Raw genomic sequence first — 53,637 nt, forward strand, 5'->3', positions numbered from 1 at the left:
CATGCTTTAGCGAACCTCCACTTTTTATGTGTCTTTTGTGCGCCATCGATAACAGCTTGAACACCTTCGACATCTAGATTATTCTTAGAACAAAACTCATTTAATTCTAAGAGACTGTCTACTACAAACTCGTTCCCTTTTGGATTTGTAGCAATGATTTTGATTCCTTTAGGAGTAATTGGTACAGTTAACCCTTGTTCAGTTAACACATCTTCTGTTTTCAGAGAGACTATCTTAGAATTAGGCTCAATTATAGTTACAGGCTGTCCCTTAGTCTTCTCAAAAGCTTCTATAATTTTAGCCTTATCTTCTTCTGTTGTTTTTGCAACTAAGATTGGTTTTACTGGAGTCGGTCTTACTGCAATTGAAGTATCTTCAAAATCCCCTGTTTCCACCTTTGTTGCAGGAATGACATCTTCATGTTTCGTAGCCATAAACTTTACTCTACAGAATTCCATTTCGCCTCTACCTGTGTTCACTCGAAAACGACCTAATACATCGTAATGTTGATTTTTCTTATTCAGCAAATTCAATTCGCCTCCTATTTTAATAATTTTGTTTAATAGGAAGGAGAGAAAATTCTCAACTTCCTATTAATTTTAACATAATCGGGTTGTAATTTCAATAATTTTGTTTAATATATTTTAGATTAAACTGTACAAGATAAGCAGTCTTCTTGAGAAGATACCTTTGTTCTTGTGTAGTAAAGCGTTTTAAGACCTTTCTTGTGGGCATAGATGTAGTGTCGTGCCAATTGACCGTCTGTCGTTTCGTCATCAACGAATAGTGTTGTCGAGATTGACTGGTCAACGTGTAACTGAATAACAGCCATAAGGTCAATTAATTTCATCATATCCATTTGGTATGCTTCTTTGTAGAACCACCATGTTCTAGCATTTAAGAATGGCATTGGGTAATGCGTTGTAGAATCGCCATACTTACGAGTCTCAATTTTCTCTGTGATAGGCATTACTGATGGCGTAGCATTCTGAACATATGAAATTGAGCCAGTCGGTGCAATCGCAAGCAAGTAAGCTGAATAGATACCATGCTCCATGATTTGCTCGTTTAGGCGTTCCCAGTCCTCTTGAGTTGGGATATAGATGCCTTCGAATAACTTAGCAACCTTATCTGTCTTAGGAGCGTGAGACTTCTCGATATAACGAGTTAACGCAGTTCCTTTAGCGTACTCTGATTTCTCAAAGTGGTCAAATGGACTGTACTCTTTCGCTAGTTCCATAGAGCGCTCTAATGCGTAGAATCGCATCATTGCAAAGAATACGTTAGCGAAGTCTTTTGCTTCTCGACTCTCATATGAAATGAAGTTCTTAGCAAGGTATCCATGAAGGTTCATAACACCTAATCCAACGCTTCGGAATGAATCGTTTGCCTTCTTAACAGATGGTACTTCATCAATAGATGTTTTACGAGTAACTGTTGTAAGAGCGTCAATAGCAATCTTAACTGCATCTTTTACCTCTTTATTCTCCATTACATTCGCAATGTTTAAAGAACCTAGATTACAAGAGATATCGTATCCAAACTCATCTGTCCCTTTATGTGATTCTACATGACTATGAGTCTGCAATTGCAAGATTTCTACGCAAAGATTAGACATTTTAATATCGCCAATATCTTTCAACATATGAACCTTGTTTGCTACGTCACGATTCAAGATATAAGGATAGCCACTCTCCAATTGTGTTTTACCAATTTCTTCGAAGAATGCACGAGCAGAACCCATCGGTTTCTTGCGAACAGCAGGATTATTTAGTAACTCATCGTACATTTCATCCATGTGCATATCATCTAAATGAACGCCATATGCTTTAAATACTGAGTTTGGATAGAATGAGAACCATTGCTCATCTTTCTCAGCCAATTCGTAAAGCTTGCTAGGGATAATTAATCCTAATGATAAAGTCTTTAATCGCTCATTCTCATCTGCATTAATCTTCTTCGTTGACAACATTGCTTTTGAATCTGAGTGGAATGCGTTGATATATACTGCAACAGCACCTTCACGTTGTCCAAGCTGATTGAATTTACGAGCGATATCTTCTAGAATCTTAGCAATACCTACCACTGATGTAGATGCGCCTTCCATACCTTTAATTGGCTCATCAGCGCCACGTAATACAGATAAGTTAACTGCTACACCGCCACCAAAGCGAGATAATTGTGCAACTGCTTCATTGATATAGAAGATACCTTCTGTGCTGTCGGGCATTTGTAATAGGAAGCAAGATACTAAGCGCCCTGCTCTACTTCTCATAGCATTTAAGAATGTTGGCGTTGCAGGTTGATAGTTTTGCTTGATTAGCTGTTTTGCAATTGCTTTAGCTTTCTCAAAGTCGCCATCACCTAAGAATAACGCATTTGCCATAACTCTATCTTCATATCGTTCTAGGTAATTTGCTCCATCGTTTGTTTTAAGAGCATAGTTGTTATAGAATTTGAATGCGCTCATAAATGATTTGAAGCGGAATTTATGACCATATACAATCTTATGAAGCTCTTTAATTTCACTATCCTTATACTTCTTAATGACACTGCTATCCCAGTAATCATGCTTTAATAGATACTTTAGCTTCTCATCAAAATCATGGAAGTACTGCATCTTCTTATTTACATGGTCAACAAAGTATGAGTAAACAGCCTCTCTATCCTTACTATATTGATATTGACCATTTTCATCTTGTATCTTTACTTCGTTGTTAAGCTCAATCCATTTTGCCAAACTTACTTCATCCTTTCTAATTCCTCAATCTTTTCTGTAACGATATCCACATCGCTTTCTAAACCACTAAGTTCAAATTTATGAAGTAGTGGAACGTTGTACTTCTCTGATACTTTGACAGCGCCACCGCAGAACATTGTCCCCCAGTTTCTATTCCCACTTCCTACTACAGCAACTAGATTATGATGATTTGTCTCAAGGAATCTCTCTACTTCCTCAGGAATCTGTCCAAATCCTGTTGTGTATGTTATGAGTACAAATGGCTCATACACGGCAGTAGTACCTTTTCTTATTAATATATTGAATAGTGGGAAGTCTAACTTATAGACAAATCTTTCTACATTGCCTGTCATAGATGCATAAGCTACTAACATGACAACACCTCTTATTTTAATAATTTTGTTTAGTGGTATAATTTATACACATGTAGCATCACTACAAGGACAATTATACCACATGTAGATTATCATTTCAATACTTTTGTTTAATAAATTTCAAATTAAGCAATCTTGTCTTCTTTATCTAGCTTTTGAAGATACTCTGCAAGATAAGTGCGTTTATTACTCACATCATCCTTCTGAATCGCCTTCACAATAGTCTTCTTCGTAGCAATGACTACACAATGCTTTCGAGTACGAGTGATAGCTGTATAGAATAACTGGCGTGAATTCAGTGTGAAATGGAATGGCAATGCAATGATAATAATCTTATTAGATGAACCCTGTGATTTATGGATTGTAATACAGTATGCTAATTCGATAGAGCGATAATTACCTTCATAGATTCGAACGTTTCCAATTCCCTCAAAGTTAATTAGCATGAATTTGTCGCCCTCTTCATCGACATCAAAACGCTCTAAGATACCAATATTGCCATTGAATACAGGACATGATGCTCCAAACTCATCAACAGAATCATAGTTGTTCTTGATATTAATAACCTTATCGCCTTCACGCAGATAGTATCCTTCTCTCTCTTCAACCTCTACCCCATCTACAACCTTCTTATTTACCTTGCCAATGAAATGCTCTTCCTTCTTTTCGTTTTGTGGGTTATAAATCTTCTGACAAGCGTTATTAAGCAATAGGCAAGATGCCTTCCCTTTCTCACGTTGTTGAGTAAGGATTTGAATGTCCAAGATGCTCTCAGTTTGGCTGTACTTATAGAACTCACGCATAACATGTAAGAAGATTTTGTCGTCATCTTCGATTAGGTCATACTCTAAATCCTGTAATTCACCATGCACTACACGACCTGTTTCTCGACCTAGAACCTGTACACCTTGACGAATGGCGATAGAATCCGTTACGACAGCAGATTTCTGTGCCTGACGGTGAATCTGAGTTAGTGTCATCGTTGGGATAATTCCACTTTCAATCATTGGCATCATGACTGGGATACCAATACTCTCTAACTGCTGACTATCACCTAGCATAATAATCTTAGCTCCACTTCGAATAGCAAGCAGTAAGTGACCAAATAAACGTGCATCAACCATTGATATCTCATCGATAATGACAATGTCATAGGGTAGTTTATTGTTTGCATGGTAATAGAATCCTGTCCCTAGATTTGCAGGAGAATATCCTAGAAGTCTATGAATTGTACTGCCATCTTTCCCAGTTACCAACGCTAGATTCGAAGAAGCCTTTCCGCTTAGCGCACATTGAGCATATAAATAACCTTTCTGTTCAAGGAAATCAGCTACTGCTTTTAGGGTTGTTGTTTTACCAGTACCACCATAACCTTGCAGAATTGATATATTGTTCTCAAGCATCATTACCATTGCCTCATTACGTTGTTGCTCTGTGAATTTCCATCCTTGCAACTCTTCAATGGCATCAACTGCTACTTCCCATCCCTTGTAATCGAAGTCATTTTTTGCCTTTAGAATGCGGTGCAACTCCTTGGCGACTAAGTCTTCTAATCTTTGAAATCCAGTAAGTGAAATTTTACTTTTATCTTCTGTCATATAGAAGGTATCTGTATCTTCTACAAGCATTTTACCAACAATAGACTTGTCTACATTAGGAATAAACTCAAATGTTGCTCTTAATAACTCGATTGGTGGAGACCACGTATGACCTTTCCCTGCTTCCTCTTGCAATACATGAACTAAGAATGATTTGATACGAACGTGGGCATGAACATCCCCACCTAATTGCAAGAACATCTTGTCGCACTTCTTAAACCCAAAGCCATCAATCTCCATTAATAGATATGGATTCTCTTTAACCTTCTGAATAGCCAACTCAGGAGAGCCATAATAATCAGTGATTTTGCGAATTGTCTTAGGTGTTAACTCATACTTACCCAACTCAATATAAGCTTCTGAATAGTCCTTCTGTGACTCGTACAGGTCTATAATGCGCTTAGCAGTCTTTAATCCAATACCATTCGCTTGACACAATCGCTTTACATCTTTCTCTTCGATAACTGCTATTGGATTCTCAAATGCCTCACATAAAGCATCTGCTTGCTTCTGTGTTAAGACAATCTCTAGGAATCTTCGCACAGAGTCCTTGTTACTCGCATCTAAATCGATGTTTTGTCGCATAAATGCTAATTCATATCCTAATCCAAATGTAGGATGACGCTCGCCTTCTTCTGCGATGAAGTAATATTCAGCGCCCTCTTTTAATGGTGGCATTTCACCTTTGATAGAGAACGTGCCAAATGAATGATGTAGCTCTATATCCCCTTCTTCGATGTTAACTGGCTCAAATGATGCAATTGTAAATCCGCCACTTGTCTCATAGACACCTCTTGGGAACATAATTCTCTTTAATTTAGCTGTACCTTTTACTGTAGTCATAAGCTACCTCCTATTTATCTTTATTACCCATAGCCATTTGTAAAACTTCTACAATGTTATATCCAGTGTGAATCGCAACTGTATCGTTGGTCACATACTTTCCTGCCTCTTTATGAGACTTACAAGTATCGAATATCCCAACGACTTCATCTGTCTTCATGCACTTGCCACAAGGGTATTGAATTGGTGACGTTGTGAAGAAATGACAATTTGCACAGGATGGTGTATATCCATCTTCATTTGGGTCATAAGTATGTTCACTTGGAGAAAAATGCTCTGCCATCCATTTCTTCATGCATGCGTCAGAGCAAGTAATTCCACCATAATAACTCTCTCTGTAGCACTCTTCCCCTTTATAAATCTTCTTGTCACATTCTGAATTTGAACAAGCAATGTATTTCAATTTGATTGCCTCCCATATCAATACTTTTGTTTAATCTATAATTCCTAATTGAGAATACAGTTTTGTAAGTAACGATGCAGTTACCTTTTCCTGTTCCTCAAATGTAACATCCTCAAAGTCTAATCCTTGAATCTTTGCAACAGCCTTCTTCATATTATCAATTCCTGCTGACTCTAAGACTTCACGTTGGTCTTTGCCCATTAAATCCATTAATAGTAATTGTGTTAAGATTACTGTTTCTAGTTCGTTTAACTCCATTGGCTTCTTCATTCGTTAATCCCCTTGATTTTGATTTGCAAGATATCTAGCACCTTTTCAATATTGAGCTTGATTGCGACACCATCTACTCCATTACCTACTGATTCATAGTAATTTGCAAGTTGCTCTTCTTTTGATTTAATTACTTCATAATTGCCATAGATAAACACTTGGATAAATTCCCCTAACGATAGTCGTCCAATAAACTTTTTGACAAAAGCATCTGTCCAACCATTCTTATCCTTGCAATAATCTTGAAGAAGTTGCTCTTGCGCTCTTTCTTTAAATCTGTCTTCATAATACTTTACAACATTGTTTCTCGCTTCTAATTCCTTCTTTGTAATCGAAAAACTTTCTATCTTAATCATATTAAATCCTCCTATTATTTCAATACTTTTGTTCAATAATTATATTAGAAGTGTAGCATGGTTAACTACACTGTGTCAACGATTAATTACACTTCATTTAAAGCCTTTTGATACGGACTAGCTTCGTACATATCACCCTTATTCATATGGTTGTATGAAGGATGATTAGACACGTCTTTTGAAGCTTTAATAGCCTTCGCATAGTTCTTTCTAGCTGAATCAGGAGTATCTTCGTTACCTACGTAAAACATGTGGTCAGGAACTTTGCCCCAAACAAAATGGTCTTGGATAGGCTTAGTCTTGCTCATCGCCTCTTTAACAGCCTTTACAGCCTCTTTACTACGTAAGTCTATGCCTTCGACAGCCTGCTCCATCATTAGGTATTGTGATGTCATATGGATAGAGATATCATATACATTACCATCAACTACAACCCACGCATGATGAATGGGCATTGATAAGCCTGTAAACACCCAACCTGAGTAATACTTAGCATCTATCCCCATTTCGTTAAATACTCTGCATAGGATTTCAGCGTTCGTGTAGCAATAACCACTCTTAAATTCCCAATTACTTCTACCCATCATTTCAGCCACTTCTAGATGATGACCATTCTCTGTTACGCCATTAGCGAATCCTTGCGCTCTATCTTTGGCTGTAATAGGATATAACTTAGAGCCAATAGTATGCTGTTCTCCTCTTAGGCGAAAAGTGAACTTGCCATTAGAGACTTTATAGTAGTCACCTTCACCTAAATCTATATTAAAATTCATATCCTTTAAACGCATTACTTCCTTGCCTCCAGTTCTTTCAAGCGCTTCAATTCCATAAGCTTCTTATCATTTCCCTGTTCCCTACATGACCAACAATAAACTTCTGTCTCTTGCTGATTGTACCAACCATGACACCATTTACATTTACGCATTCCCATTGTTAATCCTCCTCACAAGTACATTCATCAACATATTCTCTACAAATGATACACCAGTTGCCATGCATGCCAATCACCTCTATTAATAATAAAATAACGATTTTATTATGTTTCCTACCATTCTGTCTTGGCTTCTTCTAGGTAGCCACTCAGTTCTCTATTCTGACCAAGAAACTGGAATGTATCCATGATAAACTTGTCTAAATAGTCTCTTGTAACACCTTCGTACTCATTTTCACCTTTTTTGATATGCATTAACTCTATGAAAGGCTCATATAGATTCTCATACTTCTCGTCAAGTATGTTAGAAAGAGTTGTCCAATGTTCTCCTACATTACAAGGATAAAATGTATTATCTGATTTATCTAATACGCCAAGGCGGTCATCTGTTTCAATCTTCTTAACTTCCTTGTAGTAATCTGTTACTAAGCTTGTATCGGCGACAATCTCCATGCCTTTTGTCATTGCCTTGCTAATAAATATATCAATTACCTTTTTCTCAGAATCACCTAAGCTAATATTGTACTCACTTTCAAATTCTGCGATGATTTCTGCTGTAACCTTCTCTTCATAGATAACGAGTGCTTCTCTCAATTCATCTTCGTTTAATCCATGAACAGGTCTTGACTCTCTCTTGAAGAACGTTGTAGTCATTGTAGAAGCCTCCTAGCTCTTAATCCATTTCATATACTCATCTACAGATAGAGTTGGATACTCTTCCATGTATTGAACGAATAAATCTACGCTATATCCTTTTAGCACAATATCCATGCGAATCTTATCAGCTTGCTGTACTAATTCATCCCTGTCCCATTCATAAAGTTTATCTTCTTTTAACTTATCTTGAATCCACACTAAGTCTTTTGCCATTTTCTTTAATTCATTCATTACTTTCTATCCCCCTTATACTCTACCTGCCAGTAACCTTGTTTATTGTGGGGACTCCAGTAGTCTTTAGCCATTTCATTACTATCTTTGTCCTTGTACTTATCAAGGAACTCCAATGCTTTATCTACAGCTTCTTGGAAATCCTCAGTGCGGTACTCAATATCACAAATCCCTAACAACCCACGCTCGTACACTTGAAGGCAATAGAAGCCAATGTAACGTTGTATGTATGCGACTGCTCTTCCCTCTGTTCTCTGATAGTAATTCCACTTCTGTGAAAAATGCCATCCATCTACTTGTTCAAATCCCCACAATATCATTTAGGTCAATCCTTCCTTACGTTCAATATATATTACTCATCGTCTTTCATGATATCGAGTATTTCATCGACACCTATGCCAAGACCCTTTAGGATATCTTCTGCGTTCTCCATTTGCAATAGGAAAGTATATTCGATTGCAATTCTCTTTCCGCCCTTTGCATCCTTCTTAATCTTACTATGTCTAATAACTGCGTCAAGCATTCTATCAAACTTACCATTCTTAAAGATAACGTGAGAGCGAATTAGAGGCACTTTTGACATATCTAGTCCAAACTTTTCGAATAGTTCATCGCTAGTATATAACTGACCTGTCTTCGTAGTATGTACTTCATCTGCATAAGAACATACCACCCATTCAGACGAATCTTTGCTTATGTAATATAGTAGATATGGGTGCTTTCTAAATAGGTATTCAACAAATTCTCTTACTTCTTGGATTTCAAACAACTCATCTGTTACATGGTCATATCCTTTACAACCAATAACTAAACGTCCTTGCATCTCTTTGCCAACTTGCGTAAGCGAACTAAGTATCTTCTCGATGTTGCGAAGGTCTTTCTTTTTAATCTCTTCAAGTGGGAATTGATAGAACATTACAGGCTTCTCGCCTTCTTTAATTGCCTTCTTAATTTCTTGTGGAGTAGGAACTTTGTCAATATAGTTAAACATTTCATAACCCCTTTTCTTATGTGTTAATGTGATACTTATATATTAACACAGTAAATTTACAGAGTCAAACAAATTATCTAGATTTTATAAGGAAATGAAAAGCCGTGCCTAAGCACGACTCTCATATAATTACAGCATATCTACTACAATTTTACCCCAGTTTTCTAAACGGTCATAAACCTCTTTTGATTTCAGAACATCTAACGTCATCCAGTGTCCTGCTAACTGTTCTACTTCTTTTACAGCAACCGTAGCTTCAACATCTAGGTCAATAATGCCTAAGATTCCAATATGCACCTTGCCAGTAGTATCAGAATCATCATTAATTAATCCAATTGGTTTAATCTCTACTTGACGATTGATATCAAGCTCTTCTTCTAGTTCACGCTTAATATTCTCTTCTAACACCTTTGTAAATGGCTCAGTCTCGCATGTGCTTAATGGATTCATATGACCTCCTGCACCCATAGCTAACTTACCATGTAGTCGAGACTCTCCACCTCCCTGTAGTCGTTCAGTAACAAAGAACTCATTTTCTCCTCTACGAATTACGATATATGGGATTGGCTGTTTGTAGTCGAAGTTTAGCTCTGCATTCTTGCTAACAGGTGTATCTACTTCCTCTACACTGCCTCTACGCATAGATTTGTAATACATATCGAAGTGATACATGATTGTATCTACTAAACTTTCGTCAGATGTAACTCCTTGAAACTCTAAAATGCCATAGTTGAATAGTTTGTTGCGACTTGCTACTAAAATGATTTCATCTTCTTTTTTAAATTCTGTCATGATTATCTATCCCCTTATCTTTCAAGTATATTATTTATGTGATTGTTGTATCTTCTTCTTAATCTTTTGTTCTTAACGCTATCTCTTTTAGCAATCAGCTTGTCAACTTTGCCTTGAATAGCTTTTGGATATCCATGAATAGAAACAACATCTCCAGTACTCTTGTCAAAGAATGTAATTTGCGCCACATCTTTTAGCCCATAAATCTTCATAACGTTGGGTCATTCTTGATTTTCTTAAGCTCTGTTAATACTTCATCCCATTCATAGAAGCCTTTGCCATCTGTAAGGTCTAAGCACACTCCATATACATATTGGTTGATTCCTAGACTTCTACGGTCTCCCTCTTCGTCTGCTCCTGCATTTGGAAAACGTCTAATATCTTCATAGTGTGGGAACACCTTTTGATTATCGACTTTCTCGCATGTTTCAATAATTTTGTTTAATAGTTCAGCAGACGAACATTCTTCACACTTATCGTTAGCAAGCTCTAGAATAATCTTAGCCATGTCTTTCATGCCTTTGATTTGACCTAATTCGACCATTGTACCTAATGCGAATGGCTGTGGCTCGATTACAATAACTTCACTTTCAACAATTGCATCAGTATCTGCTTTAACTATGCGTTCAGCAAGTCCTGTATTCTCAACATTACTCTTATCATTGATATCTTTGTTATCCATAGGGTTGTAGAAATCCAATCCAATAGCCTTGATTTGCTCACGTTCTAACGCTCGTAGCATTTGAGAGCCTTTCGGTAGCATGTCCCCTGCGATATATACTTTCTTTGTCAATGTTATTACCTCCGTTGTGTTTGTGTTATTTATCAACTGAAATCATTGTATCATGTATCATATTTCGTTTCAATACTTTTGTTCAATGTATTTTTAAACTAATCGTTCGGATTGTACGCCTGTGTATGCTTCAATTTTATCAAGGAATTCTACTGCGCTATCCTCAATCCAAATCTCCCAATCCTCTAGAACCTCATTGCCTGCAAAGTGGTCTTTAAAGCAGTTTACCTCTAGCCATTCAAAGCCTTGTCTATTTCGCAATGTACACCCTTTAAATGTAACAGTTGTATTAGGCTCTACAGTAAAATTTGATGGCACAAACATTCTCTTTTTACTTTTCACTATCTTTATCTCCCTTTCGAATAAACTTGATTTCTTTCAACCATGCTTCCTTCTCTGTTGGATGAGCCTGCCATTTACCATCTATCTTCTTGTTCTTAGGCTTAATGTCTGCACTAATAATTTCAATAACATCCATTGCCTCGAATGGGACATATGCATATAACCTAGAACCCATCTTAAACTCTCTCACTTCTCCACTAGAGAATTGATACGCTTTTGCTCTTGTATATGTCTTCATTACATTTACCTCTACAACCATCATTCTATTTGGAGGGATTGTATCAGCAATTGTCTCAACATGACCTAAGAATTCAAGCTCAGCAGTACACTGTTCTACAAGTGAAAGTGATTTATCTTCCATCTCTGATTCCAATTGCAATAGCTTTGCATAGCGCTCTCTTTTCGTTTTTAGCTTATGACTTGGTTTATACTCCTTGTCAAATGCTTCAAAGATATCAAGAAGCTTCTTATTGCCACCAAACTCACTAAAGTAGTTTAGAGATATTAAGATTTTCATTTGCTTAGAGTTGATTGATACAGATGGCTTACAGACCTGTCTAATTGCACCTATCTTCTCTAACTTGTTGATTTCCTTCATTTCTGCCTTGGAGAAATCCTGTAATAGAAACTCTCTATAGTCAACTGACTTAGAAAGATTGTCAAAGTCTTTTTGATAGATTATATCTGTAAGAGTTATAGGTTCACCTGTCTCATCATCTATATCCTCTACATGTGTCTTTTCTTCTGTCACTGTTGCGAATTCAAGTGTATGCGCCCCATCCTTGATATCCATTAGTAAATCTACGAAGCTATTGTACTGGTTGTCACGCAATTCATATAACCCATCTGCCAGTTGAGCGTTTAAGAATTTAACTGGGTGAATACCTTGATAGATTGAGTTTGTATCCTTATCAAACATGTATCCACTGCGAGAGTATCTAAATTTGATTGGATTAATCTCTACTCCTTGTGACTTTGCATACTCAATCAGCTTTGTCGTCTTGTCTTGCTTAGCGATATTCACGTTCAGATTCGCTGTAATAAATTCTAAAGGATAATAGTATCGTAGCCATGCAGAAGCATAACCTAGCCAACTATAAGCATCTGAGTGATTAATAGAGAAACCATAATCGGAAGCATCCATGATTACTTGGATAAATGACATAGCAATTTCTTCTACATTCTCTTTTGGGACGTGATATTCGTTAATTAAAGTATTAATGAAACGCTCTTTAATCTCAGGAATAACCTTGTTTAATGCATCATGGTCTTTCTTCCCAATCGCACGTCTTACAACGTCTGCCTGCCCTTGGCTGTACCCACAGAACTGTACGAGGAACTCGATGATTTGCTCTTGATATACCATGTATCCCTGTGAATTAGAAAGGAATTTATCCAGTGCCTCCAATCCTTGACTATTAAACTCTCCTGCATACAATCTATCACGATACGAAGCACCTGATGGTCGAATAGATGCGTTGCCAAGTGAAAACAGGTCGATATAGGTTGCATTAGGGTTCGACTCTTTAACCTTTTGAATTGTTTTTGGGTCGAATAAATCCTTATAACATTGATGGGCATAATCTGATTCCCATTGGAAGATGCCGATGTTATTATCAATGATTGATGCCCAAACCTTTTCATCCTCTGAATCAAGATTCTCAGGTAGAATGTCTGCGAATTTCAATCCTGCAAGGTTCACTGTCTCATCAACTAATTCAACTGTATCTAGCCCAAGTACATCAAGTTTTACAAAGTTCTGTGCATCGATTTCCTTCATATTGATTTGAGTTAATGTTACAGGAAGCTTTGTCTTATTATCAATCGCTGTAATTAATCCCATATGCTCATCTAATGGAATTGGTGAGACTGCGATTCCACAAGCATGCGCTCCAATAGAAACGATTGTACCCTTAATTAAGTCTACATAGTGGAATAGCTTAGGATATTTATCACGATAGTAATCCTCGTTTGTCTCAACTCCATTAGCAATCTCGTCAACTACATCTAGAGGCATTTCTAATCCTCGACCAATGTCACGAATAGATGACAGTAACTCTACTTTGTTATAGGTTACAATCTTCGCACAGCTTAGCGTAGGATGGTCAATCAAGTAATCCTGTATAATATGTCGCTTATTTGGTGCATAGTCTGTATCGATATCCGCTAAAGATATACGCTCTTTACTCATGAATCGAGCAAAGTTAAGACCTCGTTTAATTGAATCCATGTGTGTAATCTGCATTAGATAGGCAATAATTGAACCTGATACAGAACCACGCCCAAACCCATATGGGACACCATTCTTACGAGCATGTGTCTTTACATCATCCTCTAGAAGCATGTAGTTAACAGCGTCATTCGCTTTATATACTTCTAATTCGTGCTGAATTCGCTCTGCGTAGATAATCTTCTCATGGTGTGGGAGCTTATCTATTCCACGAAACTTGATACCTTCTGCAATCTTTTGTTGGAACACCTCGTCAGGATTATCGTATAACTGTGGATACTTCTTGCTATAATCAATCTCCCAAGGCTCTACTAAGTCTGCGATTAAGTTTGTATTTTGCATTGCTTCATGAATTTCTTCATCAGTGAACGAATCTTGAGCTTGAAACATCTTAAACATCTTCTCATAAGAGTGCATACTCAGGTCGAAGCTATCTTCATCAGTGAACTTGATTTTCTTAGCCTTTTGAAGAACCTTACGAGCATCATCATACTCTTCATTTAACGCATGTGTATCAGAACCTGCGACTAATTTAATACCAGTTTCTTGAGAAATCTTCTTCAATAATCTATTGTATTGAATCTGCTCAAGATGTCTGTGAGGCTGAATCTCCAAGAACGCACGATGCTTATTCTTAGTAAACCATTCGATAACTTCTTGGAGCTTATCCCCTGCGTACTCGCTACCAGTTCTATTTTTGTGTAACTGCCAAATGATACCACCTAGGCAAGCTGTCGAGATAATGATATTATCAGATGTATTCTTGATATCTTCCCAAGAGATACGAGGATTGTAGTAGAAGTTATTGCCTTTTCTATCGAATCCAGTGGATACCATCTTATTCAACTCTTTAAACCCTTCGTAGTTCTTTGCTATTAGAACCATATGGAAGTTGTCACGCTTCTTCTCTTCAAGCGTCATGGTTACATATACTTCACAGCCATGAAGATACTTAAGACCATTCTTCTCTGCATACATCTTCTTGTTGTACCAAGATAAGACATTTCCATGCTCTGTGAAAGCTATAGCCTTCATCCCCATCTTGACTGCTTTATCAATATATTGCTTATAGTTGTTTACAACTTCAACCATGTTTGGGTTTGATAAATCTGTATGAAGATGAATTTGAGTGTAAAATAACCCATCAAATTGTGCGCTCTCTGCACTACTAATTCCATCGTATGTCATAGGTTGCCTCCTTGTTTGTAGGCTAACCAAAATTATGATTAGCCTACGGTTATCAATACATTTGTTTTATTGTTTTAAAATCAATCCCAACGGTCAATCTTGATAATTCGTGAAGAATTGCCAGTTGTTACTTTAACCGTTAGATTCCATTCGTTGTCTTTAGAATATCCAACACCACATGCAGTTGCTTCATCAGCATCTTCAATTGGAGTGTTAGCAGTGTACAATTCTAGAGTCTTGCGAATCTGTCTTAAATCTGATTTCAGAGTCTCGTTGAAGAATCCTCGTCCTCTTCCTTCTGATAGGTCTTGAACTCCATCTAGTAGGAAGAATACATGAGTTCCTGCGCCAACAACTGGATGGTCACTCCATAAGTTAGGTGAATAAGTGATACCATTTACTTTTACAAATTTCCCTGTATCAACAGACCATTCGTTGTTAGAAGCTTGTGAATTGCTTCTGATAACAGGTTGTTGTCCTCTGATGTAGTCAAACTCGAATACTGTAATATCTCTCTTCTCTTGTAAAGCTTCGCCTTCATAGTTATAAATTTGTCCATTAATCTCTAATTCAACTTTAAATGGAGTTCCTTTACGCCCATTTACTCGCTCGCTAAAGTTATTAACATAGAAGCGATAGCGACCTTGTGGCGCTGTAGACCATCTCATATTTTCCACTGGCGTTGAACTGCTCTTATCTAGACCATTCATATCTAAGTCTAGGTAGCCACCGCAACGACCACGTTTATGACCATAGTTGATATGCTCTCCTGTTGGAGTAATGCAATGTAAGTCAAGGTCAGTTAAGCCTTCCCATAGTAGTGAGCATCGAATTTCGTTATTTTCATAGCGACCACCTGCTTCTTCGACACGTCTCTTCATTTCAGCATCAATACCACCATGGTAGTACCAAGAGAATGGGTTGTCCCATTGCATAATATTCTCTGCATTTTCATCAGATGCTGTAACTAGCGCCATTAATCGATTAGGATTATCAACTAGAACCTCAATCTTATCTGCCGTTGGTATTACAGTTCTATGGAATTTAGCCCACGTCATAACAGAAGTTGGTAAATTCATTGTGTTAGAAGCAGTGTTGTTTTTAGATGTTAAGTGACCAAATACTCCACCTCTAGCCTGTTCACCCATCAATCTATTAACTACTGCATTTGGCTTCCATAATAAAGGCACTTCCTCAAATTTAGCGTATCTACGTTGTAATGCTGTTTCAATACCTAATTTCGCTACTAGCTTTTCTGCCTCATAGATTGCGTTGTCAGATGGAGCAGATTGTGAACGCATGAAGTTCTCAGGTCTCATCTTGTCGGCGAATCTAGCGGCTACAAGTGAAGGTTGCATTCTTAATTGAATGTCGTCTAGCAATGTTCCAATTATAGAACTTCTAACGTGAGTATATCCTGTTGGAGCAGTTGCTACTACGAACCATGTGAAGTTTCGCTTTTGCTCAGGATTTAGAATAGAATCACGTTTCACCATTACATCTTTGAACCATTGAGCAATTCCTAGCACTCTATCTGAACGATACATTGTTTCTGATTGGATAAGCGCTAACGCTTGTTCTACAGTTGATAAAGGATAGCTTTGCAATGCAGTTGTTAGCATTCGGAAATCTTGTGCCTTCTCAGCCATCTTTTGTCCTGCTGTTAGTAATCTATCACGATGTACTAGTGAAGTAGGTAATTTAGCATGAATGTGAGTCCATTCACCAGTTTTTGGTTGACCTAATGTTTTAACATCTGATAAGAACACACCATTCACTTGTGAGCTTAATACAAGTCGCTTCACAGCTCTCACTGCTTGAGCAAAGAATTTTGGTACTGATGTTTCATCCCAAAGTACAGATTGCATTATGCCATTCTCATCGATTGTTACTAAACCACCATATTTATTAAAGAAGTTTTGACATGCTCTGCATTTGTAATGCTGTTGAGCATTTAATGGTAAGTTTGATAAATAAGTTTCATATATGTCAGTTGCGTTTGTTGTAAATAGTTTGTTGTTTCCTCCGTTGATAATTGAATCAAAACGATTTTTTACTGCTTGTTCGAATTGAGGATATCCATCTCTTACGCTGTCCTCGTCAGTGTATAATCCATCATATTTTAATCCTAATCCTAATTTAGTTGTATTCATCGTTATTCTCCTATCTCCATTTGGTTTGTTTTTGTTGTGTTATTTACTACTCTCTTATATTAACATGGTAATTTTTATATTTCAATACTTTTGTTTAATATTTTTTAAAATTCTTTTTGCAAATCGATAAAGATAGATTCTTCAACTACGTCTTTCACGATATTACACATATGCTCTTTAAGTTCTTCGTTTGGCTTCTGAGAGCAATACTTCTCTTTTAAAGGCGAAAATACCTTGTCGTGATATTCAGTAGTAAACTTGATAAATTCATCCTTTGTAAGACTTCCGTTCTTGATGTCTAGGATTGCCTGTCGCTCATAATCATCATATCTCAAAGCATCTTCAAAGCCTGTAAAGCCATTTGCCTCAAAATCTACAAGTAACTTCATGCCTCTGATATCATGCATTGCTTCCTTCGTATTATATCCGTACATATCTACTAAATGCTTAGTACCATCTGTAGGCTTCTCAAGTCTCTTTAAACGCTCATTATGCATTCCGCCAGTAGACTTGAATAACTGAGGAAGATTGATTCTAGCAATCTCATCCTTAAGACCAATTAACTCGTATAAGCCACCAACAGCATCAATACTATTAGAAAACAGAATTTCCATATATGCGATATTAGACTTCCATAATAAATCGGGTAACTGTCTGATATCTTTGATATCCTTATCAACTGTATCAGTAATAATATTCTCCTTATAACGATTACCAGTGTACAAATCATCGAACGTTGGAGCAGTAAAAATCTTGTAATCCTTATCTGACCCTACTGTTGCTAGATTATAGTTATGACTTCCTGTTAAAGCTTCTAATACTACTTTTCTCTCCATGATAAATACCTCCTAGAATAGTTGTTTAAAACACCAAAATGCGAACCAAATCACTCCACATAAGATTGCTAGATTAATAAAGATAACAGTAAAGAATGCAGTGCATCCTATTTTAAATGCCTTTTTCAAGATAATTCCACCTTTCTAGTAATAAAAGATTCTACAAAAACTTTGAATAACGCTACATACTCCATTAACTGCAATAATCGCAAGGAGTAAAAACATAATCGGATGTTCCTCCGCAAATTTCCACATAATAACATCTCCCTATTTCTTCTTTTTCTTTCTGCTACCAACGCTAGACAAACAGCTAAGAGTAATATCTAGTATGACGAATATCAATTCTGCTATTAATTCAGCCATACTTATATCTCCTTATATTCAACCGTAGGATACTGTTTTCTTAGATTGAATGTTTCCTTACACTTACTGCATTTATGAACATATATTGGAGGACAAGACATCTTGGTCACCCCTGTGAACTTCAATTCACCCTCCCAACACTCATCGCAAATATATCCAACTTTTACTGGCTGTAATTCCTTATATGTTTCTGCCATACTATCACCCTATCTATCCCATTTTTGATTCATATATCGCTCTTCAATTGAAGGTAGTCTCTGTTCCATTACTTCAAACAACTCCTCAATTGTGATTAGCTCACCAAATGTCTTGTGCTTGAAGTGTGGGCTGTCTACTCCAACGTTAATCTGATTGTCCCAAGTTGATTCCATCCCATGGATATGACCATGAATTGACCATTTACGTGGTCGTAATCCAATCTCAAATGGATAATGAGTCAGCCACATCTGATGCTTGTTGTGATTTAAAATAATCCCAACTTCGTGATACTCATGTAGTAGTCCCATTTCAACGATTTTCTTGTAATACTTTGAATGGTCATGATTGCCTTTAATTAGAATAATCTTCCCATTAAGTTGCTTTAATACATCGACTGTTTGGTCATAGTTTCCTAGACATAGGTCGCCTAAATGATAGACAATATCCTCATTGCTAACTTGCTCATTCCACTTTCTAATCATATCCTTTGTCATCTCTTCAACAGATGTATATGGTCTTTTTTCAAAGCTTAAGATGTTCTTGTGCCAAGCATGTGTATCACTTGTAAAAAATGTCTTCATAATAATCCTCCTATTAAACTATCTCTCTTTAATTTCATGATGTTTATGGAAATATTCTTCGCTCATTAATTGATATCTCCCATTCGTATGCTTCTCGATATCTATATCAAGAGGCAGGCGAACCTTTTCGTGCATTCCTATATAATTATCACTGCCAACAAATCGAAAGCTCTTATCCTCTTTGACTTCAATGAGAATCATTGTTGTGTGCATATAGTCATCACATAAGCACTTTTCACTAACTTCCATTGATTTCACTTCATAGTTATTATTCTCGTACATAGTCACAAACCCATTAGTTAAGCGCTTCATCTTGTCTTCTAGCTGATTTTTATCAGAATACAAAAGACCATCTACAGGGTGGACAAATTCTCTAGATTTATCTTGCACATAATACAAAGTAACCATCATTTCACTCCTCAACTAATTGACTTATCAACTCTATCAAAACATCACCATGACATGGCTTGGGCTTGCAGAAACATCCAAGCGTCTTTCCTTTCAGTTTATGCAAATCTGCTAATAGATTTGGTTTATGCATAATCCATTTTCGATACATCTCAATAGCTTCTTCTCGTGTATCGACCTTGAATATAGCTTGTGTATTAGGTAGATGGCTGAAAGGGTTTCCCCATTTCGAGCCACGACCAATATACACGTCATATGGTAATTTGTGATGCTTGTTAACGACTGTAGTCTCGCACATACTTTCACCTCGTCAATCTAAGTAGAAGACATACCCTTCCCAAATATCATAGTCTGTTCGCCATGCCTGATAAGGAGTCTCATGGTATTCCATGGTATAATCTAGCCCCTTATCTTTTAACTCTTTCATAGTTTCAATAGCTTCTTCCATATCCTTAGTCATCTTATAAATCTTGCTCACTGAACTAACCTCCTAACAAAATACTCCATATCCAATTTGTTGATTTAATCCTTTGTTCCAATATCCAACAATCGGCTCTGCTTCAAGGCTTAACTCTTCCCACTTAAAGTCCTTCGGCATACTGTAAGAAATGAACCACATAAATAGTTTAAATACAGTTTCTATCGATGCGGTGACTGAACTAACAGCTATAAATTGTCCATCATGGTACTCAAATTCATCACTAGATAGTTCATCTTCGCTAAACTTGAATCCATGGTTTAGAAGAATTTCAACTGCATCCACGCTAATACTTGAATCTTCATATTCAGTTAATAAATTTCTCCATGTACGATAACCTAAGCCTTCAATTCCTGTGTAATTTTCATTGTGATTCATTTGTAATCCAATCTTTTTACAAGTATCCTTATAAGCTTGTCTCATTGCTTCTACAGGATAATTGCAGTAGACATAGAAATCTTCTGACTGATTATGCCCATCGTTCGACCAATCTCCTACAGGTACTTTAAATAATGTTTGTTTTGTCATGTTCATGCTAATACTCCTTTCGCTCTTGCTTCCTTAATCCATTGTGGAAATTCATTTAATATTCTTCTCATGAATTCTTCGTCACTAATTTTACGAAGGTCATCAACTTGGAAGAAGTTTGCATTATCTAGGAATCTTCCACCCATATCGTCAAGTTTCTTTAAGAACTTAAATTTTGCATTACCAACTCCTACAAACTGCCAAAAGATTGCTTGATTTGATGATTCACGAATAATCTGTTCAGCTTCTGCTTTGTCGAAGTTATCACCATCTGTGATAAAGAATACCAGTGTAGGAACAGTAGGCTTTTCAATAGTAGACTTGCTCCCAATTAATCGTGAAAGGAATCCTTGCTTCTGTGCAGGTGGCTGACCATACTTCTTAACGATTCTGTTCATTACTCCTGCATAGTTAGTCGAGCCTTCAAAGGACACTTTCTTTAGCAGAACATTATCTACAAATCCTTGGTGATTTCCTTCTGTTACAACGCCAATCTCATGTGAATCTCTACCAAAGGCAAACACATCAATACTCTTATCAACATCTAAATTCATACCAATACCTAGCAATCTATCGTTTAATTCTTGCATTGTCCCATTGTAATAAAGGTCATCCATAGAAATAGAGATATCGTCAGCTACTGCAACTTGTGCCTTCTCTCCAAAGATATTCTTTTCCAATATCACAGTCTTTGCCTTTTTAGTTAAATCGATTAATTTAGTCATTAGTATTATCTCCCTTGTAAAATATAGTTTTATAATCCTTCGCCAATTAAAGCTAATAACGTTGCACCGCATCCACCGAACAGGATAGTAACTATAACTCCAGTCCAAAAGCTATCCCAATGAATCGCTTGAATGAATTCGACCACAATAACACCCTCTTTATAATTTCATTCTCAATTCTGCTTATTCATTTTGCTTACTGTTATTAACAAGCCCTCTACATCCATTTTTGTAGCCATAATATTCGATTTCTCTTCCAATACTGCAACTCTGCTAGAGATTTTGGTTACAACCTCAACCTCTTCTGTTACAGCGTCATACAGATTAGAAATATGCTTTCGATACTTGTTCAAGATAATAACAGTCAAAACACTATTCCAAATCAACAAGCATAAAACTATGAAATATATCATATTAATTACTCCTCTACTCTTTTATAGGGCATTCATTTGGAACTGGAGACTTATCGTACCAGTCTAGATATGAATGAACATCCTTATTTAATAGCTTGCAATGAACCTTTCTTACAGTCTCAAAAGAATCTGCAGTCCAAACTCTAGATGTTGTTGCATGTGGACATTGCTCGCACTCTTTAATATCAATCTTGATTTGCACCATAACGCCTTCCTCCTATTTCTTTAAATTGTTCAAGAACATTGAGCCATGACTATACTCAGTTGAATAATCAAATTTGACTCCATCCTCTGTAACTTTTGTAGTCATATTGACGATTTCACCTCTTGTGACCATCTTCATTAGATTTTTAACGCTAAACTCGTCAACATAAACTGCGACACCCTTAGATGTAAGAAACATTTCCTTCTTTTTAGCTTTCGCCATAAAAATCAACCTTTCAATACTTTTGTTTTAATAAGATAAGATAAACATCCACATGATGATGACTAGAATCCAAGTTATTGCTAATAGTGTTAATCCATTGTTATTCACAATTTCACCTCCGCAAGATTATCGAATTGACTTTTAATAGATTGAGACAACTGCTTATCCATCTCTATTTCTACCGCTTTGAATAGGTTGAATTTATTGTGCTGATATATGCAATTCTTTAATTTTTCTACAAGCAAGACAAGGCTCTTTTGGTTTTGATGCATCCTAACGGTCTTCCTTGTATACTTAATTGCAAGCTCTTTCTTCCTAACCCTGTCCTCTGCTCTATTAATGGCAGGACTATCTGTGTTGAATTTGAATAGTTCGTTCGGTGGGAAAAGCTTATTCTTGTCAATCATTTGTCATACCTCATGTCTTTGACATTGCTCATATCCTTCATAGCGAATACTCTTTTCTCTTGCTTGACTAAATCAAGTCCTGCCATTAACCACTGCGGTTCTTTGTGGTACTCTGTTGAGCCGAAGTAGATTTGCACTACCTTAACTTCTCTATGACCTTTTACGCCTCTCCAGTTGATGTAATCAAACTCTAGAAAGATGTTGCCTGCGCTAATCATTTAACTCTTCTCCTATCTTGCGAGCCACTCTATTCTTCAACTTCCAGTTAACAATCCCTATATGAGTTAATGCCTCTGCTCCATACATATCGAATGTACCTTGGACATCGTCATAGAAATCACTCTTAACAAATCCTCCTAATTCACTAAGTGGCTTCCACACAAACGTCTCATCTATTTCTAATACATTTTGGTTTGCTACACCACATATTTGGAACGCTATTTTATCCCTTGTAGGATTGCTTGCAATGAACTCTTCAAGTGTCATTCTTAACTACCTCCACTTATGATTTGATAGATTTCAACGATTCTTCAATAGCCTTCTTAATCTTTGCCTTGCTAGTGCCGTTGTTCACATCATATTCAAAGCTAAATCCACACTTGCAAGTACGCTTAACAATATTATCATCAACGCTTAGAGTGCCTTCACCGTTTCCAAGCATTTGGTTACTACAGTTTGGACAATCGTTAATAAATGGTGCTATTCTTAAATAATTTACTACGTTCATTTTAATTACTCCTCTTTAATTGTTTTTAAGATAATGAATAACCTGCTCCATTTCGCTGATAGTCATATCCTTAATGTTTGGGGCGTACCCTAAAACTCTCCCAAATATAAATCTTCTTACCATAAGACTGTTATAACCCTTACTTTCAAACTCTCTATTCATCTCTCTTTTCTTCATGCTATGCGCTTGGAAGAATCCTGCAACTAGTGACATTACTACTCCTCCTTTAATTAATGTATATCTCTTCCTCTTGCACTGTTCGTTTAATCATAATTATTTGTCCATTTATCTTGTCTGCTACATCTCTTGCCATTGTTTCACTGTCGAATTTGTAAGCGCATTGCTTTTCTCCAATAAGTTCAATCACATCAAAAGGGTTATGCATGTTTTCCAATGTAGAGTTTGATACAAATAATTGATTTAATTTAACTATATAATAATCTTTCATTTCTACCTCTCCTTAATAGTGACTCTCTACTATTTCCTTCGCCATCTTCAATCCTTCTACAATATGATTTACTTGTTGAGGATTAGTATTTTTAAGACTTTCAATTTCTATCTTCTTATCTATATCCTTCACGATAGATTCAATTGTTACATCTGACATCCAACCCATAGTATTACCTCCTAGATATTATCCTTTGCAATATAAATACCACTGTCTTCTGCGTAGCCTTCGATTTTTGCTTCCAAGATAATCTCTTCATTGTTTTGAAATACAATCTTGATTCTCTTCTTATCAAGAATCTCTGCATGCCTTATATTCTTCATCTTCTTGTTTTTGACCATATCGATTCTTCTCATGAGAAAATCCCTTTTAAATCAGCCATCCTACTCTTCGCAAGCGAAATATTGGCATCGATTCTAATTCTACATTCCTCAACTGTTTTGAAATGATAAGCGCAGTTCCAGTAGGGAAAATACATATCATCTTTGCGATATATTTTGCTACCCTTATATTCTTCAAATAGTCTACTTTCTATCAAGTCTTTGTAAGCCTGCTCAGCACAACACTTGCAATAAAACCCTTTAACTTTCTCGCCGTCAACATCTGTTAACCTTTGAGTCGCTTTGCTCATAATCGCTGATAAGCCAATAGTTAGTACAGTATTACAAGTGTTGCATTTTGGTGGGTTTGCTTTTATAAGTTCTTTAAATAGCAATGCCCTTGCTCTTCGATGCAACAGTGAAATGTCTATGATTACATGCTTTGAAATCAACTCTCTGTAGTCATGATGCATATCATGTTTCTCATTGTATTCGATATACTCTTCTATTGGAGTATTCTCGTAATATGGTCGTTGCTTTAGAAAAATCAACTCTTTTGTATATGGATTTCTTACAGCTAAATTACTTACAACATCCAATATGCGTCTGCTTGGTAAAGAGTAAATCAATTCAGTTTTTAACTCGTCAGTTACTTTCATTTCTATTCCTCCTAAGAATTGATAAAATGATGATTTTATTAGTTTATGAACCAAAACCTCTATCATATTGATGGCTAGACAATATCTCTAGTTCTCTATCATTGAATCCAACTTCATTAAGTTTTAAAAGCATTTTTGCAACCTCTTCGTTCGTAACTTCCATCCCACGTTTTACAAACTTAGATACTCGTATGATAGTCCCACAGATATCCCTTGCCCTACTTTCGTTGTAAGACAGCTTATTACTAGTCAAGTGTTTTAAATCTGTCATTGCCTTTATAACCCCACCTTGAAGGTAGAACATATTATGCTTAAAGTCGAATTGGGAGACAACTTCCTGTGGAGTACCTACCCACTTTGTTATTATCTGATATTTCCCAATAGAGATTGCATTATCTGTTACTATAAGATTTAAATTTCTATACATTCCTCTTTTGACTCCATTACTTCGCCCCATAAATAACCTCTGTTTTGAAAAGAAATCTACAACCTCATCTACAAGATGTTTGTCTTGGATAAATGTATCAATATCCTTTGGAGTTTGATTGTTATATAGGCTATATATGCATCCGCCACTTATAAACAAATCTCGTTTTAATCTTTCTGAAAATCTTTTAGGAAGAAGAGAAATGAGTTTATCCTTCTCCTTCTCCAAGGTAGTCGCTACAGAATCTAGTTTATTCAAATCAATAAAGCTAATTTCATTACATAACACAAGCCTTCCTCCTATTCTAATACCTTTAGTACAGCGCCACATTCACATCTGTTAATATGGCTTCTTAATTCGACTTCATTATCACAACTAGAGCAATTAGCCTTTGGAAAGATATATAACATTGCTTTCTCTCCACCGTGTAACCATCTTCGGAATACGCTTCTTCGAACAGTAGTAACTGTATTGTTTTTGAAGTCTGTCTTAGATTTGTAAACCATAACATTTTCATCAAAGCGAACTATGACTCTTACAGTTCTACCTTTAACCCAAACTTGACCTTCCTTTAAAACACCATTGAATCTAGAACCATCTGTGCATTTAATCATATTGAATACCTCCATTTAGTGACAGTCTAATTGCCCTTGGTTATGTCCATCCTTATATGCCTCTTCAAGCATTCGACACACAGCCATCGCCACGACAATATCATCGAACTCAGCTTCCATTACATAATATGGAGTTCCTTTATCTTGCTTGTCGTATTCACCTACTCTATACTTGCCTGTGCTATCTTTGAATACGCCGTAGAAATCACCATCTCCCCTTGTTCGTTTATAGAGGTGTCCTACCACAACTTTACCCTCAGCCTCTTTCATTTTCTTCACATCCTTTCAATACATTTGTTTATAACTTGTAAGTAGTAATCCCTTGTATAAACTCATGGAGTCCAAATGTTATTTCAACTCCATCAATAACAACTGTATCTGCTCTTGTCTCGTTAATGCGATTACCTTTTATAACGACAAGTCTTTCCCATAATGAATTTCTTGAATGAATTAATTTGATAACATATTTGTGCTTTGGATTTAACTCATCTATTATCTCCTGCTTCTTCTTGATTCTCTCCCATTCTTCCTCAAGAACAAGCGTCTGCTTTTCGCATTTTGAACAGAAGATATAACATGCATCGTCAACATGATGAGTATCATTTCCTACATAAGTATCTTGCAAATGATGCCATTTGTGAGTGCATGAAACCTTCTTTCCCTTCTTCTTAAATAATCCAAACATATTTGATATCTCTCCTCTGTTTAGGTATAATTAACCTATATATGCAATGCCTAAGCATATATCAGAACGCTTTGCCAAGCGTTCGATTTTGCGGATTACGATTGAATGATGAAGTCCAACGTTTTACCAATTGCCGTTGGGTTGGTCTCGTCATTGACCTGCTCAGGGTCTACGAGGAAGTCGATTAGCTCACGCTGGTCGGCTTCTTTCTTTATGTATAAAGCAGGCAAGTCTCTTATTCAGAGAGCTTGCTCGCTAGATATTCTCTAGACTATTAACCAATGTCAATAATTTAGTTTTAAGCAACAGCTTTTTCAGAGCGTTCGCCCATAAGTCTACCAATCAAAATTACTAATACTGTTGTTGCGATAGGAATTACATAATGTCCTGCAGGGAAGTGTTCAGTGATGAATTGACCAACCTTCTTATCATTCAACATCATTTCACCTGCTGTGTAGCCAAGTAATGCTGAGCCTGCCACGATAATGATTGGAAAGCGATTCATAAGTTTCATTAACACTTGACTACCCCAAACGATTAATGGAATGCTGACTAGTAATCCAATTACCATAAGTCCTGTATGACCATTTGAAACACCTGCAACTGCTACTACATTATCCATACTCATTACGAAATCTGCTACGATGATTGTCTTAACTGCTGACCAAATTGTACTTCCACCTTCAAGTTGTTGCTCTTCTCCACCATTTAATAGTTGAATCGCAATCCATGCTAACAGCAATCCTCCAATGAATTGAACATATGGTATTGCCATTAGATAAACAGCGATAAATGTTAGAAATACTCGTAAACCAATTGCTCCTGCGCTACCAATGAAGACTGCTTTCTTTCGTAAATCTTGTGGTAAGTTTCGACATGCTAGAGCAATTACCACTGCATTATCTCCACTTAGTACGATGTCGATTAAGATGATTGATAGTAAAGCCATTACAAATTCCATTTCCATGTTAGTTAAATCTCCTTTTGTTTTGTTGTTATTTGATGTACTTATCATATCACGACTTAATAATTATTTCAATACTTTTGTTTAGATATTTTTATATTAAGGACGGAAATTTCCATCCTCTAATCCGTAATCCCATATTAGCCACCAGTTGCGCCCATAACCATTCCCAATACAAGTATAATACCAATGAATATCGGCATCTTATATCTATCAAGGAACGAGCGTTGGTCTTTACCACAGTTAGGACAGCTATCTAAACCTTTTTCAAACTCCTCTCTGCAAGCATTACATGTCGCTAATGTAGACATATCATTGTCCCTCCTGTTAGCTTATGTGTTAGTTATTAAGTATATTATTATATTACCATCACACTATTATATATGTCAATGAAAATAAAGAAAAAGATGCAAGTTTTTCCTGCATCTTTTCCGTACTCTTTATAATCCAAACATCGCCAGTATATCTGCGTCACTTGGCGCATCTTTCTTGTTATCTAAGAACATAGCCATATGAGCCTTGTATTCTTGATAGAATGAACAGTGGTCTTTCATATCACATAGATTCGTGCAATAAAATGAATCGCCCTGTTCAATACGACCTCTTGTGAACGCCTTCTCTTTATCCTCTTCTTTTTCACTTTCAATAATTTTGTCCAATGTAGAAATTAAGTGAGATTTGAACTCTTCGATAATCTCCTGCGTCAGCTCAACATCAATATAACAGTCAGTAACCGTATATTTATCTTGAATAAACTGAGGTAGATTAGATAGACTGTTAGAATTAATAGCCTCTTCCATCATCTCATTGATTTGGATGATATCGAATAGGTTAGCTTTTAACGCCTCTATCTCCTTCTCAATCTCTGCGATTTGGGCAGTTAGCTCTACTTTCTCCTCTTCTGTACGAACCTTTGCATTTCGCTTCTTATCTAGCTTAGCAATCTCTTTCTCTGCTTTCTCAATGTTCTTAGGCACATCTTCAAAGTCTTTGCGGATAGGATTCGCTATATGAGCAACCCAAGCTCTACGTTCAGCTTTTGTAACCTTCTCTGTGCCATTCTTCTGCAAGTATGAGATTTTACAATACTTCATCATATCGTATCGAATCTTAATCTTTTCAAGAGGAAACTTCTTCATTTCCCCATCTATTTGTCTACCAAATGTACTGATACCAAAAGCGTAAATCATTAGCTGTTGAGATTTTTTAAGTAGTTTTGCTCCAGTGAATTCACCAATTGATGATGTTTTATAGTCGAGAATTACAAAGTTCCCATCTTCATCTACAAACTCACTATCTACATATCCTTGGAATACATACTTCTCTAGCCCTTCAAATACAGCTAATACTGGACGCTCATTGATAACTTTGTATGGCAACTGCTTAACGTTAGTAAAGTAATGGCGAAGATTAGCAATATAGCTTTCAAATTGACTCTCTTCGGGGAACTTTAGCTTAGGGTCTGTAATCAATCTATATTCCACAATCTTAGCTTCTAACTTTTGAATCATCTCTTCATACGTGTGGTCTCCATCGTACAATCCTTGGATAAGGTCATGGGAAACTGTTCCCCACCAAGTATAGCAATTATCTCCTTTTACACGAATCTTCTTCACATACTTGAGGAAATACAAATGTGTACACTGGTCAAACGTTGACACCTTTGAGAAAGACCATAAATTCTTTACGCCAAACTTTTCCTTAATTAATTCTAATTGTTCTCTATTTAATCGAGCCAATAACTACACCCCTCTTGTTTTGTTATATTCATTGAAATCATTGAAAAAGTGTTTTGAGCATTTAGGGATATAATAGTAATCATCTACATCCTCGTTTGTATCTCCTATTACAACAACTTCTCCATTGAATACTGGCTTGCCATCTTTAAATCTACCGTTGTACATTGCCTTCGCAGTGCATCCTTTTTCTCTACACATAGTCTTTACTTCTTCTAGAACGTTAGCATGCTCAAATAGAGCCTTAGAGCCTTCAAATAAGTTGCCCATAAAATCAACTTTGAGACCATAACACATAACAGGGATGTCGTATTGGTCTGCAATTATGCGTAAATGAATGACTTGTTGATACGTTAAGAATTGTGCTTCGTCAATAAGAATTACAACAGGTCGAAGGTGTCCTTCAATTAACTTGTTTACAATGTGAACAATATTATCGTCCTTATCAATATCTACACATGGCGCTGATAGACCTGTTCGACTCTCAATCATCCCCTGTGACGAACGTGTATCTAATGCTGATTTGATTAGCAATGGGTTCTCTTCACGTCTCTTATAATCATGTGCATCCATTAGCAATCTAGCTGTTTTGGATGAATCTACTGTCCCATATCTTAAATACAATTTACTCATACATTTCTCCATTTCAATACTTTTGTTTAATTAATAACCTTTCTACTATTTAATAATTCGTTGAATACTTTAACGCCCTTGTCAATTGGAGCGTCCTTTTCTCCTAGCAAATCATTAGTGTCCCACGTATAGGACACCTTTCTAAACTTTGAAAACTTCTTACATTGCTTAATGAGATACTGTTCTCCTATAGGGTTTCCATCGTCATCTTTCATATCTTGTACGTCACGGTCAAAAGCAATAATTACCTCTGTGTCTGCAGGAGTCTCTTTAAGTATCAATTGGACTTGAACCTCTGATATTTCATGACCACCAACAGATACAGAGAATCCTTTATTCCTTGTTTGCGACCATTGCTTCATAACGCTCTTTTCTGCTTCAAAAATGATAATCTTACCACTCTTGATTATAAAAGGCAATGAATGGCTAAACCCATATAAGTTATACATCTTCTTGTATCCCTTAATATAATTCCAATACTTAGGGATTCTAAATGCTTCCATTTCAACCTTACTTCTAAGTGTTCTCCCTGCGATTCCAACGACTGCGTTTATATCGTCATAGGCAAAGTGAGGGAAAACCACTCTATCCAAGTAAGGGTCATACCCTACCTTAAATATCTCTTGTGTCTGAGTAGTAATACCTTCATAGAACAAGTTAATATGAGGTAATAAAACAAAGTCAGACAACGACTCCATTCCAAACTTAGGGACTTCAACCTCATTGATATCAGTTATAATCTTATGCTGTTTTCTGATATTCTTAAATAATGCCAATGGGTCTTTCCTATTGTCTTTTACAAATTTACCACCAAGACCAAACAGTGATTTTGTAAATGCAAATGATTGCTTAAATTCTTCTTTTCTAAACATGCTGATTAACTGAAAGATGTCGCCACGGAATGTCTCTCTTTCACTATAATACTTACAAAAGAGAGTATTTACATTAACTGCTACTGCCGTGTGATTCCTTCCATCAGGAGGCGCTCCCCTTACCTCGTCACCACTGCGCCATAACATATGGCATCCAACTTCTTCTAGGAGTCTTTCGATTCTTTCTACATCTTCTTTTAGGTATTCCTTTACCTTAGCAGAATTCATACTCATATAATTCACCTACATTAATAATGCTGATAACGCAATTGTATCACATTATCAGCATTATTTCAATACTTTTGTTTAATTAGAGAATCCATTTACCACTTTGCAAATCTTCCCATCTAGGCAAATATACTCTTTCGCCCCAATCTCCATCTTTTTGCAACTCATATAGTACTCCTTTAATAACCTTGAATACTTGTTGCTTGCCATCTTCTCTAACAAAGATTGCTAAATTACCATTCTTAAGTTTTCTTACAACATCATCCACAATATCACTACTCCCTCACTTTTAGATATCTTGTTCAATTAGACATGTGCCATAATCGACCATTGTATTGCGACCTAAGTCAATCTCAAATACTAGTTGTCTATGAGTCGCACCCATTCGGTTCTTACCAAGGAAGATAATGAAATACTCCTTATCTTTGCTCATCTTGATAATCTTTCCATCACTGGATTTGACACTTACTTCATTTTTACCGCCTAATTTTTCCGATTCGAGAGCCTTTCTCGCAAGCATAAGTGTAGACACAACGTCAACAACGTTCTTGGAAACACCTAAGCTATTTTGAGATAGATAACGTGTTAGCATAGCAGATTTACCGAGCTGATAAGTTACCCATACATGAACATTCTTGTTTGATGGTTTGATAACATCATAGAGTTTAACCATATTTTGTTGCAATTGAAGCCATGCCTGTGCGTTCTCGTTTACCTCATCAGAATCCATTTTCAATGTATCTAGAATGAAGTATTTAACTTTATTCAGCGTAGCTTCCTTCTTAATCATCTTGATAGCCTTTTTCATGCTGAAAGAGTTAAAGTTAATGAATCTAATCGTTCCCTCTTCTATCTTCTCGTCTAGCCAGTCTACGCCCTTTTTAAGCATAGCAAGCTCTTCTGTTGTGAATTGACCAAAGTTAAATCGATTCTTTTGGAATTCTCCGCCAGTCATATTATTGACTGCCCAAGTAATAATTTCACGCTTCCATTTAGATATGTCTTCCTCGTTTGCTAGAATCATAAGGTTTTCATTATATTCTATCATATTAGGAAGCACTTGCATTAGCGTTAATGCTGTCTTACCAATCCCTGAGTTCGCAGAGACCATTGTGATATTCCCCAATGCTTGTCCATTAACATGCTCATTTAGAAGAGATGAAGAATAAGGGAAGCCTCGCATTTTACCTTCATGGGCATCCATTACAGTTTTCCATAGATTATTGCTCATATCTTCAACTTTTTCAGCTACATCTACGTCTGCAAATACAGTTGCCAATACTTCTTCTAATTTCTGCTGAATATGTTCTAGACTAGTAACCTTATAGTTTTCAAACTTATCCATTACTGGGAAGCCTAGGTCGTGTAACTTCATTAATGCATTAGACTTCTTGATATCTCGAACATATCCTTCAAAGTTGTCCTCTTTAACAAATGACATACCCTTTTGGATTGTATCCCACCCACCAAATTCATCATACATCTTTTGAAGTTGCTCATTATCCCCAACGCAAAGACCAACTGTAATATCGTCCAATGTGTTCTTCTTATCATCAATTAATCTTTTTGCAATAGAGAAGAAGAACTTCCATTCTAGTGAACTAAAATCATCTACTGTAAGATTTGCATCATGATATAGTTCACTACTCTTATAGATACTAAGAGCAACATACATCTCTGCCTTCTGCTTCGTTTCCACGAGCATCTTTCTAAATTCTTCTTTCTTCTTTAATAAATCTTCGCTCATAATAATCCTCCTGTATCAACGCTGTCTTTAATCTTCTTCGTTGTCTCTTTTCGCTTAAGATGACTCGTGTAGTCATGGCTTGTAGTTTGAGTTGTAGTAGTAGCTTCTTGCGTAAGCTTCTCATTCGATTGCTTCTGCTTTTCTAATCTAGCTTGTACATCTGCGACCTCACCAACGACAAATCTCATCATTCCATCAATCTTATGTTTGTGATTAGCAAACTCAGTAGAAGCTAAATAAGGTAGAAGCTTTGGTTTTACAACCTTGAACGCTAGTAGAATAGTTTTAAATCCATACCCTCTAGGAAGAATACGAGTATTATTACCGCTAGGGTAATATTGACCAAGTCTTAACCCAAGTAATCGTTTAGCAATGTGGCTCTTATGATTCTCTTGGTCTAACTTTGTAACCTTTTCCCCTAAGATTTCATGCTTAACATACTGATAGAGAGCATCCCAGTCAGAATTCTCCTCTTTCTTAAGCTCAGCATCTTGAATTTCTTCATGATATTTTGACAAACACTCTACATGAAGCTTTCTGTTGTACCATCTCTCTCCTGCTCGTGTCTGCATAGGGAACTTCTTCCACGCAATATCATTTACACTTTCAATAATCCCATCGCAATAGTAACAATAATGAATCTTATCTCTGTCTAACTTAGTTGGTTTTGCCATCCTAACCCCACTCCTACTTATTTCAATAATTTTGTTTAAAGGGAAGTTGGCATCAACTCCCCTTTACATTAATTACATTTCAGATACAATTTCAACAATCTTCTGTAGTTTGTTTAACTCAGTTGCAGTAGGAGAAAGAGGATTCTTAATTCCTGCTTCTTGAATTAAAGCTACTGCTTTTGCTTGGTGAGCGTCACTCATAGCCATTGCTTCTTTCAGTTTGTCTACGATTGTCTTTTCAGCTTCTGCATCTTCTTCTTCAAGAGCTTTTTGAGACTTCGCATTGTCTTGTGCAAGATTAGATTTGATTGTATCTGCTCCATCACGAGCCTCTAAGAACAATCTCCAAGTGTCGTATGAAGGATTTTCAACAACTTGATTTACCTTTGTTACGCCAGTTCTGTCTTTAAGAATGATACCTTTGTAGATTGCATCTCCCTTAGCATCAGTCTCAGTGAATAACTTGATAACAATATCGTAATCATATTCAGAATTCTTCTTCATTACAGGCTTCTCGCCAACCTTAACGAAGTTCTCTCCAACCTTTTGCTTAACATCGTCAATCTGTGCAATCGAGATAACATTGATGCCTTTTGCAGATAGGTCAATCTTAAGATTCTGTAAACGTGTTGCGATTGCCTTAATGCGTCCCCAACCACGCATACTAACGCTTGAATCATTTACATCCTTACCATTTTTACGAGCCTTTTTCTCCTCAACTTGTAAGCTTGCATCAGTTAAGTTTTCATAGATTTTTGTCTCAGAGTCGATTGACAATGTACCAACTTCTTCTGCGCCCATATCCATTAATTCATCAATTGCTTCCTGTAATTCATTGAAGTCTTGTGTATTCACGATACCTAGTAAGTTTTGACCAAATCGTGGGTGACTCTCATAGAATGCCATACCAGTCTCTCCATCGATTGCATAAACTCGTGGGAATGAAAGTGAGAATACTGATTTACCTACGCCCTTTTCACCTAGAACAAGAACTTTAAGACCTAATTTTTTAGTTGATGGTTTACGGAACATTGACAATATAATTACCTCTTTCTTATTTTAAATTTTAGTAGTTTCAATAATTTTGTTTAGTAGGAGTTTTTAAATGGAACTCCCGTAACCATCGTTTCAATAATTTTGTTTAGTATTAGATTCCTAAAGCTTTCATCCAGTCGTTACCGCCTGCGCCACCAGTAGAAGAACCTTGGTCATGCACATCTGCTAATGGGTCTGCTTCTCCTTTCTCAGGAAGTGCAACGATTAAATCCTCGGGCTTGTACTTGTTATCGTTCATATCAAGAGTACCATTTGGATTCTTTTCATCTTTAACAAGTAGAGGACGAGCGAATACTAATTTAGAAACTTTGTTTCCACGTACAGTCATTTTCTTCTTAGCTTCTTCTTCGCTGTATAATCCCATTGCAATTAATTCTTGAATCTCAGCAGACAGCTTAATATCAGCGCTTCCTACATCTTGTTTTTCATAACCCTCAACGATGTGACCTTCGATACCTAGTTCACGAACTTGACCTTTCTTAACTTTGAATAGAAGGTTAAGAATTTTCTCAGTCATCTCAGGATTTTCTTTATTAATTTTAACTACGATTGGAAGTGAGAATGGCATGTTTTTCTTGATTACTACATTGTCACGTTTACCTACATAGTCAACTACTTTTGCTTGAACAACAACTTCGCCTTCTTTTGCGTCATCTTTTGTAATACGCTTGAAAGAGTCTTCATCAAGCAAGATAGTTTGAACAAAGTCTGCACGGTAATCGACTGGCAATAATTCATTCGTTTTTTCGTCACGCTTTTGGTAAGCTAAGAAGATGTTTTGAATTTGGAACTTACGTTGTGTATCTTCTTTGTATTCAGAGAATCCAAATGAACCTTTAACTGTTACTTCCATACCATCTTTAAGATGCTCTTTTAAATAAGCTTCAACATCAATTGGAGATAAGAATTTCTTAATGATTGTACGACCATCTTCACCTTTTTCAACGCCAACTTTGTGTAATTTAAAGTCTGCGATTGACTCAACTACTGATTCATTTAAGCGGTCTGCCCAGTTTACTTGAATTGCTTGACCTTCCTTATCCATTGCATAAATTACTGGATTAGAAGGAGCGTATCCACCCATCATTTCTCCGTAAACCACGTTACCTTCTGCAGTTTCAACACCTAGATTAATACGAGCATATTTGTAACCAGTTGTTGGTGATGTGATTTCTCCACCAAATGTCTTGTCACTAATTTTAACTTTACCAGTTAATGTTACGAAAGATTTGCCTTTTTGTAATTCTGTTGTCTTCTCTAAATTTGTCATGAAATAATCTACCTCTTTCTTGTATTTGAATTTAATTAATAGCTTCTTTTAAATCAGTGATTTGTCTATTTCAATAATTTTGTTTAATCACTGACTTAATTAATTTACAATTAAATTCAGTGAGGATTAGAGGCTTTTTAAAGCCTCTTACTCACCTTATCAGTATACTACTTTTGTATTTAATTTCAATACTTTTGTTCAATGTTTTTTTTATTTATTCTTGCTCTGATAATATACGGTCAATACATACTGAACTAGGATTAATGCAATGTTCACGAACTCAGTAATAATGATTTCAATATTAACCTTGCTAATAATCATATTAACAGTAACCATCAGTAATCCACTTGCGATTACAATGAATAGCCATCGTGAGATTCCAGTAGCGTCTTTAACCTTGTGAAGATACACGATTTGTGGAATGTAAGCTGTTAATAATGCTACAGTACCAATCGTTTGGAACATGATTCCCACTTGAGCCATTGGTAAAACTTGAATCTGATAAACCATAGTTCCTGCTAAGAACGATGCGATTAAGCCAATTGTTTTGTTAATTTTGATTGGCATGCCATGTAGCTTGCGACAATATATAACTAAGAATAAAGTGTACCATGCACCAATCATGTTTAATGATTGCGTTAAGATTACTTCAAATGGTGCATTCGAGATAATCATATTTACGTTGATTGCTGTACATCCAATGCCAACCATTGTCCAAAACAGTAGGCTGATTCCAGTTGGTATCTTTGTTCGATGAAGCTTGATAATCTGTGGAGCATATCCACCTAGCAATAATAGGCTTCCTAGTGTTTGAAGAATAAATCCAATCGTTTCCATTTTAATACCTAATAATAGTTCCATAAATCTAATTTAACTCCTCTACTGTCCTATGATGTTGTCTCACTTCATTTGAAGTGTATTCCTTATATTCAATGATATAAAGTTCTTCCATGCCCTCTACTGCAACTGGAAAGCCATTATACGATGTGATTAAGCCATTCTCTGTCGCAGAGTCTAGTAGTATACCAATCTTGTTCTCCAAAGCATTCTTCATGAATTCATTTACTTTGATTGTTGTGGGCATCCCCCACTCCATTGAAAGTTTTTCAATGTCCTCATCGAGATGGTTAATAGCTTTTTCAGAGCGATTCGCTTCAACTAATTCTTCTCGCTCTTCATCGCTACCCATAAATGGTGCAGGTTGCATTTCTCCCTCAACCTCTTTTTCTTCTGCAACGACATTCTCTTCTTGAGGAATCTCATTTGGAACGAAGCTTCCTTGAATATCAAATCGAGTAAATGGTCGATTATCTACTGTTGCCACAATTCCCTTGCACAATTGCTCGAAATGGTGTTGTCGTAAAGATTCTTCTGTAGATTTGCCAGTGTAAGCATGTAATGCTTCTAGCTTATCTTCTGTAATCATTTGATTGTAATCAACCTCAACTGTTAATTGAATTACGCCTTTCATGTCATTCTCCTCTCTTATTTGTAAGTTGTAATGATATTATAAACCATCAAAACTTATATTTCAATACTTTTGTTTAATATATTTTTATTTACTTGTTGTAAGTAATCGCATAACCATCGCATGCAGTAAAGGGTCTTTTGAATCTGCTAATTGTTTTCCTGTAATCCAGTCACAGTATGCCCCCTCTTCTCCAATAGTTCCGTCACCAGTCGCCTCTACCTCTTCAAATCCATCGCCTAAATCTACTGCGAATAGATGAGTAGTCGTATCAGAAGCCTTGCTAGGTCGCACAGTTCCAAGGTAGATAATGTTTTCAACAGGAACTTTATATCCACCCTCTTCAATCAGTTCTCGCCACGCTGTAACAACTGGCTCTTCGCCTTCTTTATCCATGCCACCAGTAATTGAGCATAATTCAGTCTCTTCTGAGTGTGCAGGACATACTTCAAATCGACCAAGATATTCACGTTCTGTGAATCCCCAATTATTTACTACAACATTTCTAAAAGGAAGGATTGCTACACCTTGACTATTACACCATTCAGCCTTGTTATAGACGTAGCGACAACCGTTGTCCATTTCTTTCTCTACCACTGTATTCCATTTGTTTTTGAATAGTTCTGTAACTTTTGCTGTCATATTATAACTCTCTCCTCATCGTTAACTGTTATTTGAGATTCTGTATTTAAAAGCTTATAGTGCATAACCTGCAATAACTCTGCTCTTAACTCATCGTAGGATGGAATGATTTCACTTGGCACACTCTCTTCCCACGCAAGTACGTTATCTTCAACTAGTAATTTTCTAACACCTGTTGCATTAAGACTGTCAGCTTTTCGAGATAAGACAATGTGACTAATCTTCTCAATATCCTTTGGCTTAAACCAAGCTGTTCTCTCTTCGTCATTTCCATAGATAAAGCAATCAACTTCATCTTGGACAGCATAATGGCTTCTCCACATATCAATCTTTTTGATAAGGAAGTCTCCCCATGCTGTACTATGGTCATCTTCATGCGTCATATCGTCAGTATGAGCGAGTAGCAACGTACCATCTTTAATTTCTTCTTTAAACACTTCTCGAATCAAGTTCATACGAGTATATAGATTGAATGGGTTTCTTTCTGTTCCACTTTCTTGGGAAGAGCCAACCATAAGGATGACTCTTTCGCAAGATTGTAGAGCAGTGTTAATCATCTTCTTGTGACTCAAATGGATATGCTGAAACCTACCAATAACGAATCCTAGCTTAAATGTTTTCATGACTTCCTCCTGCTACATATCAATAATTTTGTTTAACTGTAAGTTTTTTCGAACTCTTTAACAAGCTCTTTAATATCATCATGTAGCAAGATATGCTCTTGCAGATTCTCTTCATGGATATAAGACATTGCTCGTTCTTGAGTTTCTTCCCATTTCGGATAGTTAACAATTGGCTCATCCATCATATCGTCATGGTGATAAACTAATTTATACAAGCAATCGTTAATGTTATCTGCGCTCTGACGTGTTACGTACATCTTTTTATCATCTGTTAGTAAAACATTTACTGCATCAGGAATTGAGCGTTTCAATGGATTCATACCGAACTTCATACGTGGTGCGCCATTTGAGAATGCTGTCTTCATTGCAAACCCTAACGTATCACGGTTAATGTGATTGTAGAATCCACCACCTACTCCATAACTTACAAATGTTAATGGCACTTGTCGCATTTTGAAGAAGAAGTCAGTTCGCATTACATTTTGGAAGCTCATACCCTCTCCAATGATTGCTGTGACGTTTGTAATTCCATATGCTTGAACCTTGTGATATACCTCTACTACTTGCTCATTTACATCTCCACTATCAGGGCGAATAACTAAGTGAACACCTTTTTCTTTTGCGTAGTGTGCAAGTGGAACTAGGTAACTATCAATGAATCGATTTGCATCGTAAGTGTCAATAACGATGGCAACAATTTTTTCGCCTGCCTTTGCCGTAGCATCAATCGTATGAATGTATCCATCGTACTCTACATCGTACTGCTGAGTAACTTTATGAGCTAGTGCAGGGATAGAGCCAACTTTAGCGTTTGGAGTATGAATCATAGTATGGAAATCATCTGAGCCATGTAAGAACATGTTCCAAGAAGTTCCTGCCCAGTAAGCATCCTCTAAACTACGATGTCCACGGAATCCAAATGAGTGTAATCGAATTAGGAAACTATCATCGAATCCATGTGTCTTTTTCATTTCTTCAAGATATTTACGCATCTTAAATGCTTCTGTCGCTGTTCCACAAGGGAATGAAGCGTGTAAGAAGATTCCTTCATACCAAGTTACTAATTCACCAAAGCCTTCAACTGTATTACTAACTTGTGCAAATGGCGTTCCTGCAGGACACCATGTCCCTTCTGCGAGAGATTGTACTTGAATTGGTACATAGCCATTACATTCCTTTATAACACGCTCAAATAGCTCTGTAGGGAAGATAACACCCATAATCTCAGCAGACTCTTTGGCTTGTTTAATCATTGCATTTGTAATCTGAATTTCTAGAATTCTATTTGCCATTTCAGCGAAGCCATATAAAATCATTCCCTCTTTACGATTGTAAATATGTGATACTTCCCAATCAGTATTCACCTTAAGGCGTTGATGAGATAAGTTATAAACATCTGTAAGCATTACTGGATTTGTAAGAATATCTTTTAACATGGTTAGTTTCCTCTTTTCGATTAGTTTAGTTTTTGGTTATATTGTCTTGCTAGAAACTCATGATGCATTCTTGCTTCAATTCCTTGACTTAAATAACTGTTTAAAGGTTTCTTGACTGTCAGAGAACCATAGTAATACGCTTCATTTCGTATCAATGATGACATATCCATGTCCCAGTTAGTTAGATTTATTGTTTCTATTCCATTTGCTATCTGAGTCCCAGTCTCCATATCGATGAAGACTGGCTCTCGAATCGTTGCCCCTGTACCCATAACAATCCCCCATTTACTAATTTTGTTTCAATACATTTGTACAAGTGATAAGCGGTTTAAACGCAAGCATCATTTTGGTGAACTCTTCAACTTCTTCTATAAGCTTAAGGTACGACACTGTGGCTTTTCGCAACTCGTATAGACCATTTAATTTTTCAACAGCATCTTTTGCTTCATCAAAGTCTACTGCAAATTCAATTTCTTCTTTAACTTCTGCAATTTCTAAGTCAATTACTTCTAGAGCAGGATGTTGTTCCAATTCGATATAGAATCCATCTTCAATGTTGTGGCGCATTGTGTAGCTATTATTTCCTGTTGCACTAATAGAGAAGTATGGAACGTATACTACTTTCTCATCTTCGCTCAATACAACACTAAGGATACCTTCGATGCCAAATGATTCACGAACTTTGTCACAGAACTGTTTGTAAAACACATTGAACTTCTCTTCTGAAAGATGATTCTTAGCTTCTTCTACCATTTTAAAATCGTGAATTAACGCTTCACACTCACTTACAAAAATACCATCTGCATGTAATTTAATTGTGTTTGTCATAATAATTTCCTCCAAGTTTTGTTTTATTTTAGTAGTTTATAATATGGACTTCTAATCCTTTTCTTTTTGCGATGTCTATCATATGCTTCGTTCCTTTGCTCTTTCCATCCCAAAAGCAGAAGCATACACCATTATTATCTTCATGTGCATAGTCAGCCATTTCGCAGTTCCTAATGTATCCTGCTTGCCTTCCTATACTCCAGTCAGCAGGCATTCTAGTAAGTTTACATCCACCTTTTATAGCGAATTGCTCACCTATCTTGTCAGCTCCATCTGCTGTACCACTTACAATCTCAACATCTTTTGGATAATAACCTTTTCTCATGAAGTAGGCTACTAGATTCGTTGCTAACTTACGATAATCATTGAAGCCTCGACTTCCTGCTACGATTATTCTTGGCATAGTTTATAGTTTGATTACAAGGTCAGTTTTATGAATCCATTGGACGTGTTTGAAGTGCCTAGAATGATTAGGCTTACTACACTTAATATGAACTCCATCAATTTCTTCTATATCAACGATTGAGCCTACTGGGTAAGAGTGCCTTACTATAGTGCTTCCAATGACACGAGCCTGTCCTTCTTTTAGCCCTTTGTATTTCTTTTTTTCCGCTTTATTTTCTAAAAATAATCTATTACGTTTTTTCAATTCAGTTCCTCCTCAGAGTTATTAAAATACGCATTTTATCAACTTAGCTGATTAGTAGAAGACTTAATTTGTGGCAACCAATAATCAGCGCCTTAGCTCTATACATCTTTTCTTTCGAGGTGAAGTACCCAAACTTTCTAGCTTTCTTATCATCATCGTGCCATTTCTTGCCATTAAGAGATTTTGAGTAACTTATGATGAATTTTACTTTCGAACCCTTGATAAAACGCAATGCCTTAGTGTAGTGATTCTCGCTTTTGTTTGAGTACTTCTTAATTTCCATGTCTATCTATCTCCCATTTCCGTATTTCTTTTTTCGAACACCTGTTCCTTGTTGGTAAATTTATCATATCAGAACAGGCGTTCTTTTGCAATACTTTATTAATAATTTTGTTTAACTTATTTTTTTGGAAGAAGATTCTTCTAGAAACCGTACTAAAGCATCCAGTTCTTTCTTAGTTTCTTCAAAATCATCTGAGTTATCAATTGTCTTCATATAGTCTTTTAAAGGTCGCAGTTGGTTTTCTAAGCTAGAATTCATAATTAACTCTTCCTTAGCCTCTCCATCACGCTGTTCAAGACGTTCGATTGCTACCGCAGGGTCGCAGTATATCATAAGATTATACCACCCTTTTTCGCCCAATACGGAATGCTCAAGGAGCTTTCTTACGTCTGTAATAATAACTCTATCATGACCATCCTCAGCGATTCTGCGAAGTGTATCATTAATCCAAAGCATAATGTCGTAGCTTCGTAGACTTTCTCCGATGTGAATAAGTAGTTCTCTTGGAGGTCGAGTGCCTCGTGGGATACCATAGTAGGTATATGCAACTTCATAAATACCATCAGATAGTGCATATTTTTTAAATCCATGTTTCTCTACTAAGTAGTCAGCACAAGCATCTTTTCCCGAGCCTGCCATCCAGTTATTAAATGCTAATTGAATCACTATTCTTTAACACTCCTTTATTTTAATACTTTTGTTTAATGTAGTCAAGAAAAAAAATAAAGATTTATTTTATTTTTACGGCTGAACGTAGATTTCGATATTACGTCTTCCCCAGTCATTCGCTTGTGAGTTGGTACTCATAAAGATATCGATAATATTACCTTTAATAGCGTTCCCAGTGTCCTCAGCAGTGAATGTTTGGTTAAACTGAGGAATATATACCTTAGAGCCTAACGGAATCACACTAGGGTCTACAGCAATAACTCCCCAACGTACACTCGTACCTGTAGCCGTTAATCCTTGCCACTGTCCTGCAAGCTTATCCCCTGCTTCATACGTTGAATAAGCAGTAGCTTGCACATTTATTTTTCTCCAGTTTTCATAGCCTCCTGCTGATACAGTACTGGATGAAGAAGATTTTTTTTCGGCGCTTTTAACTTGCTCTTGCTTTGCCTGTTTTGCCTTCTCTGCATCAGCTTTAATCTTTTTTAATTGTTCTACTTCATTTTTAAGCTTTTCGTTTTCAGCATTCATATCACTTTTCTCTTGTGATAGCGTATCGATAACAGCGCTTAATTCTTTCTGCTTCTCTGATAGCTGTTCGCTTTGAGATTTGACGCTTAAGAACTTCTGCTCTAATGACTTATAATCAGCTTGTTGATGTTCTATTTGTACCTGCGCCTTGCCTAGTTGCCCCTTGTATTTGTCCATTTCTACGCTATCGTTATAAAGCATTGCTCCAAACGTAATAGCTGTGGCGGTAGTAACAACTAGTGCTGTCCTGCCAACACTCTCCTTTGATTTTAAAATTTTCACAATATCAATTCCCTTCTTTTCTCTAAAGACTTGATGCCTAATGAAATTATAACATACGTCTCAATACTTTTGTTTTACAGTTATGTTACAATTGCCATCCAAGGCATTAATAATAACTAGGCTCAGTCTTATCATCACGAATTGTTTTAAAACCCGAGAATCGTAAATCTAAGTTTCCGTCCTCATCTTCAAATTCTTCAAAGTATTGAATCTCTACAATCTTTCCAATAACCATGCTTGGGTCTGCCCAAATAGCATCACGCAACTCATCAGAGAACCCTCCACCGATTCGGACTGGATGCCCCTTGAAGTCACAGATTAAACCACCTAAACGACCAATGTTTTTCCCACTCTTACCTTCGTAAATATCTAAACATCTGATATCTGCTGATTCGAATGATTTTACTTTCAGTATATCGAAAGTTCTACGGCAGTCATATGGTGCGTCTGCGAGCTGAACCATGATACCCTCTTCTTCATTTTCTTTCGCCTCTTCTGCAAGTGCGTCAATTTTTTCCTTGTCAAATATTCCAATGTAAATTGGTTCAACATACTTGACCAATGGGTGTGGATTCTTTTCAATCACTTCTTTTAGCGCTTCTTTTCGTTTCTCACAAGCTACTAACCATCCACCTTTTTCAAATGCTTCAATTGGAATTACATCAAAGGCGTGGAATTCTAAACCTCTCTTTTCTCCTTTCTTTTTAATAATTTTGTTTGTTTTCTTAAATAATAATTTTGAATTTAGACCTTCTTCATTCGTAGCTAGTAGTTCTCCATCATATACAAAACCTCTTGGATACGATGCTAATGCCTCTTCTATTTCGACACACCCTTCGAAGACATGCCCTTCACGAGAGTATAGCGTAACCTTGCCATCCTCACGAACGAATATTGCATTGCGATTGCCATCAAGCTTAGGGGTGGCAATTACACGCTTCTCAAGGTATCTTTTCCAATGCTCATATACTTTTGGAACACCTTTGACTTTTTTCGTCTCGATATACTTCTCAGCAAGCATCAATTCAAACGTTGGAATGAAGCTATATCCAAACGCCTTATTGATAGTAGATGATGTTGCGCCAATCTTTAAATCTTTTGTCGCCATCGCTTCTAGTAACCAATGAATCTCTTTTGGCTGAGACGAGATATATTGTTGAACTTTAAAAATATCTACATTTTTTCCTGTGTTGACCCCCAAAAAACTCATGTACTCTTCGAATGTATATAACGGTACGAATTGGTGTGGGTCAACGCTAACGTCCTTGTTTAGCTTTTTCTTCGCTATATTCGTTTTAATATATGGGTTAAAGATGAAATTTAAAACCTCTCCAAACAGTGAATCTTCTTTGTGAAGTGAGATAATTTCCTCTTTAGCCTTCTTGCTTGATGTTCCACCAATTTGTTTAATAACTTCTGCAACTTGTAATATATCCATGTTATACCTCCAATTTTTTTTGAGCGCTTTCGTTAAGCTAAGTTGAACATTTGTTGATATAACTAAAACAAATGTTCAACATTAGCTTGTAATAATTTTGCTTTAAAGATATCAATTGCAATGTTGATTTTTTCAGTCGCAACAAATTTAACTGATTCATCTGTTATGGACTCATGAAGATTCTTCATTTTGTCCATAACAACTATTGCATCATTGAAAGCATCTTTTGGCTCTACATTCAAAACAATAAGAGACAGTGCCTTCTGTGTTTGCAATTCTAAATCTTCTACCATGTCTTCTAACTTTAGAAATGCTTCCATATCTTTATTCTCATACATTTCTTTTTGCTGATTCACTACTAATCACCTCCTTGTTATTCTTGAAGCTTTTCACTTGCCTTACGATAAGTTTCTGCTACTGGATATACAGTGCCACTTGTAAAATACTTCGCCACGTTTTTAACAACAACTGATGAATCCCAATTGTTTTTAGATAGCATTACTTCAAGTGCCATTCTAAATGTATCTACCATATCCAGTGGAACAAAATCTCGAAAGACCTTCTCGCATAGTTCTTTCATGATTTGTAAAAGATATTGCTCTGCAACCACTTCCATATCTTTTAAATCGATTGCAATTTGTACCATTTGTTCTAACGCATCGTAATTAAACTCATTTGTTAGAAGGTGTGTTCTAACCTTCTTTACGCCAACGACCTTTTTCCCGCCCAGTTCGTTAATTGTATCAACAAGAAGCGTCTCCACTCGCTCCTCTGCCTGCGTTAAAGCATCAATTCCTCGCATTCCTGCAAGCATCTCTAATGTGTAAGTTTTCATAAGGTATATCCTCCAAATGTTAAATTGTAAATGAGCAAATATTTGTATATGTATGTTTCAAATTCTCTTGTACATCCACTTACAATCGAATAACATACTCCACCTTCCCCTAAATTGAGCATACGCTCCTTGCAATGTAAGACTTGTCATTTTGTTTTTTTAAGACAATAGCCTGTTAATACATTTACTTAACGTCAAAAAATAATATCTTCTCTTCTCGCTTAAGCGTTTGTCTTATATCGTCTTAAGCTTAATAGTCACTTGCTGTGATACGCATTACAATTTGTTTATCTGTTTATTATGCCGTGCTTTGCTAAGATTGTGACTATTTTGTATGTTTTTTATACAAATTCAACTCAAGTGTTCATAATCTGTATGTATCGTCCGCCATATGAGTATAATATAATTAACATAATTACTATATTTAACTAAATAATGGTGACTCCACTTATTTTATTCAACTCCGAGTTGAAAAGCAAGTGATTTTTACACTCTCACTTGAATTTCCATTCATGTAAATTATGGAAATTCAAGTGAACCTATAAAAATAATATAAGAACTGTGCTATTATACGATGTTAGTGTACAGTGTATGACAGGGAGATATATCATGACAAAGAGAAACACAGGCGTTTTACTCCGCCTAAAGCGACAGGAGAAAAAGTATACCCTTGAAATGACTGCCAAGGCAGTTGGAGTATCAATCAACTACATAGCAAAACTTGAGAAGGGAGAAAACTCAAACCCATCAGATGAAATCATTGTAAAACTTGCCGAAACATTAGAATTAGATGAAGACGAATTGTTTCGCTCGTTTCGCAAAATACCCCTCTCAACTAGAAAAGCTTTGGAACAACATCCTACACTGTCTGTCGCTATATCACAAATAAACAGCGATACTGACTTGAGTGAAGACAAGAAGGAAGAATTTTTAAAAAAAATCATTTATTGGTATAAAAAGATTGTCGATGAAGACAGTTAAGGTAAAGGTGGTATAAATTGGATAATTTAAAACCAATCAAACAAGATAAAGATTTTTTACTAGAACAATTAAAACAATGTCTTTATGAGAAAAGGCTTATGGTTAAAGAGAATCAGTTTTGGGAACAATTTACCGACCATTTACTCATAGCGTTTGCATTCTTGTGTCTAGGGATTATAATTGGTGTTTTTATAATCTCTTTCCTACTTCGCAACAAGGTCAAATTAGACTACGATATCCCAAGGGGGACTATACTTCGTGTCACTCATGAGGATAGAAAATGGCTCATAACTAGACCAAGAAGCTTTATGCAGGTATTTGACATTATACTTCTTTGTATATTTGATAGAGGGAAAGGTAAATATATCGACAAGCACGATAAGAAAAGAATAAGAGTTCTGAGAATTATGCTGTTTATTATATCATTCCTTCTCATCTTAACTGGTGTACTTGAGGTTCTATCAGCATTCGCATGGAGTATGAATCCATTTGATTATCTTTATTTATTTGAATAATCGATAATTGTTAGACATAAGAGTGAACACTGTAATGGTGGCTCACTCTTTTATTTTATTGTCATTATTTAGATAAATTTAAATATTTTTCAATTCTATTTTTTAAAGTGAATTGTGAAGAATTATTGATTGGAAGCGCAAATCTTTTAAGTACAGCGATAATAGCATTATTAATATTTACTCCCTTTTCCTCAATTAATTCTTTAGCTAAATGTAATTGACCACTATATGAAATTGTTGTTGCGTTTAAGTATGGATATTCAAAAGTATCTGCAATCCTTAATAGACGTTGACTTATTATTTGACCTTTAACTTTATTTTTCCCTCTTAATCCACGAAGAACATGGTCGCCTTCTGCAATTTTATATTTACGAGCTTTCTCGCCTGTAATACTTACATATACGTCATCTTGTTTTAATGCTCTATTAATTAAAATTGCTGTCTCTGTGCTAATTGGTACATTTCTATCTTCTAAAATAATTTCTTGGTTTTCTGTATCCATATTAATATCATCTTTAGTTAATTCTGTTAATTCTTCAAATTCATTCTTATGACTTAATCCATCAAAAAGTAATCCCAGTATTACGCCATCTTGTGCGTTATCGGCGCTCATAGCCATTTCCATAATCTCATCTTTATCAAAAATCATATTCTCTTCTGCTTCTTTATCAATTAAAGCTTCAAGTTTTTCTCTAGTGTCAAATAATGTAGCGTAGTTAATTTTAGTTTTTCCATTATCTTTAGCGAAATCAATATATCGTTCAATAGTTGATACTTTATCTTGAAGACTTCTAACTGTCTTAGCTTTTAAAGCTATAATCGCATCTGCTAATTCTTCTTTATTAAAACTATATAGGTCTTTACCTTTTTCATTTTCAATTTCAGCAGTTTTCCTAAATAATGCCAAAACAACTCTTTTTGTATCATCTTTATATTGAGAAGCAAACTCTTTCTTGAATGAATAGTCAAAGTATAGGTTTGGCATATTATCTTTTTTAGGCTCTTCGTTTTCTTTCTTCTCTTCTTTATTTGAAATTTTAGAAGGATTAAATCTCTCATCTTTAGCATATCCATAAATTACTGTTAAAAGGTTTAATTGCTCGCTATCATTTAAATTCTCTATTTTTAATTCACCTTCAAACAACGCCTTAACCTTATCTTCACTAATTACTTCTGATAACTGCATCATAATATCTCTCTTAGCTTTAGATAAGAACTTAACGCCCTCTAAAACCTTCTCCAAATCAATAATAGTATCTTTATTTAGCATAGTCTTACATCTCCTTTTTATCTACCTTGTATCCTATTAGTTTTACTTAGCCTTTTAATAATTATGTATTATAGTATTGCAATAATTTAACTTAACGCTTTTCTTAAGTAAATTGTAATACATTCGTTTAACCATTGCAATACTTTTTTTTACTATTTTTTTAACTTTATTTCCATAAATTACTTTAAGGCATTGATTACCATCTAGAACAAAAGTAGATTCTTGAGATTATAGTACTGCTAAATAACTTTCTCTAACGATTTCTTGTATTTCATCTGTTGTTGTTCTAAATTTAATGCCTAACTTAAACTCATCATGACTAACGATACTTGCAAATACAAAATCTAAGTCATAAAAGATATCTTGAATATGATACTTCTCTCTTCTCTTGCCTTTTTCTAAGACAAAAGCCTTATGATAAAGAGATATGAATCTCCCCTCATCCTTTACAATCCAAGTGTCATGTATACTTCTAACGACAATGTCGCCACCAATAATAACAGAGACATTTAATTTAGGATATCTTTTTGCAATGTCCATAATCTGCTCTTTACTTAACTCTTCTGTTTCAAATCCCTTCGCCATAATTTTGTGTGCTTTTTCGTAGATTCTACGATGTTTTTCAAACTTGCTATGTTTCAACGATTGTAAATTTAATGTATCTCTCATCTGTAATTTCCCCTCTTATCTGTAGTATATATTTCTTCTTGTTATGATTTGCTACTCTCAACGATTGACACCTCTCAACCTTCAATAATTTTGTTTCAAATAGGTATTTAGAAGAGTTGGCTATACATCTACCCTTCTTTTCTAAGGATACCGATTTGGAACAGTTCACTGAACGGTTCTATAGGGTTTTATCATTCGATTTTCCCTATTTCAATAATTTTGTTTAATTGTTATACTTAGGATTATACAGTCTTTTTATGACTAAGTCAACCAATTTCAATAAATTTGTTTAATAATGTTATTGAAGCCGAATTCTATCTATTCAGCCTCAATAACATTTGCATCTTGATATCTTCATTTGCATTGATGAAGTCCAATAATTCTCGATGCGATAAGGATTCTAAAGCTGATTCATCTAACTCCCTAGACATTTGATAACTCAATTGATTAACCAGTGATTTCTCCTCGTGTAAGTAGATTTCAGTCGTTACGATACTTGAGTGACCACCTAATTGCTTACAAAGGTTGATGTCTCTGCACATCTGATACGATAGCGTTATCGCTGTCGCTTTTAAGCTATGAGGAGTTATCTTTCTACCTATTGTCTTTGAAAATCTCTCTAAGGCTCTCTCAAGCGTCTTAGGATTCATTGTGAATACATACTTTTGTCCTTTGTTAATCTGCTGTAGCTCCATATAGAACTCTTCTGATATAGGTTTCTCAATCCATTTACTACCTTTGTCCTTAACCTTTACGACATGAATGTTCTCGCCAGTGTTGACATCTCTTCGCATTACAAAGTTATCTTTCCAAGTCATACCACACTCAGAGACAACTCCTACTGTAGCTGTCTTACGATTAGCTGTTGTAAATAGCATCTTGACTAGAAGATACTTTTCCATCGCCAAGTCTCTTTCTTTCTTCATGAACTCGAATAACATTTGAACTTCTTGAAATGTCAGAGACTCATGATGCTTGACCTCCTTGGGTAACTTCACTTTGAAAATCAGTGGGTTCACCTTTAAGTCATTCGACAACAATTCATTATAAAAGCTTCTGACGCTATTTAGCTTCGTCTGTATTGTATTATTAATATTACCCTTCTCGGCTAATTTATCAATGAATAGCGTTTGAACATCAGCTTTCTTGATTGCTTGGATTTCTTCAATGGATAAGAAGCGAACCTCTTTCCCAGTTGTCATTTTAAAGAACTCATCAACTCTAGCTTTATAATCTCTTGCTGTTTGAGGTGAATTCTTTTCATGAAGGCTTAGGAATGAAGTGTAAACTTTCATAACTTCATAGTTCCCAAGACTGTGTACCTTTTCTTGCTCACCTACTCTTAACATATCTACTGCGACTGCCATTTCAAATCATCTCCTTTTATGTATCTGTTACTCAGTATACTATTAACACAGTAAGATGTCAAACAAAAATATTAAAAGCTACTGAAATTATTCAGTAGCCTCTTTTTTAACAAGTATATCAACGATACTTTCAATGGTTAATCTAAACATTTCTCCACCTTCGCTTGCTTCTCCATCAAATGTTAAGACATAAATCTCCGAATCGACTAGCATTTCTTCTTCCTGCTTCACTAGGATTCCATGGTACTCGCCCATTAAATTTCTTTTTACGAAGGCTATAGCCACATCTGTCCTAACAGTATCTGTATCGATTGTCTCGTTCTCTATGCCTCTAACAAGGCTGTCTACTGCAGACATCGTGTCTAGCATATCTACTGTACCTTGAACATCGTCTACATCCCATGTAATTACTTTCAAAGCCATCTCTCCTTATTGTTGAGTGCTAACAGGCTCTTGTTTCACAACTTGTTGCACTGGCGTTTGTGCTTGATTTGTTTTAATCGCTTTTATAATAGAGCCAGTTACGATTAACATTGTCCCTGCTACAAAGAATGATGCACTAAGTACGAAGAACGCTGTAAGCATATTTGAATTGATTATGTAGTTGTATGCGTCTCCACCAACATAAACGTGCTTACTTAAATCACTGCTATATTCACCGCTATTATATCCGTTGACTCTATCAATCCCTAAAGCTAATAGGAATACTGAATGAACGTAAAAGATAATTCCCCAAATTGTCCATTTTTTTGTTTTTGTTTTCATGCTATTATCCCTCTTCCTGTACTTGTAATTAATTGTCTTACTAAATTATGTATACAGTATAAGGGACTACAACAAACATGTCAATAATTTCTTATTGACATGTCATATTTTTTAATCTACATCTTTTGATAATATATATTCCATTGCGTGACCAAGAGTTTTGTATCCATCAGTTACTTCTCCTGTTTGGATATGCGTAACAGTCCATGTATTATCTGTAACTGCATATTCATTACGCTCATTCTTTTCATATGGCATCAACACATTGAAGACTCCTGCTGAGTTCGATACACAATAGCCCATATGGACAGATTCTTTATCTGCGCTTTCATTGATAAGAGTAACTACTCTACAATTATATCTCTCTTTCATATCTTGTGAGAATCTATCTAAATCATTTCTAATAACGCTCATTCTAAAGAATATTCCTGTAGTCATTTTAATTCCCCTCTTCTAGTTCTTTTATTGTTTCAACTTCTGCATCCCAAGAATCTAACTCTTGAGCTTTGTGACCTTCATAATCACCATCGTCAAATAGCTTTTGAGCTTGTTCCTTGCTCTCTGCTTTGATGTATACTTTTGACCTAACCTTCTCTACGAAAATAACTTCAAATTCTTGCTTCATGAATATCTCCTCCTATATCTCATGCTTGATTGAAACTATATTCTCTAACACATACTTATGCTTTCTAAGCTCATCAATCTGCTCTTGGAAATGCTTTTCTAAAGATTCATTTACTTCCCCTGCTGAATCGTTAATATTTTGAAAGATAATATGTAATTCCTCTATTTTCTTGCTCATCACACGAATGCTTGCTTCCATAGATTCGAAAATATCACAATGAATACCATAAGGGACATACATCAGATATCCATTTGTTAGCTTTTCTTGAATCTCAAGCCCTCCAAATTCATGGCTAATCATATCTGCAATGCCAACTTCGGGTCTTCTTTTTGAATCGTGGCTATTGTGCATTTTCTGTTCCATCCTCATCTTTCCAGATAGACATGCTAAAGTTTCTATGCCCAGAGAAATTCTTAAAACCATCTGATGCTCTACCATCTATTTCATTTATGTTTTTGATAGTAATTTGATATATAGCAGTCATATAATGATTTGGGTCTTTACCTCTTTCAAATAAGTCTAGTGTCACCTCTCCATTTTGCTCCAAAAGCTTCTTAACCTGTGGCTTAGTTATTTTTACCTGCATGACAATCCCTCCTACACTAATTCTAAATATTTTTTATGAATTCTAAACTCAATACCATCGTGGATATCTACCACATCCACAACATCGCTGTACTCTCCACCTGTTACAATTACCTCGCTTATATGAGGCAGGAATGACATGTGCGGTAAGTCTCTTTGCGCCTCTGATTTAATCTTGAATTTTATAAACATTTCCCCAATCTCCTAACTAATAAAAGTCCGATATTATTAATTACTTGTATCCAATCTTATACTCGTATCCTTTTTTGGGATTATAAACTCTGACAGTCCCACCCCATAACACATGAATTCTATTAAATGTCATATAAGCATGCATTCCTTTTGTTACATAACGTAGCTTCCAACATTCTTCCAATTCAATTTTACGAGGCTTGAATAAAAATTTATGATACCATTTAGGATTCTTTAATTCTGCGTACACATACATGTTGCTTGAGATTGTAGCCTCTCCTAGCTCTAATATTACATTGCCGTGCATGTCTGTGACGATACCATCTCCATCTTCATACAGCCAGTTTTCTTTTGGGATACTTATCATGGTTAATCCACCTAATTCTCAATATTATTAATTATTTCTACCACATTTCTCGCCTTTAATAAGTCCTAACCTTGACGAGATTTTAAATACCTCTACTTCATTTTCAGTAAGCTTGCGCCCTAATCTTTCTTCAACTTGTTTTAATATTTCTTTTTGGAGAGCCAACCCTTTGAATATATCCATAGAGTTACTCTCCCTCTCTCAGTGAGATTGTTGCCTTGCCGTAATACATACATCCACTGACCTCGTATCTCTCTGTATTCGTCCAGTAATCAGCTTGCCATCCATTTGTATCTAATTCTCCAAATGTGCCTAGAATCGACTGTAGGACGCTTGGATAGACTCCCTCAAGCTCAATACTCTTAACTTCCCTATTGTCTAGCTTTTTTAATTCTGATTCAATATAAGATTTAATTGCACTCTCCATATTCTCTCAATGCCCTCCTGTAGCTAAAAGAGTTTTGCTTTTTCTCATTCTCAAAATCTTTCATCTGAACTTGCGTTTGTTGCCAAGAGAGCATAATAATATCTATACCCTCTAGCTCCAACCATTTCTTGAATATCTCCCAATCCATGGCTTACACAATCTCTACACGGTTCATGCTGACTTCATACACCTTATTGTCCTTGTCTCTCACGTACAAAGTGCTACTCAATAAGTTTACCTGCACAACAAGACCAATCTTAGAACCATCTTCTGTCTCCATTCTTACCGTTGTTTTAAATGCTTCAAATTTCTTTTGCCCTTTATTCTCTTCTAAGTGTTCGAAGTAAGCATCTATATCATCAATGCCTGTATCATCATCTGACCAAGAAATCCATTCGCCTTCTTCTTCGCAATACTCTTCAACGACTGTAGCATTTGCATAGTCGCCTTTGATTCTGTTGTCATATTGGAACAAGTCATAGTTTGCTAACGTATCACTAATTAACTTCGCCTCTTCTAAGCTTTTAACCTCTACGTGGAATGGCTTGCATGGAACTTGTGGAAAATGTGCTACTCGTAATTTTTTAATCATGGTCATTATCCTCCAAATTATATTTAATTATCTTGAGAAGCAACCCATTTTCGAGTCACTTCTTTTTCTTTTTTCTCTTTGCCTTTTAACAATTCAATAAGCGCTGTTCTTTCAACTGGGACTAAAGCCTTCCCATTTCTAAGCTTGGATATGATGGTCTTTCTCATTTGGTCATTCATGAGTCAACCCTCCAACTAGTAGCATCCACTATTTCGCTTTTGTGGAAGTCTAGCTCATAATCACTTATTTCCTTCTTAGTCAACTCTCGTTCATATATTATTG

Annotated in this window: 84 protein-coding genes (3 of these 84 only partly in view); 2 read left to right on the forward strand and 82 right to left on the reverse strand. The window is 36.0% G+C overall.

Translation table 11 applies throughout. The annotated features are described in order from the left end of the window. Positions 1 to 3 carry the beginning of a class 1b ribonucleoside-diphosphate reductase subunit beta gene (nrdF, locus tag ACTFRS_RS25815; protein ID WP_095209819.1) on the reverse strand. It extends 1,041 nt beyond the left edge of the window, so 3 of the gene's 1,044 nt are visible here — the first part of the coding sequence; its start codon is at positions 1 to 3; the stop codon falls past the left edge of the window. After that, positions 1 to 527, reverse strand: the 5' portion of a protein-coding gene (locus tag ACTFRS_RS25820) for a hypothetical protein (protein ID WP_440025580.1). Its footprint begins 1 nt before the window's first position; 527 of the gene's 528 nt are visible here — the first part of the coding sequence; it begins with the start codon at positions 525 to 527; the stop codon is cut by the window's left edge — 2 of its three bases fall inside, at positions 1 to 2. The genes nrdF and ACTFRS_RS25820 overlap by 4 nt, the downstream gene beginning before the upstream one ends. A 122-nt stretch (positions 528 to 649) precedes the next feature. Continuing rightward, positions 650 to 2,740 (reverse strand): class 1b ribonucleoside-diphosphate reductase subunit alpha, encoded by a 2,091-nt coding sequence (nrdE, locus tag ACTFRS_RS25825; protein ID WP_250670378.1) that lies wholly within the window; start codon positions 2,738 to 2,740, stop codon positions 650 to 652. A 2-nt stretch (positions 2,741 to 2,742) separates the two neighbouring features. Next, positions 2,743 to 3,114 (reverse strand): class Ib ribonucleoside-diphosphate reductase assembly flavoprotein NrdI, encoded by a 372-nt coding sequence (gene nrdI, locus ACTFRS_RS25830; RefSeq protein WP_048559053.1) that lies wholly within the window; start codon positions 3,112 to 3,114, stop codon positions 2,743 to 2,745. Between the two features lie 125 nt (positions 3,115 to 3,239). Further along, the gene (locus ACTFRS_RS25835) at positions 3,240 to 5,555 is read right to left on the reverse strand and encodes an AAA family ATPase (protein ID WP_440025577.1); all 2,316 of its coding nucleotides are present in this window, start codon (positions 5,553 to 5,555) and stop codon (positions 3,240 to 3,242) included. Between the two features lie 10 nt (positions 5,556 to 5,565). Next, positions 5,566 to 5,958, reverse strand: coding sequence for a hypothetical protein (locus ACTFRS_RS25840; RefSeq protein ID WP_440025575.1), 393 nt, complete (start codon positions 5,956 to 5,958; stop codon positions 5,566 to 5,568). A gap of 30 nt (positions 5,959 to 5,988) precedes the next feature. Further along, positions 5,989 to 6,228, reverse strand: coding sequence for a hypothetical protein (locus tag ACTFRS_RS25845; protein WP_151035725.1), 240 nt, complete (start codon positions 6,226 to 6,228; stop codon positions 5,989 to 5,991). Then, a complete protein-coding gene (locus ACTFRS_RS25850; protein ID WP_440025573.1) occupies positions 6,225 to 6,584 on the reverse strand; it encodes a hypothetical protein in 360 nt (119 codons plus the stop codon). Before ACTFRS_RS25850 ends, ACTFRS_RS25845 begins: the two co-directional genes overlap by 4 nt. An 86-nt stretch (positions 6,585 to 6,670) precedes the next feature. Continuing rightward, positions 6,671 to 7,372, reverse strand: coding sequence for a hypothetical protein (locus ACTFRS_RS25855; protein ID WP_440025572.1), 702 nt, complete (start codon positions 7,370 to 7,372; stop codon positions 6,671 to 6,673). After that, entirely contained in the window at positions 7,372 to 7,515 is a 144-nt protein-coding gene (locus ACTFRS_RS25860; protein ID WP_319611540.1) for a hypothetical protein, read from the reverse strand. Before ACTFRS_RS25860 ends, ACTFRS_RS25855 begins: the two co-directional genes overlap by 1 nt. Before the next feature lie 114 nt (positions 7,516 to 7,629). Further along, positions 7,630 to 8,169: a hypothetical protein gene (locus ACTFRS_RS25865; RefSeq protein WP_319616217.1), complete on the reverse strand. Its 540-nt coding sequence runs from the start codon at positions 8,167 to 8,169 to the stop codon at positions 7,630 to 7,632. A 12-nt stretch (positions 8,170 to 8,181) separates the two neighbouring features. Beyond that, complete coding sequence (locus tag ACTFRS_RS25870; protein WP_440025569.1) at positions 8,182 to 8,403, reverse strand: hypothetical protein; 222 nt, start codon at positions 8,401 to 8,403, stop codon at positions 8,182 to 8,184. Next, positions 8,403 to 8,723: a hypothetical protein gene (locus ACTFRS_RS25875; RefSeq protein WP_440025568.1), complete on the reverse strand. Its 321-nt coding sequence runs from the start codon at positions 8,721 to 8,723 to the stop codon at positions 8,403 to 8,405. The genes ACTFRS_RS25870 and ACTFRS_RS25875 overlap by 1 nt, the downstream gene beginning before the upstream one ends. A gap of 32 nt (positions 8,724 to 8,755) precedes the next feature. Then, positions 8,756 to 9,394 (reverse strand): hypothetical protein, encoded by a 639-nt coding sequence (locus ACTFRS_RS25880; RefSeq protein WP_440025566.1) that lies wholly within the window; start codon positions 9,392 to 9,394, stop codon positions 8,756 to 8,758. A 129-nt stretch (positions 9,395 to 9,523) separates the two neighbouring features. Next, positions 9,524 to 10,186, reverse strand: coding sequence for a hypothetical protein (locus tag ACTFRS_RS25885; RefSeq protein ID WP_440025565.1), 663 nt, complete (start codon positions 10,184 to 10,186; stop codon positions 9,524 to 9,526). A 14-nt stretch (positions 10,187 to 10,200) separates the two neighbouring features. Continuing rightward, the gene (locus ACTFRS_RS25890; RefSeq protein ID WP_440025563.1) at positions 10,201 to 10,374 is read right to left on the reverse strand and encodes a hypothetical protein; all 174 of its coding nucleotides are present in this window, start codon (positions 10,372 to 10,374) and stop codon (positions 10,201 to 10,203) included. Positions 10,375 to 10,394: 20 nt separating this feature from the next. Beyond that, on the reverse strand, positions 10,395 to 10,979 hold the full coding sequence (locus ACTFRS_RS25895; RefSeq protein WP_319616212.1) for a nucleoside 2-deoxyribosyltransferase: 585 nt from the start codon (positions 10,977 to 10,979) through the stop codon (positions 10,395 to 10,397). A 93-nt stretch (positions 10,980 to 11,072) separates the two neighbouring features. Further along, a complete protein-coding gene (locus ACTFRS_RS25900; protein ID WP_319616211.1) occupies positions 11,073 to 11,321 on the reverse strand; it encodes a hypothetical protein in 249 nt (82 codons plus the stop codon). Beyond that, on the reverse strand, positions 11,311 to 14,739 hold the full coding sequence (locus ACTFRS_RS25905) for a PHP domain-containing protein (protein WP_048559039.1): 3,429 nt from the start codon (positions 14,737 to 14,739) through the stop codon (positions 11,311 to 11,313). Before ACTFRS_RS25905 ends, ACTFRS_RS25900 begins: the two co-directional genes overlap by 11 nt. Before the next feature lie 80 nt (positions 14,740 to 14,819). Continuing rightward, positions 14,820 to 16,892 (reverse strand): YfaP family protein, encoded by a 2,073-nt coding sequence (locus ACTFRS_RS25910; protein ID WP_440025561.1) that lies wholly within the window; start codon positions 16,890 to 16,892, stop codon positions 14,820 to 14,822. 104 nt (positions 16,893 to 16,996) lie between these two features. Further along, positions 16,997 to 17,728 (reverse strand): hypothetical protein, encoded by a 732-nt coding sequence (locus tag ACTFRS_RS25915; protein WP_319616209.1) that lies wholly within the window; start codon positions 17,726 to 17,728, stop codon positions 16,997 to 16,999. A gap of 569 nt (positions 17,729 to 18,297) precedes the next feature. After that, positions 18,298 to 18,870, reverse strand: a complete 573-nt coding sequence (locus tag ACTFRS_RS25920) for a metallophosphoesterase (RefSeq protein WP_440025559.1) — start codon at positions 18,868 to 18,870, stop codon at positions 18,298 to 18,300. 18 nt (positions 18,871 to 18,888) lie between these two features. Then, positions 18,889 to 19,278 (reverse strand): hypothetical protein, encoded by a 390-nt coding sequence (locus ACTFRS_RS25925; protein WP_440025557.1) that lies wholly within the window; start codon positions 19,276 to 19,278, stop codon positions 18,889 to 18,891. 4 nt (positions 19,279 to 19,282) lie between these two features. Then, positions 19,283 to 19,576, reverse strand: a complete 294-nt coding sequence (locus ACTFRS_RS25930) for a DUF4326 domain-containing protein (RefSeq protein WP_440025555.1) — start codon at positions 19,574 to 19,576, stop codon at positions 19,283 to 19,285. 12 nt (positions 19,577 to 19,588) lie between these two features. Then, entirely contained in the window at positions 19,589 to 19,756 is a 168-nt protein-coding gene (locus tag ACTFRS_RS25935; protein ID WP_440025553.1) for a hypothetical protein, read from the reverse strand. A 12-nt stretch (positions 19,757 to 19,768) separates the two neighbouring features. After that, entirely contained in the window at positions 19,769 to 20,290 is a 522-nt protein-coding gene (locus ACTFRS_RS25940; protein ID WP_440025552.1) for a hypothetical protein, read from the reverse strand. Next, complete coding sequence (locus ACTFRS_RS25945; protein ID WP_440025550.1) at positions 20,287 to 21,009, reverse strand: VWA domain-containing protein; 723 nt, start codon at positions 21,007 to 21,009, stop codon at positions 20,287 to 20,289. Before ACTFRS_RS25945 ends, ACTFRS_RS25940 begins: the two co-directional genes overlap by 4 nt. Before the next feature lie 173 nt (positions 21,010 to 21,182). After that, positions 21,183 to 21,377, reverse strand: coding sequence for a hypothetical protein (locus ACTFRS_RS25950; RefSeq protein WP_440025548.1), 195 nt, complete (start codon positions 21,375 to 21,377; stop codon positions 21,183 to 21,185). Positions 21,378 to 21,435: 58 nt separating this feature from the next. Next, positions 21,436 to 21,627: a hypothetical protein gene (locus ACTFRS_RS25955; protein WP_440025546.1), complete on the reverse strand. Its 192-nt coding sequence runs from the start codon at positions 21,625 to 21,627 to the stop codon at positions 21,436 to 21,438. 12 nt (positions 21,628 to 21,639) lie between these two features. Next, the gene (locus ACTFRS_RS25960) at positions 21,640 to 21,849 is read right to left on the reverse strand and encodes a hypothetical protein (RefSeq protein WP_440025544.1); all 210 of its coding nucleotides are present in this window, start codon (positions 21,847 to 21,849) and stop codon (positions 21,640 to 21,642) included. Between the two features lie 403 nt (positions 21,850 to 22,252). Then, positions 22,253 to 22,474 carry a hypothetical protein gene (locus ACTFRS_RS25965; RefSeq protein WP_440025542.1) on the reverse strand — a complete coding sequence of 74 codons (222 nt, stop codon included), beginning with the start codon at positions 22,472 to 22,474 and terminating at the stop codon, positions 22,253 to 22,255. Further along, positions 22,467 to 22,742, reverse strand: a complete 276-nt coding sequence (locus ACTFRS_RS25970) for a hypothetical protein (protein ID WP_440025540.1) — start codon at positions 22,740 to 22,742, stop codon at positions 22,467 to 22,469. The genes ACTFRS_RS25965 and ACTFRS_RS25970 overlap by 8 nt, the downstream gene beginning before the upstream one ends. A gap of 16 nt (positions 22,743 to 22,758) precedes the next feature. Further along, complete coding sequence (locus ACTFRS_RS25975; RefSeq protein ID WP_440025539.1) at positions 22,759 to 22,983, reverse strand: DUF3797 domain-containing protein; 225 nt, start codon at positions 22,981 to 22,983, stop codon at positions 22,759 to 22,761. A 15-nt stretch (positions 22,984 to 22,998) separates the two neighbouring features. After that, positions 22,999 to 23,196, reverse strand: coding sequence for a hypothetical protein (locus ACTFRS_RS25980; protein WP_440025537.1), 198 nt, complete (start codon positions 23,194 to 23,196; stop codon positions 22,999 to 23,001). Between the two features lie 13 nt (positions 23,197 to 23,209). Beyond that, positions 23,210 to 23,431 carry a hypothetical protein gene (locus ACTFRS_RS25985; RefSeq protein ID WP_440025536.1) on the reverse strand — a complete coding sequence of 74 codons (222 nt, stop codon included), beginning with the start codon at positions 23,429 to 23,431 and terminating at the stop codon, positions 23,210 to 23,212. A 12-nt stretch (positions 23,432 to 23,443) separates the two neighbouring features. Continuing rightward, positions 23,444 to 23,599, reverse strand: coding sequence for a hypothetical protein (locus tag ACTFRS_RS25990; protein WP_250670425.1), 156 nt, complete (start codon positions 23,597 to 23,599; stop codon positions 23,444 to 23,446). An 11-nt stretch (positions 23,600 to 23,610) separates the two neighbouring features. Continuing rightward, on the reverse strand, positions 23,611 to 23,787 hold the full coding sequence (locus ACTFRS_RS25995) for a hypothetical protein (protein ID WP_250670429.1): 177 nt from the start codon (positions 23,785 to 23,787) through the stop codon (positions 23,611 to 23,613). Then, a complete protein-coding gene (locus ACTFRS_RS26000; protein WP_440025533.1) occupies positions 23,784 to 24,410 on the reverse strand; it encodes a hypothetical protein in 627 nt (208 codons plus the stop codon). The genes ACTFRS_RS25995 and ACTFRS_RS26000 overlap by 4 nt, the downstream gene beginning before the upstream one ends. A 43-nt stretch (positions 24,411 to 24,453) precedes the next feature. Continuing rightward, complete coding sequence (locus ACTFRS_RS26005; RefSeq protein WP_440025532.1) at positions 24,454 to 25,125, reverse strand: hypothetical protein; 672 nt, start codon at positions 25,123 to 25,125, stop codon at positions 24,454 to 24,456. An 11-nt stretch (positions 25,126 to 25,136) separates the two neighbouring features. Further along, a complete protein-coding gene (locus tag ACTFRS_RS26010) occupies positions 25,137 to 25,451 on the reverse strand; it encodes a hypothetical protein (RefSeq protein WP_440025530.1) in 315 nt (104 codons plus the stop codon). Between the two features lie 15 nt (positions 25,452 to 25,466). Beyond that, the gene (locus ACTFRS_RS26015) at positions 25,467 to 25,697 is read right to left on the reverse strand and encodes a hypothetical protein (protein WP_440025528.1); all 231 of its coding nucleotides are present in this window, start codon (positions 25,695 to 25,697) and stop codon (positions 25,467 to 25,469) included. Between the two features lie 52 nt (positions 25,698 to 25,749). Beyond that, a complete protein-coding gene (locus tag ACTFRS_RS26020) occupies positions 25,750 to 26,136 on the reverse strand; it encodes a hypothetical protein (protein ID WP_440025526.1) in 387 nt (128 codons plus the stop codon). 298 nt (positions 26,137 to 26,434) lie between these two features. Beyond that, on the reverse strand, positions 26,435 to 27,103 hold the full coding sequence (locus tag ACTFRS_RS26025) for a TerC family protein (RefSeq protein WP_440025524.1): 669 nt from the start codon (positions 27,101 to 27,103) through the stop codon (positions 26,435 to 26,437). A 137-nt stretch (positions 27,104 to 27,240) separates the two neighbouring features. Next, the gene (locus tag ACTFRS_RS26030; RefSeq protein ID WP_440025522.1) at positions 27,241 to 27,411 is read right to left on the reverse strand and encodes a hypothetical protein; all 171 of its coding nucleotides are present in this window, start codon (positions 27,409 to 27,411) and stop codon (positions 27,241 to 27,243) included. Between the two features lie 129 nt (positions 27,412 to 27,540). Next, positions 27,541 to 28,839 carry a PD-(D/E)XK nuclease family protein gene (locus ACTFRS_RS26035; protein WP_440025521.1) on the reverse strand — a complete coding sequence of 433 codons (1,299 nt, stop codon included), beginning with the start codon at positions 28,837 to 28,839 and terminating at the stop codon, positions 27,541 to 27,543. 3 nt (positions 28,840 to 28,842) lie between these two features. Continuing rightward, the gene (locus ACTFRS_RS26040) at positions 28,843 to 29,469 is read right to left on the reverse strand and encodes a thymidine kinase (protein ID WP_440025519.1); all 627 of its coding nucleotides are present in this window, start codon (positions 29,467 to 29,469) and stop codon (positions 28,843 to 28,845) included. Positions 29,470 to 29,495: 26 nt separating this feature from the next. Further along, positions 29,496 to 30,569 carry a hypothetical protein gene (locus ACTFRS_RS26045; protein WP_440025517.1) on the reverse strand — a complete coding sequence of 358 codons (1,074 nt, stop codon included), beginning with the start codon at positions 30,567 to 30,569 and terminating at the stop codon, positions 29,496 to 29,498. 82 nt (positions 30,570 to 30,651) lie between these two features. Then, a complete protein-coding gene (locus ACTFRS_RS26050; RefSeq protein WP_440025515.1) occupies positions 30,652 to 30,837 on the reverse strand; it encodes a hypothetical protein in 186 nt (61 codons plus the stop codon). A 21-nt stretch (positions 30,838 to 30,858) separates the two neighbouring features. Further along, positions 30,859 to 32,316, reverse strand: coding sequence for a hypothetical protein (locus ACTFRS_RS26055; protein WP_440025514.1), 1,458 nt, complete (start codon positions 32,314 to 32,316; stop codon positions 30,859 to 30,861). Further along, a complete protein-coding gene (locus ACTFRS_RS26060) occupies positions 32,313 to 32,990 on the reverse strand; it encodes a hypothetical protein (RefSeq protein ID WP_440025512.1) in 678 nt (225 codons plus the stop codon). The genes ACTFRS_RS26055 and ACTFRS_RS26060 overlap by 4 nt, the downstream gene beginning before the upstream one ends. 72 nt (positions 32,991 to 33,062) lie before the next feature. Next, entirely contained in the window at positions 33,063 to 34,022 is a 960-nt protein-coding gene (locus ACTFRS_RS26065) for an AAA family ATPase (RefSeq protein ID WP_239659556.1), read from the reverse strand. Positions 34,023 to 34,137: 115 nt separating this feature from the next. Beyond that, a complete protein-coding gene (locus ACTFRS_RS26070) occupies positions 34,138 to 35,316 on the reverse strand; it encodes a hypothetical protein (RefSeq protein ID WP_440025510.1) in 1,179 nt (392 codons plus the stop codon). A gap of 210 nt (positions 35,317 to 35,526) precedes the next feature. Beyond that, on the reverse strand, positions 35,527 to 36,177 hold the full coding sequence (locus ACTFRS_RS26075; protein ID WP_440025508.1) for a PQ-loop domain-containing transporter: 651 nt from the start codon (positions 36,175 to 36,177) through the stop codon (positions 35,527 to 35,529). Between the two features lie 4 nt (positions 36,178 to 36,181). After that, positions 36,182 to 36,787, reverse strand: a complete 606-nt coding sequence (locus tag ACTFRS_RS26080; RefSeq protein WP_440025507.1) for a hypothetical protein — start codon at positions 36,785 to 36,787, stop codon at positions 36,182 to 36,184. An 84-nt stretch (positions 36,788 to 36,871) separates the two neighbouring features. Beyond that, a complete protein-coding gene (locus ACTFRS_RS26085; RefSeq protein WP_440025505.1) occupies positions 36,872 to 37,426 on the reverse strand; it encodes an NUDIX domain-containing protein in 555 nt (184 codons plus the stop codon). Next, entirely contained in the window at positions 37,423 to 38,049 is a 627-nt protein-coding gene (locus ACTFRS_RS26090; RefSeq protein WP_440025504.1) for an adenylyltransferase/cytidyltransferase family protein, read from the reverse strand. The genes ACTFRS_RS26085 and ACTFRS_RS26090 overlap by 4 nt, the downstream gene beginning before the upstream one ends. 32 nt (positions 38,050 to 38,081) lie before the next feature. Further along, positions 38,082 to 39,485 carry a nicotinamide phosphoribosyltransferase domain-containing protein gene (locus ACTFRS_RS26095; protein WP_440025502.1) on the reverse strand — a complete coding sequence of 468 codons (1,404 nt, stop codon included), beginning with the start codon at positions 39,483 to 39,485 and terminating at the stop codon, positions 38,082 to 38,084. Positions 39,486 to 39,505: 20 nt separating this feature from the next. Next, on the reverse strand, positions 39,506 to 39,757 hold the full coding sequence (locus ACTFRS_RS26100; protein WP_440025500.1) for a hypothetical protein: 252 nt from the start codon (positions 39,755 to 39,757) through the stop codon (positions 39,506 to 39,508). A 16-nt stretch (positions 39,758 to 39,773) separates the two neighbouring features. Further along, positions 39,774 to 40,313: a hypothetical protein gene (locus ACTFRS_RS26105; protein ID WP_440025498.1), complete on the reverse strand. Its 540-nt coding sequence runs from the start codon at positions 40,311 to 40,313 to the stop codon at positions 39,774 to 39,776. Between the two features lie 28 nt (positions 40,314 to 40,341). After that, positions 40,342 to 40,716 carry an SLOG family protein gene (locus ACTFRS_RS26110; RefSeq protein WP_440025496.1) on the reverse strand — a complete coding sequence of 125 codons (375 nt, stop codon included), beginning with the start codon at positions 40,714 to 40,716 and terminating at the stop codon, positions 40,342 to 40,344. A 3-nt stretch (positions 40,717 to 40,719) separates the two neighbouring features. Beyond that, a complete protein-coding gene (locus ACTFRS_RS26115) occupies positions 40,720 to 40,962 on the reverse strand; it encodes a hypothetical protein (RefSeq protein ID WP_319611574.1) in 243 nt (80 codons plus the stop codon). Positions 40,963 to 41,356: 394 nt separating this feature from the next. Then, a complete protein-coding gene (locus tag ACTFRS_RS26120) occupies positions 41,357 to 41,911 on the reverse strand; it encodes a dephospho-CoA kinase (protein ID WP_440025494.1) in 555 nt (184 codons plus the stop codon). Positions 41,912 to 41,986: 75 nt separating this feature from the next. Next, the gene (locus ACTFRS_RS26125) at positions 41,987 to 42,622 is read right to left on the reverse strand and encodes a 3D domain-containing protein (protein ID WP_440025493.1); all 636 of its coding nucleotides are present in this window, start codon (positions 42,620 to 42,622) and stop codon (positions 41,987 to 41,989) included. A 211-nt stretch (positions 42,623 to 42,833) separates the two neighbouring features. Beyond that, the gene (locus ACTFRS_RS26130; RefSeq protein WP_440025491.1) at positions 42,834 to 44,165 is read right to left on the reverse strand and encodes an ATP-dependent DNA ligase; all 1,332 of its coding nucleotides are present in this window, start codon (positions 44,163 to 44,165) and stop codon (positions 42,834 to 42,836) included. 62 nt (positions 44,166 to 44,227) lie between these two features. Next, positions 44,228 to 44,521 (reverse strand): hypothetical protein, encoded by a 294-nt coding sequence (locus ACTFRS_RS26135; protein WP_048559002.1) that lies wholly within the window; start codon positions 44,519 to 44,521, stop codon positions 44,228 to 44,230. Positions 44,522 to 44,538: 17 nt separating this feature from the next. Next, a complete protein-coding gene (locus tag ACTFRS_RS26140; RefSeq protein ID WP_048559001.1) occupies positions 44,539 to 45,000 on the reverse strand; it encodes a hypothetical protein in 462 nt (153 codons plus the stop codon). A 609-nt stretch (positions 45,001 to 45,609) separates the two neighbouring features. Between ACTFRS_RS26140 and ACTFRS_RS26145 the strand changes: the two genes are divergently transcribed. Together ACTFRS_RS26145 and ACTFRS_RS26150 are read left to right on the forward strand one after the other, a co-directional pair. After that, positions 45,610 to 45,981, forward strand: a complete 372-nt coding sequence (locus ACTFRS_RS26145) for a helix-turn-helix domain-containing protein (protein ID WP_048559000.1) — start codon at positions 45,610 to 45,612, stop codon at positions 45,979 to 45,981. 17 nt (positions 45,982 to 45,998) lie between these two features. Further along, positions 45,999 to 46,496: a hypothetical protein gene (locus ACTFRS_RS26150; RefSeq protein WP_440025488.1), complete on the forward strand. Its 498-nt coding sequence runs from the start codon at positions 45,999 to 46,001 to the stop codon at positions 46,494 to 46,496. A gap of 64 nt (positions 46,497 to 46,560) precedes the next feature. On the opposite strand, the gene ACTFRS_RS26155 is transcribed toward ACTFRS_RS26150, so the two are convergent. From ACTFRS_RS26155 to ACTFRS_RS26230, 16 genes are all read right to left on the reverse strand, one after another. After that, entirely contained in the window at positions 46,561 to 47,766 is a 1,206-nt protein-coding gene (locus tag ACTFRS_RS26155; protein WP_048558998.1) for a phage lytic cycle repressor MrpR family protein, read from the reverse strand. A 228-nt stretch (positions 47,767 to 47,994) separates the two neighbouring features. Then, entirely contained in the window at positions 47,995 to 48,435 is a 441-nt protein-coding gene (locus ACTFRS_RS26160) for a hypothetical protein (RefSeq protein WP_048558997.1), read from the reverse strand. 314 nt (positions 48,436 to 48,749) lie between these two features. Beyond that, the gene (locus tag ACTFRS_RS26165) at positions 48,750 to 49,802 is read right to left on the reverse strand and encodes a tyrosine-type recombinase/integrase (RefSeq protein WP_440025486.1); all 1,053 of its coding nucleotides are present in this window, start codon (positions 49,800 to 49,802) and stop codon (positions 48,750 to 48,752) included. Between the two features lie 87 nt (positions 49,803 to 49,889). Next, a complete protein-coding gene (locus tag ACTFRS_RS26170) occupies positions 49,890 to 50,219 on the reverse strand; it encodes a hypothetical protein (protein ID WP_440025484.1) in 330 nt (109 codons plus the stop codon). 12 nt (positions 50,220 to 50,231) lie between these two features. Next, on the reverse strand, positions 50,232 to 50,567 hold the full coding sequence (locus ACTFRS_RS26175) for a hypothetical protein (RefSeq protein WP_440025482.1): 336 nt from the start codon (positions 50,565 to 50,567) through the stop codon (positions 50,232 to 50,234). 111 nt (positions 50,568 to 50,678) lie between these two features. Then, the gene (locus ACTFRS_RS26180; RefSeq protein WP_048558993.1) at positions 50,679 to 51,005 is read right to left on the reverse strand and encodes a DUF5634 family protein; all 327 of its coding nucleotides are present in this window, start codon (positions 51,003 to 51,005) and stop codon (positions 50,679 to 50,681) included. 1 nt (position 51,006) lies between these two features. Beyond that, the gene (locus ACTFRS_RS26185; protein WP_440025480.1) at positions 51,007 to 51,192 is read right to left on the reverse strand and encodes a hypothetical protein; all 186 of its coding nucleotides are present in this window, start codon (positions 51,190 to 51,192) and stop codon (positions 51,007 to 51,009) included. Positions 51,193 to 51,204: 12 nt separating this feature from the next. After that, on the reverse strand, positions 51,205 to 51,555 hold the full coding sequence (locus ACTFRS_RS26190) for a hypothetical protein (protein WP_440025478.1): 351 nt from the start codon (positions 51,553 to 51,555) through the stop codon (positions 51,205 to 51,207). Next, a complete protein-coding gene (locus ACTFRS_RS26195) occupies positions 51,533 to 51,778 on the reverse strand; it encodes a hypothetical protein (protein WP_440025476.1) in 246 nt (81 codons plus the stop codon). Before ACTFRS_RS26195 ends, ACTFRS_RS26190 begins: the two co-directional genes overlap by 23 nt. Positions 51,779 to 51,789: 11 nt before the next feature. Continuing rightward, positions 51,790 to 51,969, reverse strand: a complete 180-nt coding sequence (locus ACTFRS_RS26200) for a hypothetical protein (RefSeq protein WP_440025475.1) — start codon at positions 51,967 to 51,969, stop codon at positions 51,790 to 51,792. Positions 51,970 to 52,009: 40 nt separating this feature from the next. Further along, positions 52,010 to 52,336 carry a hypothetical protein gene (locus ACTFRS_RS26205; protein WP_048558989.1) on the reverse strand — a complete coding sequence of 109 codons (327 nt, stop codon included), beginning with the start codon at positions 52,334 to 52,336 and terminating at the stop codon, positions 52,010 to 52,012. Positions 52,337 to 52,363: 27 nt separating this feature from the next. Next, the gene (locus ACTFRS_RS26210; protein WP_157669204.1) at positions 52,364 to 52,519 is read right to left on the reverse strand and encodes a hypothetical protein; all 156 of its coding nucleotides are present in this window, start codon (positions 52,517 to 52,519) and stop codon (positions 52,364 to 52,366) included. Positions 52,520 to 52,523: 4 nt separating this feature from the next. Continuing rightward, entirely contained in the window at positions 52,524 to 52,763 is a 240-nt protein-coding gene (locus tag ACTFRS_RS26215; RefSeq protein WP_048558988.1) for a hypothetical protein, read from the reverse strand. Positions 52,764 to 52,914: 151 nt separating this feature from the next. Beyond that, positions 52,915 to 53,355 (reverse strand): hypothetical protein, encoded by a 441-nt coding sequence (locus ACTFRS_RS26220; RefSeq protein ID WP_250670519.1) that lies wholly within the window; start codon positions 53,353 to 53,355, stop codon positions 52,915 to 52,917. 23 nt (positions 53,356 to 53,378) lie between these two features. Beyond that, the gene (locus ACTFRS_RS26225) at positions 53,379 to 53,534 is read right to left on the reverse strand and encodes a hypothetical protein (protein WP_157669203.1); all 156 of its coding nucleotides are present in this window, start codon (positions 53,532 to 53,534) and stop codon (positions 53,379 to 53,381) included. Continuing rightward, positions 53,531 to 53,637, reverse strand: partial view of a hypothetical protein gene (locus ACTFRS_RS26230; protein WP_048558987.1) — the end only. The gene runs 367 nt beyond the window's last position; 107 of the gene's 474 nt are visible here — the last part of the coding sequence; the start codon falls outside the window, past its right edge — the gene reads right to left on this strand; the stop codon is at positions 53,531 to 53,533. The genes ACTFRS_RS26225 and ACTFRS_RS26230 overlap by 4 nt, the downstream gene beginning before the upstream one ends.

The organism is Bacillus cereus group sp. MYBK139-1 (genome assembly GCF_051916915.1).
GTDB lineage: Bacteria > Bacillota > Bacilli > Bacillales > Bacillaceae_G > Bacillus_A > Bacillus_A pacificus.

What these genes read in the sequence shown, in the direction of transcription:
- ACTFRS_RS25970 (WP_440025540.1), bottom strand. Translation starts at nt 22,742, where the DNA reads ATGACACTTGAAGAGTTCATTGCAAGCAATCCTACAAGGGATAAAATA.
- ACTFRS_RS25960 (WP_440025544.1), bottom strand. Translation starts at nt 21,849, where the DNA reads ATGGCGAAAGCTAAAAAGAAGGAAATGTTTCTTACATCTAAGGGTGTC.
- ACTFRS_RS26180 (WP_048558993.1), bottom strand. Translation starts at nt 51,005, where the DNA reads ATGACTACAGGAATATTCTTTAGAATGAGCGTTATTAGAAATGATTTA.
- ACTFRS_RS25915 (WP_319616209.1), bottom strand. Translation starts at nt 17,728, where the DNA reads ATGGAGAGAAAAGTAGTATTAGAAGCTTTAACAGGAAGTCATAACTAT.
- ACTFRS_RS25870 (WP_440025569.1), bottom strand. Translation starts at nt 8,403, where the DNA reads ATGAATGAATTAAAGAAAATGGCAAAAGACTTAGTGTGGATTCAAGAT.
- ACTFRS_RS25880 (WP_440025566.1), bottom strand. Translation starts at nt 9,394, where the DNA reads ATGTTTAACTATATTGACAAAGTTCCTACTCCACAAGAAATTAAGAAG.
- ACTFRS_RS25860 (WP_319611540.1), bottom strand. Translation starts at nt 7,515, where the DNA reads ATGGGAATGCGTAAATGTAAATGGTGTCATGGTTGGTACAATCAGCAA.
- ACTFRS_RS26155 (WP_048558998.1), bottom strand. Translation starts at nt 47,766, where the DNA reads ATGCTAAATAAAGATACTATTATTGATTTGGAGAAGGTTTTAGAGGGC.
- ACTFRS_RS26200 (WP_440025475.1), bottom strand. Translation starts at nt 51,969, where the DNA reads ATGTTTATAAAATTCAAGATTAAATCAGAGGCGCAAAGAGACTTACCG.
- ACTFRS_RS25905 (WP_048559039.1), bottom strand. Translation starts at nt 14,739, where the DNA reads ATGACATACGATGGAATTAGTAGTGCAGAGAGCGCACAATTTGATGGG.
- ACTFRS_RS25855 (WP_440025572.1), bottom strand. Translation starts at nt 7,372, where the DNA reads ATGCGTTTAAAGGATATGAATTTTAATATAGATTTAGGTGAAGGTGAC.
- ACTFRS_RS25965 (WP_440025542.1), bottom strand. Translation starts at nt 22,474, where the DNA reads ATGATTAGCGCAGGCAACATCTTTCTAGAGTTTGATTACATCAACTGG.
- ACTFRS_RS25955 (WP_440025546.1), bottom strand. Translation starts at nt 21,627, where the DNA reads ATGGTGCAAATCAAGATTGATATTAAAGAGTGCGAGCAATGTCCACAT.
- ACTFRS_RS25835 (WP_440025577.1), bottom strand. Translation starts at nt 5,555, where the DNA reads ATGACTACAGTAAAAGGTACAGCTAAATTAAAGAGAATTATGTTCCCA.
- ACTFRS_RS26030 (WP_440025522.1), bottom strand. Translation starts at nt 27,411, where the DNA reads ATGTCTACATTAGCGACATGTAATGCTTGCAGAGAGGAGTTTGAAAAA.
- ACTFRS_RS25980 (WP_440025537.1), bottom strand. Translation starts at nt 23,196, where the DNA reads ATGTCACTAGTTGCAGGATTCTTCCAAGCGCATAGCATGAAGAAAAGA.
- ACTFRS_RS26110 (WP_440025496.1), bottom strand. Translation starts at nt 40,716, where the DNA reads ATGCCAAGAATAATCGTAGCAGGAAGTCGAGGCTTCAATGATTATCGT.
- ACTFRS_RS25925 (WP_440025557.1), bottom strand. Translation starts at nt 19,278, where the DNA reads ATGGTTACTTTGTATTATGTGCAAGATAAATCTAGAGAATTTGTCCAC.
- ACTFRS_RS25845 (WP_151035725.1), bottom strand. Translation starts at nt 6,228, where the DNA reads ATGAAGAAGCCAATGGAGTTAAACGAACTAGAAACAGTAATCTTAACA.
- ACTFRS_RS26095 (WP_440025502.1), bottom strand. Translation starts at nt 39,485, where the DNA reads ATGTTAAAAGATATTCTTACAAATCCAGTAATGCTTACAGATGTTTAT.
- ACTFRS_RS26090 (WP_440025504.1), bottom strand. Translation starts at nt 38,049, where the DNA reads ATGAAAACATTTAAGCTAGGATTCGTTATTGGTAGGTTTCAGCATATC.
- ACTFRS_RS26125 (WP_440025493.1), bottom strand. Translation starts at nt 42,622, where the DNA reads ATGGACAAATACAAGGGGCAACTAGGCAAGGCGCAGGTACAAATAGAA.
- ACTFRS_RS25910 (WP_440025561.1), bottom strand. Translation starts at nt 16,892, where the DNA reads ATGAATACAACTAAATTAGGATTAGGATTAAAATATGATGGATTATAC.
- ACTFRS_RS26045 (WP_440025517.1), bottom strand. Translation starts at nt 30,569, where the DNA reads ATGAATTCTGCTAAGGTAAAGGAATACCTAAAAGAAGATGTAGAAAGA.
- ACTFRS_RS26195 (WP_440025476.1), bottom strand. Translation starts at nt 51,778, where the DNA reads ATGCAGGTAAAAATAACTAAGCCACAGGTTAAGAAGCTTTTGGAGCAA.
- ACTFRS_RS25940 (WP_440025552.1), bottom strand. Translation starts at nt 20,290, where the DNA reads ATGAACATGACAAAACAAACATTATTTAAAGTACCTGTAGGAGATTGG.
- ACTFRS_RS26020 (WP_440025526.1), bottom strand. Translation starts at nt 26,136, where the DNA reads ATGTTTGGATTATTTAAGAAGAAGGGAAAGAAGGTTTCATGCACTCAC.
- ACTFRS_RS26160 (WP_048558997.1), bottom strand. Translation starts at nt 48,435, where the DNA reads ATGAGAGATACATTAAATTTACAATCGTTGAAACATAGCAAGTTTGAA.
- ACTFRS_RS26130 (WP_440025491.1), bottom strand. Translation starts at nt 44,165, where the DNA reads ATGGATATATTACAAGTTGCAGAAGTTATTAAACAAATTGGTGGAACA.
- ACTFRS_RS25920 (WP_440025559.1), bottom strand. Translation starts at nt 18,870, where the DNA reads ATGAAGACATTTTTTACAAGTGATACACATGCTTGGCACAAGAACATC.
- ACTFRS_RS26175 (WP_440025482.1), bottom strand. Translation starts at nt 50,567, where the DNA reads ATGAAAACAAAAACAAAAAAATGGACAATTTGGGGAATTATCTTTTAC.
- ACTFRS_RS25865 (WP_319616217.1), bottom strand. Translation starts at nt 8,169, where the DNA reads ATGACTACAACGTTCTTCAAGAGAGAGTCAAGACCTGTTCATGGATTA.
- ACTFRS_RS26080 (WP_440025507.1), bottom strand. Translation starts at nt 36,787, where the DNA reads ATGAAAGGCGTAATTCAATTAACAGTTGAGGTTGATTACAATCAAATG.
- ACTFRS_RS26165 (WP_440025486.1), bottom strand. Translation starts at nt 49,802, where the DNA reads ATGGCAGTCGCAGTAGATATGTTAAGAGTAGGTGAGCAAGAAAAGGTA.
- ACTFRS_RS25945 (WP_440025550.1), bottom strand. Translation starts at nt 21,009, where the DNA reads ATGACTAAATTAATCGATTTAACTAAAAAGGCAAAGACTGTGATATTG.
- ACTFRS_RS26060 (WP_440025512.1), bottom strand. Translation starts at nt 32,990, where the DNA reads ATGGCAAAACCAACTAAGTTAGACAGAGATAAGATTCATTATTGTTAC.
- ACTFRS_RS26225 (WP_157669203.1), bottom strand. Translation starts at nt 53,534, where the DNA reads ATGAATGACCAAATGAGAAAGACCATCATATCCAAGCTTAGAAATGGG.
- ACTFRS_RS26105 (WP_440025498.1), bottom strand. Translation starts at nt 40,313, where the DNA reads ATGACAAACACAATTAAATTACATGCAGATGGTATTTTTGTAAGTGAG.
- ACTFRS_RS26190 (WP_440025478.1), bottom strand. Translation starts at nt 51,555, where the DNA reads ATGGAACAGAAAATGCACAATAGCCACGATTCAAAAAGAAGACCCGAA.
- ACTFRS_RS26040 (WP_440025519.1), bottom strand. Translation starts at nt 29,469, where the DNA reads ATGAGTAAATTGTATTTAAGATATGGGACAGTAGATTCATCCAAAACA.
- ACTFRS_RS26070 (WP_440025510.1), bottom strand. Translation starts at nt 35,316, where the DNA reads ATGACAAATTTAGAGAAGACAACAGAATTACAAAAAGGCAAATCTTTC.
- ACTFRS_RS25985 (WP_440025536.1), bottom strand. Translation starts at nt 23,431, where the DNA reads ATGAAAGATTATTATATAGTTAAATTAAATCAATTATTTGTATCAAAC.
- ACTFRS_RS25930 (WP_440025555.1), bottom strand. Translation starts at nt 19,576, where the DNA reads ATGTGCGAGACTACAGTCGTTAACAAGCATCACAAATTACCATATGAC.
- ACTFRS_RS25850 (WP_440025573.1), bottom strand. Translation starts at nt 6,584, where the DNA reads ATGATTAAGATAGAAAGTTTTTCGATTACAAAGAAGGAATTAGAAGCG.
- ACTFRS_RS26145 (WP_048559000.1), top strand. Translation starts at nt 45,610, where the DNA reads ATGACAAAGAGAAACACAGGCGTTTTACTCCGCCTAAAGCGACAGGAG.
- ACTFRS_RS26000 (WP_440025533.1), bottom strand. Translation starts at nt 24,410, where the DNA reads ATGAAAGTAACTGACGAGTTAAAAACTGAATTGATTTACTCTTTACCA.
- nrdI (WP_048559053.1), bottom strand. Translation starts at nt 3,114, where the DNA reads ATGTTAGTAGCTTATGCATCTATGACAGGCAATGTAGAAAGATTTGTC.
- ACTFRS_RS26140 (WP_048559001.1), bottom strand. Translation starts at nt 45,000, where the DNA reads ATGAAAACTTACACATTAGAGATGCTTGCAGGAATGCGAGGAATTGAT.
- ACTFRS_RS26010 (WP_440025530.1), bottom strand. Translation starts at nt 25,451, where the DNA reads ATGATTAAATGCACAGATGGTTCTAGATTCAATGGTGTTTTAAAGGAA.
- ACTFRS_RS26025 (WP_440025524.1), bottom strand. Translation starts at nt 27,103, where the DNA reads ATGGAAATGGAATTTGTAATGGCTTTACTATCAATCATCTTAATCGAC.
- ACTFRS_RS26210 (WP_157669204.1), bottom strand. Translation starts at nt 52,519, where the DNA reads ATGGATATATTCAAAGGGTTGGCTCTCCAAAAAGAAATATTAAAACAA.
- ACTFRS_RS25995 (WP_250670429.1), bottom strand. Translation starts at nt 23,787, where the DNA reads ATGAGAAGAATCGATATGGTCAAAAACAAGAAGATGAAGAATATAAGG.
- ACTFRS_RS25885 (WP_440025565.1), bottom strand. Translation starts at nt 10,186, where the DNA reads ATGACAGAATTTAAAAAAGAAGATGAAATCATTTTAGTAGCAAGTCGC.
- ACTFRS_RS25875 (WP_440025568.1), bottom strand. Translation starts at nt 8,723, where the DNA reads ATGATATTGTGGGGATTTGAACAAGTAGATGGATGGCATTTTTCACAG.
- ACTFRS_RS26220 (WP_250670519.1), bottom strand. Translation starts at nt 53,355, where the DNA reads ATGATTAAAAAATTACGAGTAGCACATTTTCCACAAGTTCCATGCAAG.
- ACTFRS_RS26075 (WP_440025508.1), bottom strand. Translation starts at nt 36,177, where the DNA reads ATGGAACTATTATTAGGTATTAAAATGGAAACGATTGGATTTATTCTT.
- ACTFRS_RS26215 (WP_048558988.1), bottom strand. Translation starts at nt 52,763, where the DNA reads ATGGAGAGTGCAATTAAATCTTATATTGAATCAGAATTAAAAAAGCTA.
- ACTFRS_RS26100 (WP_440025500.1), bottom strand. Translation starts at nt 39,757, where the DNA reads ATGGGTACAGGGGCAACGATTCGAGAGCCAGTCTTCATCGATATGGAG.
- ACTFRS_RS26065 (WP_239659556.1), bottom strand. Translation starts at nt 34,022, where the DNA reads ATGTTCCGTAAACCATCAACTAAAAAATTAGGTCTTAAAGTTCTTGTT.
- ACTFRS_RS26055 (WP_440025514.1), bottom strand. Translation starts at nt 32,316, where the DNA reads ATGAGCGAAGATTTATTAAAGAAGAAAGAAGAATTTAGAAAGATGCTC.
- ACTFRS_RS26085 (WP_440025505.1), bottom strand. Translation starts at nt 37,426, where the DNA reads ATGACAGCAAAAGTTACAGAACTATTCAAAAACAAATGGAATACAGTG.
- ACTFRS_RS26185 (WP_440025480.1), bottom strand. Translation starts at nt 51,192, where the DNA reads ATGAAGCAAGAATTTGAAGTTATTTTCGTAGAGAAGGTTAGGTCAAAA.
- ACTFRS_RS25990 (WP_250670425.1), bottom strand. Translation starts at nt 23,599, where the DNA reads ATGGGTTGGATGTCAGATGTAACAATTGAATCTATCGTGAAGGATATA.
- ACTFRS_RS26205 (WP_048558989.1), bottom strand. Translation starts at nt 52,336, where the DNA reads ATGATAAGTATCCCAAAAGAAAACTGGCTGTATGAAGATGGAGATGGT.
- ACTFRS_RS25975 (WP_440025539.1), bottom strand. Translation starts at nt 22,983, where the DNA reads ATGAACGTAGTAAATTATTTAAGAATAGCACCATTTATTAACGATTGT.